General features: G+C 45.5%; 49 protein-coding genes (2 of these 49 cut by a window edge). 27 read left to right on the top strand and 22 right to left on the bottom strand.

Annotated elements, in window-relative coordinates:
• The 4 genes in view from L4D74_RS19790 to L4D74_RS19775 are tightly spaced (at most 56 nt apart) and all read left to right on the top strand, a layout consistent with a single transcriptional unit that may run on beyond the window.
• Positions 1 to 61, top strand: the 3' end of a protein-coding gene (locus L4D74_RS19790) for an AAA family ATPase (RefSeq protein WP_428754183.1). It extends 491 nt beyond the left edge of the window; 61 of the gene's 552 nt are visible here — the last part of the coding sequence; its start codon lies beyond the left edge, outside the window; it ends in the stop codon at positions 59 to 61.
• 56 nt (positions 62 to 117) lie between these two features.
• Positions 118 to 1,029: a virulence factor BrkB family protein gene (locus tag L4D74_RS19785; RefSeq protein WP_428754193.1), complete on the top strand. Its 912-nt coding sequence runs from the start codon at positions 118 to 120 to the stop codon at positions 1,027 to 1,029.
• Complete coding sequence (dtd, locus tag L4D74_RS19780; RefSeq protein WP_428754182.1) at positions 1,001 to 1,435, top strand: D-aminoacyl-tRNA deacylase; 435 nt, start codon at positions 1,001 to 1,003, stop codon at positions 1,433 to 1,435. Before L4D74_RS19785 ends, dtd begins: the two co-directional genes overlap by 29 nt.
• 38 nt (positions 1,436 to 1,473) lie before the next feature.
• Positions 1,474 to 2,391, top strand: coding sequence for a bifunctional GNAT family N-acetyltransferase/hotdog fold thioesterase (locus tag L4D74_RS19775; protein ID WP_428754180.1), 918 nt, complete (start codon positions 1,474 to 1,476; stop codon positions 2,389 to 2,391).
• A gap of 39 nt (positions 2,392 to 2,430) precedes the next feature.
• Here the strand turns inward: L4D74_RS19775 and L4D74_RS19770 are convergent, their stop codons facing one another.
• The 4 genes from L4D74_RS19770 to hslR all read right to left on the bottom strand — a co-directional run bounded on the left by L4D74_RS19770 (position 2,431) and on the right by hslR (position 7,670).
• Entirely contained in the window at positions 2,431 to 4,320 is a 1,890-nt protein-coding gene (locus L4D74_RS19770) for an AsmA family protein (protein WP_428754179.1), read from the bottom strand.
• A 109-nt stretch (positions 4,321 to 4,429) separates the two neighbouring features.
• The gene (gene pckA / locus L4D74_RS19765) at positions 4,430 to 6,055 is read right to left on the bottom strand and encodes a phosphoenolpyruvate carboxykinase (ATP) (protein WP_428754177.1); all 1,626 of its coding nucleotides are present in this window, start codon (positions 6,053 to 6,055) and stop codon (positions 4,430 to 4,432) included.
• 330 nt (positions 6,056 to 6,385) lie between these two features.
• Positions 6,386 to 7,267, bottom strand: a complete 882-nt coding sequence (gene hslO / locus L4D74_RS19760; RefSeq protein ID WP_428754175.1) for an Hsp33 family molecular chaperone HslO — start codon at positions 7,265 to 7,267, stop codon at positions 6,386 to 6,388.
• A gap of 16 nt (positions 7,268 to 7,283) precedes the next feature.
• Positions 7,284 to 7,670 (bottom strand): ribosome-associated heat shock protein Hsp15, encoded by a 387-nt coding sequence (gene hslR, locus L4D74_RS19755; protein WP_428754173.1) that lies wholly within the window; start codon positions 7,668 to 7,670, stop codon positions 7,284 to 7,286.
• Positions 7,671 to 7,985: 315 nt separating this feature from the next.
• Between hslR and gspC the strand changes: the two genes are divergently transcribed.
• The 12 genes from gspC to L4D74_RS19695 all read left to right on the top strand — a co-directional run bounded on the left by gspC (position 7,986) and on the right by L4D74_RS19695 (position 19,353).
• Entirely contained in the window at positions 7,986 to 8,867 is an 882-nt protein-coding gene (gspC, locus tag L4D74_RS19750; protein WP_428754192.1) for a type II secretion system protein GspC, read from the top strand.
• A 31-nt stretch (positions 8,868 to 8,898) separates the two neighbouring features.
• Positions 8,899 to 10,923 carry a type II secretion system secretin GspD gene (gspD, locus tag L4D74_RS19745; protein WP_428754172.1) on the top strand — a complete coding sequence of 675 codons (2,025 nt, stop codon included), beginning with the start codon at positions 8,899 to 8,901 and terminating at the stop codon, positions 10,921 to 10,923.
• Positions 10,923 to 12,419 carry a type II secretion system ATPase GspE gene (gene gspE / locus L4D74_RS19740; RefSeq protein WP_428754171.1) on the top strand — a complete coding sequence of 499 codons (1,497 nt, stop codon included), beginning with the start codon at positions 10,923 to 10,925 and terminating at the stop codon, positions 12,417 to 12,419. The genes gspD and gspE overlap by 1 nt, the downstream gene beginning before the upstream one ends.
• On the top strand, positions 12,420 to 13,649 hold the full coding sequence (gene gspF / locus L4D74_RS19735) for a type II secretion system inner membrane protein GspF (RefSeq protein ID WP_428754169.1): 1,230 nt from the start codon (positions 12,420 to 12,422) through the stop codon (positions 13,647 to 13,649).
• Between the two features lie 61 nt (positions 13,650 to 13,710).
• Positions 13,711 to 14,154 (top strand): type II secretion system major pseudopilin GspG, encoded by a 444-nt coding sequence (gene gspG / locus L4D74_RS19730; protein WP_250618750.1) that lies wholly within the window; start codon positions 13,711 to 13,713, stop codon positions 14,152 to 14,154.
• Positions 14,155 to 14,207: 53 nt separating this feature from the next.
• Positions 14,208 to 14,810: a type II secretion system minor pseudopilin GspH gene (gene gspH / locus L4D74_RS19725; RefSeq protein WP_428754167.1), complete on the top strand. Its 603-nt coding sequence runs from the start codon at positions 14,208 to 14,210 to the stop codon at positions 14,808 to 14,810.
• Complete coding sequence (gspI, locus tag L4D74_RS19720; protein WP_428754165.1) at positions 14,758 to 15,150, top strand: type II secretion system minor pseudopilin GspI; 393 nt, start codon at positions 14,758 to 14,760, stop codon at positions 15,148 to 15,150. The genes gspH and gspI overlap by 53 nt, the downstream gene beginning before the upstream one ends.
• Positions 15,140 to 15,856: a type II secretion system minor pseudopilin GspJ gene (gene gspJ / locus L4D74_RS19715; protein ID WP_428754163.1), complete on the top strand. Its 717-nt coding sequence runs from the start codon at positions 15,140 to 15,142 to the stop codon at positions 15,854 to 15,856. The genes gspI and gspJ overlap by 11 nt, the downstream gene beginning before the upstream one ends.
• A complete protein-coding gene (gspK, locus tag L4D74_RS19710) occupies positions 15,853 to 16,887 on the top strand; it encodes a type II secretion system minor pseudopilin GspK (RefSeq protein WP_428754161.1) in 1,035 nt (344 codons plus the stop codon). Before gspJ ends, gspK begins: the two co-directional genes overlap by 4 nt.
• Complete coding sequence (gene gspL / locus L4D74_RS19705) at positions 16,856 to 18,091, top strand: type II secretion system protein GspL (protein WP_428754160.1); 1,236 nt, start codon at positions 16,856 to 16,858, stop codon at positions 18,089 to 18,091. The genes gspK and gspL overlap by 32 nt, the downstream gene beginning before the upstream one ends.
• 8 nt (positions 18,092 to 18,099) lie before the next feature.
• On the top strand, positions 18,100 to 18,594 hold the full coding sequence (locus L4D74_RS19700; protein WP_265674628.1) for a type II secretion system protein M: 495 nt from the start codon (positions 18,100 to 18,102) through the stop codon (positions 18,592 to 18,594).
• Positions 18,595 to 19,353 carry a type II secretion system protein N gene (locus L4D74_RS19695; RefSeq protein ID WP_428754158.1) on the top strand — a complete coding sequence of 253 codons (759 nt, stop codon included), beginning with the start codon at positions 18,595 to 18,597 and terminating at the stop codon, positions 19,351 to 19,353.
• A gap of 165 nt (positions 19,354 to 19,518) precedes the next feature.
• Here L4D74_RS19695 and cysQ read toward each other — a convergent pair whose 3' ends face one another.
• From cysQ to L4D74_RS19675, 4 genes are all read right to left on the bottom strand, one after another.
• Positions 19,519 to 20,343, bottom strand: coding sequence for a 3'(2'),5'-bisphosphate nucleotidase CysQ (gene cysQ, locus L4D74_RS19690; RefSeq protein ID WP_428754156.1), 825 nt, complete (start codon positions 20,341 to 20,343; stop codon positions 19,519 to 19,521).
• 4 nt (positions 20,344 to 20,347) lie between these two features.
• Complete coding sequence (nudE, locus tag L4D74_RS19685) at positions 20,348 to 20,905, bottom strand: ADP compounds hydrolase NudE (RefSeq protein ID WP_428754154.1); 558 nt, start codon at positions 20,903 to 20,905, stop codon at positions 20,348 to 20,350.
• A 243-nt stretch (positions 20,906 to 21,148) separates the two neighbouring features.
• Positions 21,149 to 21,736, bottom strand: coding sequence for a Fe-S biogenesis protein NfuA (gene nfuA, locus L4D74_RS19680; RefSeq protein ID WP_265674632.1), 588 nt, complete (start codon positions 21,734 to 21,736; stop codon positions 21,149 to 21,151).
• A 114-nt stretch (positions 21,737 to 21,850) separates the two neighbouring features.
• Positions 21,851 to 22,600 (bottom strand): phosphoribosyltransferase family protein, encoded by a 750-nt coding sequence (locus tag L4D74_RS19675; protein WP_428754152.1) that lies wholly within the window; start codon positions 22,598 to 22,600, stop codon positions 21,851 to 21,853.
• A gap of 45 nt (positions 22,601 to 22,645) precedes the next feature.
• On the opposite strand from L4D74_RS19675, the gene bioH reads away from it, so the two are divergent.
• On the top strand, positions 22,646 to 23,413 hold the full coding sequence (gene bioH / locus L4D74_RS19670; protein WP_428754151.1) for a pimeloyl-ACP methyl ester esterase BioH: 768 nt from the start codon (positions 22,646 to 22,648) through the stop codon (positions 23,411 to 23,413).
• Positions 23,414 to 23,656: 243 nt separating this feature from the next.
• Positions 23,657 to 24,106: an ATP-dependent Lon protease gene (locus tag L4D74_RS19665; protein WP_265674635.1), complete on the top strand. Its 450-nt coding sequence runs from the start codon at positions 23,657 to 23,659 to the stop codon at positions 24,104 to 24,106.
• Positions 24,107 to 24,181: 75 nt separating this feature from the next.
• Here the strand turns inward: L4D74_RS19665 and L4D74_RS19660 are convergent, their stop codons facing one another.
• Positions 24,182 to 26,512, bottom strand: a complete 2,331-nt coding sequence (locus L4D74_RS19660; protein ID WP_428754149.1) for a Tex family protein — start codon at positions 26,510 to 26,512, stop codon at positions 24,182 to 24,184.
• A 278-nt stretch (positions 26,513 to 26,790) separates the two neighbouring features.
• On the opposite strand from L4D74_RS19660, the gene L4D74_RS19655 reads away from it, so the two are divergent.
• On the top strand, positions 26,791 to 28,680 hold the full coding sequence (locus L4D74_RS19655; RefSeq protein WP_428754147.1) for an ATP-dependent zinc protease family protein: 1,890 nt from the start codon (positions 26,791 to 26,793) through the stop codon (positions 28,678 to 28,680).
• Positions 28,681 to 28,776: 96 nt separating this feature from the next.
• Here L4D74_RS19655 and L4D74_RS19650 read toward each other — a convergent pair whose 3' ends face one another.
• The gene (locus tag L4D74_RS19650; protein WP_265674638.1) at positions 28,777 to 29,910 is read right to left on the bottom strand and encodes a CNNM domain-containing protein; all 1,134 of its coding nucleotides are present in this window, start codon (positions 29,908 to 29,910) and stop codon (positions 28,777 to 28,779) included.
• Between the two features lie 320 nt (positions 29,911 to 30,230).
• Here L4D74_RS19650 and hupA point away from each other — a divergent pair, with 320 nt between their 5' ends.
• A complete protein-coding gene (gene hupA / locus L4D74_RS19645; protein ID WP_250618734.1) occupies positions 30,231 to 30,503 on the top strand; it encodes a nucleoid-associated protein HU-alpha in 273 nt (90 codons plus the stop codon).
• A gap of 231 nt (positions 30,504 to 30,734) precedes the next feature.
• Positions 30,735 to 31,430 carry a DUF1481 domain-containing protein gene (locus L4D74_RS19640; protein WP_428754146.1) on the top strand — a complete coding sequence of 232 codons (696 nt, stop codon included), beginning with the start codon at positions 30,735 to 30,737 and terminating at the stop codon, positions 31,428 to 31,430.
• 84 nt (positions 31,431 to 31,514) lie between these two features.
• Here L4D74_RS19640 and purD read toward each other — a convergent pair whose 3' ends face one another.
• Entirely contained in the window at positions 31,515 to 32,804 is a 1,290-nt protein-coding gene (gene purD / locus L4D74_RS19635) for a phosphoribosylamine--glycine ligase (RefSeq protein ID WP_428754145.1), read from the bottom strand.
• An 85-nt stretch (positions 32,805 to 32,889) separates the two neighbouring features.
• Entirely contained in the window at positions 32,890 to 34,482 is a 1,593-nt protein-coding gene (gene purH, locus L4D74_RS19630; protein WP_428754144.1) for a bifunctional phosphoribosylaminoimidazolecarboxamide formyltransferase/IMP cyclohydrolase, read from the bottom strand.
• Positions 34,483 to 34,778: 296 nt separating this feature from the next.
• Here purH and zntR point away from each other — a divergent pair, with 296 nt between their 5' ends.
• From zntR to L4D74_RS19610, 4 genes are all read left to right on the top strand, one after another.
• Positions 34,779 to 35,174 carry a Zn(2+)-responsive transcriptional regulator gene (gene zntR / locus L4D74_RS19625; RefSeq protein ID WP_265674643.1) on the top strand — a complete coding sequence of 132 codons (396 nt, stop codon included), beginning with the start codon at positions 34,779 to 34,781 and terminating at the stop codon, positions 35,172 to 35,174.
• A gap of 172 nt (positions 35,175 to 35,346) precedes the next feature.
• On the top strand, positions 35,347 to 36,945 hold the full coding sequence (gene cadC, locus L4D74_RS19620) for a lysine decarboxylation/transport transcriptional activator CadC (RefSeq protein ID WP_428754142.1): 1,599 nt from the start codon (positions 35,347 to 35,349) through the stop codon (positions 36,943 to 36,945).
• 472 nt (positions 36,946 to 37,417) lie between these two features.
• Positions 37,418 to 38,764, top strand: coding sequence for a cadaverine/lysine antiporter (gene cadB / locus L4D74_RS19615; RefSeq protein WP_428754140.1), 1,347 nt, complete (start codon positions 37,418 to 37,420; stop codon positions 38,762 to 38,764).
• Between the two features lie 105 nt (positions 38,765 to 38,869).
• Positions 38,870 to 41,008, top strand: a complete 2,139-nt coding sequence (locus L4D74_RS19610; protein WP_428754139.1) for a lysine decarboxylase CadA — start codon at positions 38,870 to 38,872, stop codon at positions 41,006 to 41,008.
• A 140-nt stretch (positions 41,009 to 41,148) separates the two neighbouring features.
• Here L4D74_RS19610 and L4D74_RS19605 read toward each other — a convergent pair whose 3' ends face one another.
• The 10 genes from L4D74_RS19605 to L4D74_RS19560 all read right to left on the bottom strand — a co-directional run bounded on the left by L4D74_RS19605 (position 41,149) and on the right by L4D74_RS19560 (position 52,775).
• Positions 41,149 to 42,792 (bottom strand): methyl-accepting chemotaxis protein, encoded by a 1,644-nt coding sequence (locus L4D74_RS19605; RefSeq protein WP_428754138.1) that lies wholly within the window; start codon positions 42,790 to 42,792, stop codon positions 41,149 to 41,151.
• A gap of 300 nt (positions 42,793 to 43,092) precedes the next feature.
• Positions 43,093 to 43,389: a DNA-binding transcriptional regulator Fis gene (gene fis, locus L4D74_RS19600; RefSeq protein ID WP_006073423.1), complete on the bottom strand. Its 297-nt coding sequence runs from the start codon at positions 43,387 to 43,389 to the stop codon at positions 43,093 to 43,095.
• Positions 43,390 to 43,412: 23 nt separating this feature from the next.
• A complete protein-coding gene (dusB, locus tag L4D74_RS19595; RefSeq protein ID WP_265674648.1) occupies positions 43,413 to 44,381 on the bottom strand; it encodes a tRNA dihydrouridine synthase DusB in 969 nt (322 codons plus the stop codon).
• Between the two features lie 201 nt (positions 44,382 to 44,582).
• A complete protein-coding gene (prmA, locus tag L4D74_RS19590; RefSeq protein ID WP_265674649.1) occupies positions 44,583 to 45,464 on the bottom strand; it encodes a 50S ribosomal protein L11 methyltransferase in 882 nt (293 codons plus the stop codon).
• Between the two features lie 106 nt (positions 45,465 to 45,570).
• Positions 45,571 to 46,914, bottom strand: coding sequence for an acetyl-CoA carboxylase biotin carboxylase subunit (gene accC / locus L4D74_RS19585; RefSeq protein ID WP_265674650.1), 1,344 nt, complete (start codon positions 46,912 to 46,914; stop codon positions 45,571 to 45,573).
• 15 nt (positions 46,915 to 46,929) lie between these two features.
• Complete coding sequence (gene accB / locus L4D74_RS19580) at positions 46,930 to 47,385, bottom strand: acetyl-CoA carboxylase biotin carboxyl carrier protein (RefSeq protein WP_265674652.1); 456 nt, start codon at positions 47,383 to 47,385, stop codon at positions 46,930 to 46,932.
• Between the two features lie 55 nt (positions 47,386 to 47,440).
• On the bottom strand, positions 47,441 to 47,890 hold the full coding sequence (gene aroQ, locus L4D74_RS19575) for a type II 3-dehydroquinate dehydratase (protein ID WP_265674654.1): 450 nt from the start codon (positions 47,888 to 47,890) through the stop codon (positions 47,441 to 47,443).
• 273 nt (positions 47,891 to 48,163) lie between these two features.
• On the bottom strand, positions 48,164 to 50,113 hold the full coding sequence (gene acs / locus L4D74_RS19570) for an acetate--CoA ligase (RefSeq protein ID WP_428754137.1): 1,950 nt from the start codon (positions 50,111 to 50,113) through the stop codon (positions 48,164 to 48,166).
• Positions 50,114 to 50,281: 168 nt separating this feature from the next.
• Complete coding sequence (locus tag L4D74_RS19565) at positions 50,282 to 50,908, bottom strand: 3'-5' exonuclease (RefSeq protein ID WP_428754135.1); 627 nt, start codon at positions 50,906 to 50,908, stop codon at positions 50,282 to 50,284.
• 40 nt (positions 50,909 to 50,948) lie between these two features.
• A complete protein-coding gene (locus tag L4D74_RS19560) occupies positions 50,949 to 52,775 on the bottom strand; it encodes a DUF294 nucleotidyltransferase-like domain-containing protein (protein ID WP_428754190.1) in 1,827 nt (608 codons plus the stop codon).
• 288 nt (positions 52,776 to 53,063) lie between these two features.
• On the opposite strand from L4D74_RS19560, the gene L4D74_RS19555 reads away from it, so the two are divergent.
• Both L4D74_RS19555 and L4D74_RS19550 read left to right on the top strand, forming a co-directional pair.
• Positions 53,064 to 54,251, top strand: coding sequence for a 3-phenylpropionate MFS transporter (locus L4D74_RS19555; protein ID WP_428754133.1), 1,188 nt, complete (start codon positions 53,064 to 53,066; stop codon positions 54,249 to 54,251).
• A 69-nt stretch (positions 54,252 to 54,320) separates the two neighbouring features.
• Positions 54,321 to 57,671, top strand: the 5' portion of a protein-coding gene (locus L4D74_RS19550) for a PAS domain-containing hybrid sensor histidine kinase/response regulator (protein ID WP_428754131.1). 78 nt of this gene lie beyond the right edge of the window; the window shows 3,351 of its 3,429 coding nt (coding positions 1-3,351); the start codon lies at positions 54,321 to 54,323; the stop codon falls past the right edge of the window.

The following is a 57,671-nucleotide window of genomic DNA, read 5'->3' as shown; positions in this document are numbered from 1 at the left end:
AGTTAAAGAGCGCGCAGCATTACTAACCTCTATATGTCGAGAATACTTACGCGTCGTTTAGCAAGGAGCCTACGAGTGAAGTTTAAAATTAGGGACAATGCATTTCCCATTCGAAACATGATGGAGTTGATTGCAAAGATTATTCGTTTTGTTCGTTATCTAGCACAACGAATGGCACATGACCGTGTCAATGTTAATGCAGGCTACTTAACTTATATTACTTTGCTTTCTATAGTGCCTTTACTGACGGTCTTGCTCTCCGTGCTTTCTTCATTTTCAATCTTCGCTAATACAGGGCAGGTACTTCAAGACTTTATTATCCAGCACTTTGTTCCTGCTGCTGGTGATGCTGTATATTCTGCCTTGGTCGAATTTGTCTCTAATACGACAAAGATGACAGCAATTGGGAGTAGCTTTCTATTTGTTGCCGCTTTAATGCTCATCTCTAACATTGACCGAAATTTAAACTATATCTGGCGAGTTAAAGTGAAACGGCGCGCCGTATTTTCTTTTTCAATGTACTGGATGATACTGACGTTGGGTCCTATTTTAGTTGGGGCAAGCATCGTTGGTACCTCTTATGTGACGTCATTAAAAATACTGGAGCATGATGCATTAAGTGGGGCTTTCAGCCTATTAATTGGCTGGTTGCCCGCCATTTTGGCGCTCTTGGCATTCTCTGGGTTATATCTATTAGTCCCGAATAAAAAAGTGCGTTTCTCTCACGCTTTAATTGGGTCTTTGGCCGCAACCTTACTGTTTGAAATCAGTAAGAAAGCGTTCGCATACTACATTACCCAGTTTCCCTCTTATCAACTAATTTATGGAGCGATAGCTGCGATTCCAATATTGTTTATATGGATATACTTATGTTGGTTCATTGTTCTGATTGGTGCAGAGGTGACAGCTGCGCTTGGTGAGAAAGAGCACTGGCTACCCAGATCTCACATGTTACAATCGAGCGTCGACAATGAATCTCAACAGATAAAGGAAGCGCTAAGTGATAGCACTGATACAGAGAGTAAGTGAGTCTTCGGTTAGCGTTGACGGACAAGTTGTAGGGGAAATTGGTAAAGGGTTACTCGTTTTACTTGGTGTCGAAAAAGATGACGATGACGCAAAAGCGAAAAGACTGGTTGAGCGAGTCACTACCTATCGAGTTTTTGAAGATGAAGCTGGTAAAATGAACCTTAATGTAAAAGAAGTAGGTGGAAGCTTACTTGTTGTCTCGCAATTCACTTTACCTGCGGATACCAAAAAGGGCACGCGTGCAGGATTTTCACGCGGTGCAAACCCTATAGATGCAGAACGTCTTTACCACTACTTTTCTGAACAATGTCGTCATGTCTTACCAACAGAATGCGGGCAGTTTGCCGCAGATATGAAAGTTTCTTTAGTCAATGATGGCCCTGTGACGTTTTGGTTGCAAGTATAGTCGAGTAAAGCGTTAGTTTTACATTTGAAAGGATATCCATGTTTAAACTTATTACTCCAAAGACTGAGAATCAACTGGCTAAGTACTACCAGTTTCGCTGGCAGATGTTACGAGAGCCCTGGCGTTTACCAGTTGGCTCTGAGCGAGACGAGTACGATGAAATGAGCCATCACCGTATGATCGTTGATGGTCGCGGTCGACCGATGGCTATTGGTCGTCTCTATATTACGCCTGATAATGAAGGTCAGATCCGTTATATGGCGGTAAAGAGCAGCCGTCGTGATAAAGGAATGGGTTCTTTGGTACTTGTGGCACTGGAGTCTTTTGCGCGACAGGAAGGGGTTAAACGTTTAGTGTGTAATGCTCGTGAGGATGCGATTTCATTCTACGGTAAAAATGGTTTTGAGTGCCAAGGGGAATTGAACGACCAGCATGGTCCAATTCGCCACCAACTGATGATTAAGCCACTTGATCCATTAGCGAAAGTATTACGCCGTCCTGAGTGGTGTGCCGAGCTACAACAGCGCTGGGAACAGCAGATTCCAATTAGCGATAAGATGGGCATTAAGATTAACCAGTACACAGGTTATCGATTCGAGTGCAGTGCTCAGTTAAACCCTAACCTTAATCCACATAACACAATGTTTGCTGGGTCAGCTTTTACTCTCGCGACATTAACGGGTTGGGGAATGACGTGGTTACTAATGCAAGAGCGTGGATTGAATGCCGATATTGTGCTTGCTGATAGTGGGATTCGTTACCGACACCCGGTAGAAATGAACCCTGTGGCGGTGACTTCACTCGATGGTATTAGTGGCGATTTGGACCGTTTAGCGACGGGACGTAAAGCGAGAATTATCATTAACGTCACGATCTTTAGCGGTGATAAGCCTGCTGTAGAGTTTGTTGGTACTTATATGCTGTTACCAAACTACCAAGACAAAATGACTCAGTAGTACGGTCTGCGATATTGTTTCGCGATATCGCTGACCATATTATTGCTCTAATAAGCAGCTTGTTGTCGGCTTTTGTTTCACTGACCCTGATAGTAAATCAATAGTGGTCAATTCGGAACAGTGGGAAATGAGCTTTAGTTCCACTGGAGATGTTTCGAGGTGACTTAACTCGACCTCGCCAGACGCTTCCCCATCGATATTATCACCATGGATGGTAAATGGTGACAATGATAAGCGCCCCCGATCGGCAACAAATTGAAGTGGTGTTATTTCTACTGGAATAGAGTTACCCTCATTGCTCGCGATAGAGGTATTGTCAAATACGGCGTCAAACTTGCCTGTTAACGTTTTTGAAATAGCTAGCCTATCGGCAGTGAGTACATTCATAGACAGGTTGATATCAGCGATGCCAGTAATATCAATACTGTTTGGTGTCTGCAAATATTTCAACAAAGACAACGGTAGAGAATAAGCTCTTGCACTGACGGTTAAGGGCTGACTTATCGCAGAAAAGTCCAGTGAAGCTACCACATCTAGATACCCTTTTTGATAGGGGATAAATAGTCGTTTCAATTGCCATTTGCCATCGTTACTTTGAGTTTCTAAAGCGACTTGACTGGCTAAGACACTATCAATACTAACGCTATTGGCTGAGGCCGTGGTTTTTCCTTGCCATAGACCCCACTGACCTTTTCGTATCAACTCTAAATTATTACCTTCCAAATTTAAGCCAGAGACCTGCCAGTTAGGTTTATCCTCGGTTTGTATCCATTGCCCACGACCGATCGTAAGATGATTGATACTGAGTTGGTTGAGACCGGTAAGAGGAAGGAGCTTGAAAAGTGACTGTAGAGCATTTTGCTGTGTTTCTTCATACACCTTCACCCCATCGATAACAACACGGTCAAGTGCTATCGCATTGGGCTGCCAAACGCCTGCGAGCTGAATACGACCCTGCTCAAGCGTACTATCGATATCTTTTAAGTTTATCACTCCCTTACCAGCAATGACCTCAACGGTAGGTTCAATAAACTGGAGGCTCTGGTATTGGATACTATCAGCGTCAAACGAGACGTAAGCATCAATTTGCTCCCAAATAGAGTGGCGAAGATCAATTTGTTCAAAAGACGCGTTGAGATTTTCTACTTTGACATCGTTGAAACGTAGATTAGCGTGCAGTAAATCTACACTATTGATGTGACCAATGGCAGTAAAGATCTTGTTGTAATGAGCGATAGAAGCCGTTGTAAGATCGAGGTTAAGCTTATCTACTGTCGCATTCACTAAGGACCACGTGCCATTTTCATACTGTGCTTGAGTGGATACCATTGCTTGATTCCAAGTGAAAGACGCACCGTAGATCTTGCTTTCCTCGCCGTTGAGTACGCCATCAATGAGTACGTCGTTGGCGGATTCTCCTTGGTAGTATATTTGAGAAGCCCGTAGCTGAAACTCACCACGGATATTCGCCATGTTTGGCTGATATTGAACATTGCGGAGTTGCAATTGAAGATCGTTGATGATCACATTGTCATCAGAGTAATCAATATGATCGAGAGCGATATTATCGATCGATAAGTCATGGGCTAATGATGCAGATTGACGAGACAGAGTTGAGCCTGAAAGTAGCAATTCATGAATACGAAGTGGTGCAGTAATTGATTGTGAGGGTGAGAGCCAAATAGACATGCTATTGGCATCTATCGATTCCTGCCCCTGTCTTTCAATACGGACACTATTGAAGTCAAACTGATTTGGGTACTGGTAGCGTACGGATTCGCTGATTACTTTAATGTTCAGTGTTTTGTCTAATGCATAGGAAACCATAGGGCTCGCATACTGTGTATGCAGCAAACAAAAGAGTGCTAATACAGAAAGTAGTCCTAGAGCGATGAGCGCTATTACTATGGCCAGTGTTTTTCGTATCACGTTGTTCTCTCTTACCTACTGAGCATAATCAGTAATTTAGCTCGAAAGTGATCAAAAAGCCCCTCTTATGAGGGGCTTGGTCACTAAAACTTGAATATTAATCTAAGTATTAGTCTATTTGTGGTCCTGCCGCGACTAATGCTTGACCTTCCGAGTTATCAGTATACTTCTCAAAGTTATTCACAAAACGTTTCGCGAGGTCTTCCGCTTTGCTTTCCCATTGTAGTGGGTCAACATATGTATCGCGTGGGTCTAAAATGCCAGAATCGACGCCAGGTAACGAAGTCGGAACTTCTAGGTTAAACACTGGGATTGTCGTAGTTTCCGCATTTTCAATTGAACCATCTAAGATAGCATCAATGATACCGCGAGTATCTTGGATTGAAATACGTTTACCAGAACCGTTCCAGCCAGTATTCACTAGATAAGCTTCAGCGCCAGCGGCTTCCATACGTTTAACTAACACTTCTGCGTATTTGGTTGGGTGCAGTGTTAGGAAAGCGGCACCGAAACATGCAGAGAATGTTGGTGTTGGTTCAGTAATACCTCGCTCTGTACCGGCTAGTTTAGCAGTAAAGCCCGATAGGAAGTGATACTTAGTTTGCTCTGGAGTTAGCTTTGAAACGGGTGGAAGCACGCCAAATGCATCAGCGGATAGGAAAATAACTTTATTCGCATGACCACCTTTAGAAACGGGTTTTACAATGTTGTCGATATGATGGATAGGGTAAGAAACACGGGTATTCTCGGTTTTCGAACCATCATCAAAGTCGATAGAACCGTCATTGCGAACCGTTACGTTTTCTAGCAGAGCATCACGGCGAATTGCGTTATAGATATCTGGCTCAGCTTCTTTGGATAGATTGATCGTTTTCGCGTAGCAGCCACCCTCGAAGTTGAAGATGCCATCATCATCCCAACCATGTTCGTCGTCACCAATCAGCTGACGTTTTGGATCGGTAGACAGTGTTGTTTTACCTGTACCGGATAGACCAAAGAATACAGCGACGTCTTCATCTTCGCCTTTGTTAGCAGAGCAGTGCATGGATGCGATGCCTTTAAGCGGTAAGAAGTAGTTCATCATTGCGAACATGCCTTTCTTCATTTCGCCGCCGTACCAAGTACCACCAATAAGCTGCATTTTTTCTGTCAGGTTGAAGACGGTGAAGTTTTCTGAATTCAGACCTTGCTCCTGCCATTTTTGGTTGGTGCACTTAGCACCATTCATTACCACAAAGTCAGCTTCGAACGTTGCAAGTTCTTCATCGCTTGGGCGAATAAACATGTTCTTAACGAAGTGTGCCTGCCATGCTACTTCTGTGATAACACGGATACATAAGCGAGTGTCAGGGTTGGTACCGCAGTAGCCGTCAATAACAAACAAGCGTTTGTTAGATAGCTGCCCAGTGACCAGTGTTTTTAACTCATCCCAGACATCGGCAGAAATTGCTTTGTTGTCATTTTTTCCTTGATCAGACCACCACATCGTGTCACGAGTCGTGTCATCACGAACAATGAACTTATCTTTAGGGGAGCGACCTGTAAAGATGCCGGTATCAACGGCAACTGCGCCTAATTCAGTGACGACACCTTTTTCGTAACCTTGTAGGGTGTCTAATGTTTCTTCGGTGAAAAGTTGCTCATAGCTAGGATTGCGAACAATCTCAGTAGAGCCAGTGATGCCATATTGAGTTAGATCGAGTTGTGCAGCCTTATTAATGTCCATAACGGTCATAGGTGCTCCTTATTGGATTTTTGTAGGGATTTTAAAATTGTTATAATTTGTTTTTTATTTTGAACTCCATGCTAGCAACGGAAACCCGATAAAACAGGGATGCAGTTCAAAAATTACTCATCATATCGTGACGGTTTTAAGTGTTTGGTCACATATTAAATCGCGGTGGTTTATTCTAGGGCAAACCTTTGCGTTAGGGTAAATGTAACATAAGTGATAACAGGATAGTGATACGTTCCGTCTGGAAATGTTGTGTTATCGTTAAATTTTTCATAAAAAAAAGCCAGTTCAGATAGAACTGGCTTGTGTAACATATTTCTAACACCGAAATTAGTGTAGAGTCGGTTTCTCACCTTGCTCATCTTTTTGAGCAAATAACTCTTTTATGTCGCCATCATCAAATGAGTAAGTGCTACCACAGTAGTCACAATGTAGTGCTACCGACCCTTCTTGCGCTAAAATTTCATAGACTTCATCTTGGGCAATAGTGGCAATAGCGTCTGCACTGCGTTCACGTGAACAGCCACAGAAAAATTCGACTTCTTTTGGTTCGAACAATTGAACCTTGTCTTGGTTGTAAAGACGGTACAATAGGTCATTGGCTTCTAAAGTGAACAGCTCTTCATTTTTTACAGTGTTTGTTAATTGCTCTAAGTGTTCAAAGTCTTCAGGTGAGCCAGTGCCATCAGGCATGACTTGTAATAGCATTCCTGCCGCCTTAGCTTGACCATCCTGAATGCCTGTGCGGATCCAAAGACGAGTTTTGAGTTGCTCTGAACGCTCAAAGTAACCTTCCAACACCTCTGACAAATTAGCGCCTTCTAGACCCACTACGCCTTGGTAGCGCTCACCTTTATCTGGAGTGATCGTGATAACAAGATAGCCTTTACCAAGCATGTCGTGAATCGAGGCGTCATCGGCAATTTGACCTTCCCAGCGTGCCACACCACGTAGTTTTTGGTTATGGTCACCATTGATTACCGCCAAAGAGACTGGACCATCACCTTGCAGTTGCATGGTAATTGAGCCTTCAAACTTTAACGTCGCGGTGAGTAGGCTAGTTGAAACAAGAAGCTCTCCAAGCAGGCTTTGCAGTGCTGCAGGGTATTCTTTGCTAGAAATAATCTCTTGATAAGCCGTATCGAGCTGTACCAGTTCTCCTCGTACAGATAGCTCTTCAAAAAGGTAGCGGTTTAATGTGTTATTAGCCATTTAAGGAAGCTCCAGCTTATTGGTGTTTAAACTTAATGATATTGCGACGCTGTTTTTTGTCAGGACGACGCTCTGGACTTGGGTTGTGTGCATTCAGTTTGCGCTGCAAAGCGAATTCTTCTCGCTTAGCGATACTCTCTTTCGTTTCAGAATAAAGAGTCTGGGCTTCCGGTGCTCCTCTACGCTGATCTGAAATACGTTCAATCATCACCGTTTTTTCTTCGTTGCCTTGACGGAGGGTTATTACGGCGTTCAGCTCTACAATTTTACTGGGTTTTGAACGTTGTCCATTGTAGTGGACTTTCCCACCGTCGACCATATTACGGGCAACACTGCGTGTTTTGTAAAAGCGAGCGGCCCACAACCATTTGTCGAGGCGAACGGCATTATTTTCTGAACTCATCTCGATTCCTGCTTTCTAACCCGCATTATAGTGTAAGACACTAAATACGTTGCGGCGGGTTTACAATGATTACCCCACTAAATGGTGTTTAGCTCCCAAAAAATCAACCCTAGCAAGTAGATTGCATGGCACTAATATTTATATGTGACGTAAACTCACAATTATGGAGTGTTCTCAGCAGAAATTGACGCTAGTAAATGAAAAAACCAAGAAAAGGATTCATAATGCATCATTATGATGGAATACGGCTAGAGACAGGATATTAGGTGCGTGAAAGGATTTTCCATATCGACAACAACATTACAATCTACACCTCTGTTTTCATACTTACGTCGTTGTCTACATTATCAACCTCAATTGAGTTTATTTATCGCGCTGTGTCTGCTCGGTTTATCTGCTTGGATTGCCGGTGTATTAGCGTGGCAGTTATTTCCACAATCATCGTCGGTAGGGCGTTGGGTGCCTCCAACTATGGTGAAGGTGCAGTCGACAGGTACGAGCAATAGCGCTTACTCATCAGAAATTAATAAGGCCAATATTTTTGGTCAGTACCAACGCGAGCAAAAAGTCGTACAAACGCCGGTTGTTACGGATGCGCCAAAGACGAGGTTGAATGTTGTGTTAGTGGGTTCTGTTGTGAGTAACAACCCCGATCGCAGCTTGGCAGTCGTGGCAAATAGGGGCAAGCAAGGCACTTATGGTATTGGAGAGCAAATTGAAGGAACTCGTGCCACCATCGCCGCTGTTTTGATTGATCGTATTATTATTTCCAATTCGGGTCGTGATGAAACAGTGATGCTGGAAGGTATTGAGTATAAAAAACTGGACTTAAAACAACCAGCACCGGCTGCTGCGTCAAATGTCGTAGGTAATAATCCAAGAGATAATGAAGAAAAGTTAGCCGCAATTCGCAGTACGATTACCCAAGACCCACAACAGATTTTTCAGTATGTCAGGCTTTCTCAAGTAAAACGTGACGGGAAAATATCGGGATACCGTGTTAGTCCAGGTCGTGATGCTGAGCTTTTTAACGCAGTAGGTCTACAAAATGGTGATATTGCCGTTGCACTTAACGGCGCTGATCTTACCGACCCTGCAGCGATGGGACAAATTTATCAATCCATTTCGGATTTAACCGAACTCAATCTCACGGTTGAACGGGATGGACAACAGCACGACATCTTTATTCAATTCTAGTCGTGAATGCAGTATTTCAAGGGAGCAACAAGTGAAGAGTTGGCTTAAGAAAAGTACTTGGTTATTGGTGGGAAGCTTGTTGGCAGTTCCCGCAGTATCTGCCAATGAATTTAGTGCCAGTTTCAAGGGAACAGACATACAAGAGTTCATTAATATCGTAGGTCGTAACCTCGATAAAACGATCATTGTTGATCCGTCTGTGCGTGGCAAAGTGGATGTTCGAAGTTATGACGTCTTGAGTGAAGAGCAATATTACAGTTTCTTCTTAAATGTACTCGAGGTGTATGGTTATGCTGTTGTTGAAATGGACAATAACATTCTCAAAGTCATTAAAGCGAAAGACGCAAAAACGTCTGCCATTCCTGTTGTTGGGGATAACGACATTGCCAAAGGTGATAGCGTTATTACTCGTGTGGTTGCCGTTCGAAATGTCTCGGTGCGTGAATTGTCGCCGTTACTAAGACAATTAAATGATAATGCTGGTGCGGGTAACGTCGTGCATTATGATCCTGCCAACATCATCTTAATTACCGGGCGCGCAGCCGTGGTAAACCGCCTTGCCGATATCATTCGCCGCGTTGACCAAGCGGGTGATAAAGAGATTGAAGTGGTTGAGCTGCAAAATGCTTCTGCCGCAGAAATGGTTCGTATCGTTGATGCATTAAACAAAACCACGGATGCTAAAAATACTCCGGCATTCTTGCAGCCTAAGTTGGTGGCCGATGATCGCACCAACTCTATTCTTATCTCGGGTGATCCTAAAGTTCGTAAGCGTTTACGTAGCCTAATCAGTCAGCTAGATGTTGAAATGGCGACGAAGGGCAATAACCGCGTGCAATATCTGCGTTATGCCAAGGCTGAAGATTTGGTCGAGGTATTAAAAGGCGTATCGGACAACCTGCAAAAAGAAAAACAGTCAGGTGGTAAATCAACATCCAGTGCCAACCGTACAGAAGTGATGATCACGGCGCATGCGGATACTAATGCGCTCGTACTGACTGCGCCACCAGATATTATGAAGGCGTTATTGGAAGTTATTTCACAGTTGGATATTCGTCGTGCACAGGTGCTTATCGAAGCGCTAATTGTTGAGTTAGCAGACGTTGATGGTGCTAATTTGGGTGTGCAATGGGGTAATGCGACGAGCGGTAGTGTGGTTCAGTTCTCCAATACTGGCGCGTCGATTGGCAGTGTTATGGTCGGTATGGAAGATGCGAAAGATAAAGTCACTACAGAGACTCGGTATAATGACAAAGGTGAACCTTACAACGTAGAAACTAAGACATCTGGTGATTACACCAAACTCGCCAGCGCACTTGGTGGCGTTCAAGGTGCAGCCGTCGGCATTGCAATGGGTGACTGGACAGCATTAATTACCGCCGTTTCCAGTACGTCTAACTCTAACATTCTGTCTTCGCCAAGTATTACCGTCATGGATAATGGTGAAGCCTCATTCATTGTTGGTGAAGAAGTGCCTGTTCTAACAGGCTCTACTGCGGGCTCGAACAACAGCAATCCATTCCAAACGGTTGAACGTAAAGAAGTCGGCATTAAGCTGAAAGTTGTGCCACAAATTAACGAAGGTAATTCCGTTCAGCTAACCATTGAACAAGAAGTTTCCAACGTATTGGGTGCGAGTGGTGCGGTCGATGTAAGATTTGCTAAACGTCAGCTTAATACCTCGGTGATGATCCAAGATGGTCAGATGCTGGTGTTAGGTGGTTTGATTGATGAGCGAGCGGCGGAAAGTGAATCTAAGGTTCCTTTCTTAGGGGATATTCCCTACCTAGGACGCTTGTTTACCTCAACCAGTACCACGGTTGAGAAAAAGAACCTGATGGTCTTCATCAAGCCGACCATTATCCGTGATGGGATTACTGCTGACGGTTTGACGCAGCGTAAGTATAACTACATTCGTGCAGAACAGTTGTTTAAAGCGGATCAAGGCTTGAAGTTGATGGATGATGGTTACATTCCTGTTCTACCTGAATTTGGTGAAACCACACGTTACCCATCTGAAATACAAGCCTTTATTGAGCAAATGGATACTAAGTAATGGGAGAGACAGTGGAGTTTCGCCCGTTAGTTACCCGATTGCCATTTAGCTTTGCCAATCGGTTCAAGGTTGTATTTGAAGCCAGTGAATCTGAGGCGGTATTGTTTTACGTTGAGCCATTGGCGCTTAACGCTTTGCAAGAAGTTAAACGTGTTTATCGACAAACATTTGAGTTAAAGCCTCTACCGGCTGAACAGTTTGAAGCGAAATTGACTCAAGCGTACCAACGGGACTCTTCGGAAGCGAGGCAGTTAATGGAAGACATTGGCGCAGATAGCGACGATTTCTTCTCATTGGCAGAAGAGTTGCCGCAAGATGAAGATCTACTCGAGTCGGAAGATGATGCACCTATTATCAAATTGATCAACGCTATGTTAGGTGAAGCAATTAAAGAAGGGGCGTCGGATATTCATATTGAGACCTTTGAAAAAGTGCTCTCTATTCGCTTCCGTGTCGATGGTGTATTACGTGATGTGTTGGCGCCGAGCCGTAAGCTTGCGCCATTATTGGTCTCGCGAGTTAAGGTTATGGCCAAACTGGATATTGCTGAAAAACGCGTGCCTCAAGATGGTCGTATCTCATTGCGAATTGGTGGACGAGCGGTAGATGTTCGTGTGTCAACGATGCCTTCCTCACACGGCGAACGTGTCGTGATGCGATTATTAGACAAAAATGCGACACGTCTCGATTTGCATAGCTTAGGGATGACCGCGACCAATCATGATCACTTCCGTAAACTTATCCAAAGACCTCATGGCATTATTCTGGTGACGGGTCCAACGGGGTCGGGTAAGTCGACGACCTTGTATGCTGGCCTGCAAGAAATCAATAGTAATGAACGCAACATTCTAACGGTCGAAGACCCGATTGAATTTGATATAGATGGGATTGGTCAGACGCAAGTTAACCCTAAAGTGGACATGACGTTTGCTCGAGGGTTGCGGGCGATCTTGCGTCAGGATCCAGATGTTGTGATGGTTGGTGAGATTCGAGATCTTGAAACAGCGCAAATCGGTGTTCAAGCATCATTGACGGGTCACTTAGTGATGTCGACGTTACATACTAATACGGCGGTGGGTGCCATTACTCGTATGCGAGATATGGGCATCGAGCCGTTTCTGATCTCCTCTTCTTTGCTTGGCGTACTCGCGCAACGCTTGGTGCGTACCTTGTGTAAAGATTGCAAAGTCCCTTACCAAGCTGATACGCAAACCAAAAAGCTATTTGAAATGTCAGAGACTGAGGAATTAGTCCTACATAAAGCGGTAGGCTGTGAAAAATGTAATCAAAAAGGCTACCGAGGGCGAACGGGTATTCATGAGCTTTTGATTATTGATGATGAGGTACAAACCTTGATTCATAATGAGGCGGGTGAGCAAGCCATTGAAAAAGAAGTGCGAAACTACACGCCGAGCATCCGAGATGACGGATTGAGTAAGGTTAAGCGCGGTATTACCTCACTGGAAGAGGTAATGCGAGTGACAAAGGAAGCATAAGTGGCCGCATTTGAATATAAGGCTTTAAATGCCAAAGGCAAGCAGACCAAAGGGCTGATTGAGGGCGATAACGCAAGACAAGTGCGCCAGCGTCTCAAAGAGCAAGGGTTGATGCCAATAGATGTGGTTGAAGCAAGAAGCAAACCTACACGAAGCGCCAACGGAGAGGTAGCAAAACCGGCATTTAAGCGTGGTATCAGCACCCCAGATTTGGCCTTGATTACTCGACAATTATCGACATTAGTTCAATCGGGGATGCCACTTGAAGAGTGTTTGAAAGCAGTATCTGAGCAATCAGAGAAGCCTCGAATTCGGACAATGCTGGCGGCCATTCGTTCCAAAGTAACGGAAGGCTACACTTTGTCAGATAGCTTGGCGGATTACCCTCACGTATTTGATGAGCTTTTTCGCTCGATGGTTTCTGCAGGGGAGAAGTCTGGACATTTAGATTCCATTTTAGAGCGCTTGGCAGACTACGCCGAAAATAGACAAAAGCTGCGTTCAAAGCTGCAGCAAGCGATGATCTATCCAGTCGTGCTGGTGGTGTTTGCGGTGGCGATTGTCGCATTTCTTCTGGCGGCTGTCGTACCCAAAATTGTGGGGCAGTTTGTGCAAATGGGACAAGAGTTGCCGAAATCGACTCAGTTTCTTTTATCCTCAAGTGATTTCATTCAAAACTGGGGTATCGCACTGCTGATTGGTTTTGTACTGATAATGTACGCAATTAAAACCGCATTGCGTCGCCCAGTCATACGGATGAAGTGGGATACCAAGGTTCTGGGGCTACCACTGATTGGAAAAATAGCCCGAGGCCTGAATACCTCGCGTTTTGCTAGAACACTGGCGATATGCACTTCCAGCGCCATCCCAATTTTAGATGGTATGAAGGTGTCAGTGGATGTGATGACGAATCACTTCGCTAAGAAGCAAGTATCGCTTGCAGCTGATAATGTGCGAGAAGGGGCAAGTTTACGTAAGGCGTTAGAGCAGACGAAACTGTTTCCTCCTATGATGTTGCATATGATAGCGAGTGGTGAGCAGAGTGGCGAACTAGAGAGTATGCTCACTCGCGCCGCTGATAATCAGGACCAAAATTTTGAATCGACGATCAACATTGCGCTAGGAATATTTACTCCCGCGCTCATCGCTTTGATGGCGGGTTTAGTATTGTTTATCGTAATGGCGACATTGATGCCAATACTGGCAATGAACAATTTGATGTCTGGGTAATCTAACCACGTAGACAGCATGATATTACCTCGTTTACGAGGTGTTTTCCTTGGAGTACTAGATGAAACAGAAAATGAAAAAACAAGCAGGCTTCACCTTGCTAGAAGTGATGGTCGTTGTGGTTATTTTAGGCGTGTTAGCCAGTTTTGTTGTTCCTAACTTATTAGGTAACAAAGAAAAGGCCGATCAACAAAAAGCGATTACCGACATTGTAGCGCTAGAAAATGCCTTGGATATGTATAAGTTGGATAACAGTATTTATCCAACCACGGATCAAGGGCTAGAAGCGTTAGTGACGAAACCTGGTAATCCAGAGCCTCGCAATTATCGTGATGGTGGTTATATTCGCCGTTTGCCTAACGACCCTTGGGGCAATGATTATCAATACTTGAGCCCGGGTGATAAAGGAACGATTGACGTGTTCACTCTTGGTGCTGATGGTCAAGAAGGTGGTGAAGGCGCAGCAGCCGATATTGGTAACTGGAATCTTCAAGACTTTCAGTAATACGTAAGATAACAGAGCGTGTGAGCGCTCTGTTATCAATGAAGTGGTAACCGATGCGTCCTATTAAGTCCTTTCATTCAGGTTTTACGCTACTAGAGATACTTTTAGTACTAGTGCTGCTCTCGCTTAGTGCAGTAGCCGTAATTGCGTCAATACCGCCTAAACAAGATAATCAAGTAAAAGAAGAAGCTCAGCGCTTATTCCAAAGGCTTCAGCTGTTCAATGAAGAAGCAATGTTGGCTGGCAAGGATTTTGGAATTAGAGTTGATGAAGAACAGCGCCGCTATGTGTTTTTGGAACTCAAACCGGAAGGTTGGGAAAAAATATCATTAAAGACGATCCCAGATGAGATCACACTTCCGGATGGTTTAACCATTAAGCTTGATTTGAGTAATGGTGTCTGGGGCGTGGACGACCGGCTTTTTGAACCCACATCTTTATTTGATGATGAGATGTTTGCAGATGTCGAAAAGAAGAAAAAACCAGAGAAGCCACCGCAAATATTTATATTGTCGAGCGGTGAATTTACCCCAGGTGTCTTTGTCCTAGCACCAGAAAATCGCGCTAAGAAAGATCTCACGTGGCATATTCAAATCCAAGAAAATGGCTTGGTACAAGCAATGGATGATAGGGATTGGAATGATGAAAAGCGTTAGGGGTATGACGCTGCTGGAAGTGCTAGTTGCCTTGGCTATTTTTGCCACCGCTGCGATTTCTGTCATTCGCTCGGTTTCTCAGCATATTAATACCTTGAGTTACCTAGAAGAGAAAACCTTCGCCGCGATGGTCGTTGATAATCAAATGGCGAAAGTTATGCTTAATAGCAGTGCATTAAAAGCCGCGAATGGCAAAGAGACGTTAGCGGGGCGAGAGTGGTTTTGGCGAGTTACACCCGTTAAAACATCAGATAATTTGCTTAAGGCTTTTGATGTCAGTGTCGCGACTGACAAAAAAGCGAGCCCAATTGTGACCGTAAGGAGTTACGTTGCAAAATAATCGCAACGGGGCGCCTTCACGCGGATTTACTTTAATTGAAGTCTTGGTGGCGATGGCGATTTTCGCAAGTCTGAGTGTGGCTGCTTATCAGGTCGTGAATCAAGTACAGCGAAGTAATGAGTTATCTCAAGAGCGCAGTGCTCGACTACAAGAGATTCAACGAGCTTTTGTCTACTTAGATAGTGATTTTAGGCAGATAGCTTTACGACAGTTTCGACATGAAGGTGAAGCCCCATTATCTGCTCTGATGATATGGCAGCAGAATTTTCTCGACTCGGATAGTAAGGGGGTACTCTTTACCCGTTTAGGTTGGATGAACCCGCAAAGCCAATTTCCTAGAGGTGAGGTGGCGAAGATAGGCTACCGCTTGAAAGAGGATAAGTTAGAAAGGCTATGGTGGCGTTACCCCGATACCAGTGTCGGTGAGCTACCCGTTATCTTGCCGATTCTGACGAAAGTGAATACTTTCGAACTGCGGTTCTATAATGGCGATTCGTGGTCAAAAGAGTGGCAACAAGAACTTACTTTACCTCAAGCAGTAGAAGTCACGTTGGAACTAGAGGATTACGGGAAAATTACCCGAATTTATTTGACGCCGAATGGCACAATCAATACCTCTGCGTCAGCAGGAGGCAATGCCAATCAAGGTGGCGGATCGAGTCAGGGTGATGGCAGTAATGATGCCAACCAAGGGAGTGGTGGATGATGAAAAAAGTGCATGGTCATTCATCATCTCAAAAAGGTGTCGCGTTGATCGTGATATTGTTGTTATTGGCGATCATGGTGTCGATTGCGGCGACGATGTCGGAGCGCTTATTTAGCCAGTTTACCCGTGCTAATAGCCAGATTAATTACCAGCAAGCCTATTGGTACTCTATTGGGGTTGAGGCTCTCGCAACCGTCGCGATTAAAGAGAGTTTTAAAGATAATAAAGACAGTATTAACCTCAATCAGCCATGGGCGATTGAAGAGCGTACGTACCCGCTAGATTACGGCGAAGCTACCGGGCGTATTGTCGACATGCAGTCATGCTTTAACATCAATGCTTTGTCGAGTATTGCTCCGACTGCAAATAGTACGGAGAAGCCTTTTTTAGTGCGCTTTTTTCAGCGACTGCTGGAACAGTATGACGTAGAAAATTACCAAGCAGAGCAGATAGCAGACTCAACCTGGGAATTTGTAAATAAAGAAACCACAGTACGGTCCGTATCGGGTGTGGGTGACAGTTATTATGAATCACTATCTCCTGCTTATGTCACCGCTAACGGCTTATTGGCGGATAGCTCTGAATTACGGGCTGTAAATCAAGTGATGGGGGATGTCACGCTGCGCTTAGGATCAGCGATTTGCGCGCTTCCAGTTTCGACGTGGCAATTGAACGTCAATACGCTCGCTACGGAAGATGCTGATATATTGGTTGCACTGTTTGCTCCTAACTTATCGCGAGATAATGCGTTGCAATTATTGGAGAATCGCCCATTTGATGGTTGGTCAGGAGTGGACAAATTTCTTGCAGAATCACAAATGAGTAGTGTGGATGAGAATACTCGTAAACAAGCGTCTCAGTATTTATCTGTAGACAGTGTGTACTTTGAGCTTGATGCTCAGGTCGTGGTGGATGAATCACGGCTGAGATTAAGAACGTTATTTTATAGCAAAGATAGAGAAGATCTGACGGTGGTACGTCGTCGATTTGGAGGATTGAGTGAGCGAGTTCTTAACCGTTCGACTGAATAGTCAACCTAATAGCCCAGTATGTTGGGCAGTGTGGTCGACTGGACAAAAGGAAGTGATTGCCAGTGGTGAGCTGGAAAGTCTTGAGCAGCTGGAAACAATAAAAGAGTACGCTCAACAAAGAGTGACTTTATTACTGTTGTGCTCTCAAGACGTTCATTTCTCCGAAGTAGAGATCCCGGCGGGGGGAGCTCGTCAGTTTGAGACGATGTTGCCTTACTTAGTTGAGGATGACATTGCCCAAGATGTCGATGACTTACATTTTTCGATACTGCATAAGCACAATGGTAAAGCGGTAGTTTGTGCCGTGGACCGCGCGTACTTACTGCAAATACTAGCGTGCTTTTTAGAGTGTGGTATTGACGTTAAGAAAGTCGTGCCCGATGTATTAGCTCTGCCAGAATCCGAGCATATTAGTGCGCTTGAATTAAATGAACAGTGGCTATTTCGAACCAGTCAGTGGCGAGGAATGACGGTAGATCAGCACTGGCTTGGCGCTGCGATTGACTCTGATTACCTAACCTCAATGTCAGAGGAAGGCGAAGTTGACGTCATCACGGTTGATGTTTACTCCCAACCTTGTGAAGAGATGAAGGCTGATTCGACCCATATCACATGGCAATTTGCGCCGATTGAAATGCCGATGGCGCTGTTATCGCAAGGTGCTATTGATAGCCAAGCAACGTTATTAACGGGTGAGTTAAAGCCGAAAGCCTCATTTGTTAAGTACTGGAATATTTGGCGTAAAGTTGCGATTGCTACGGTGATTTTGTTGGTTGCGCTTATTGCAGAACAGGTGGTTTTGGTGAGTCAGTATGAATCACAAGCCACGGCATACCGAGCGGAAAGCGAACGTATTTTTCGCACGGTATTCCCAGATAAGAAACGAATACCCACAGTCAGTTATCTTAAAAGGCAAATGCAAGATGAGTTAACCAAGCTTGGTGGATCTGGTATGTCTAGCACCTCAGCATTGGAATGGTTGGCTAAGTTGCCCAATACCGTCGGTCAAGTGAATGGAATGCAGGTCATCAGCTTTACTTATGACGGTAATCGTAATGAAGTTCGTTTAAGCGTGACAAGCCGTGATTTTGAGAGCTTTGAATCGGCTAAGGTCAAACTAGAAACGCAGTTTGATGTTTCACAGGGGCCACTGAATCGAAACGGTGAATTGGTGATGGGTAATTTTGTGTTGAAGAAGAAGTAGGTCATTACATGAAAGGATTATTATTGACGGCCCAAAGCTGGTGGATCTCAATTAGCCAGAGAGAGCAAAGGCTGATGATTGTCTGCTCTATTTTTTTGATTCTTGGTGTCATTTATTGGGGCATTCTCTCTCCTTTTGCTGTGCGAACAGAATTAGCTCAGTCACGTATACAATCGGAAAAGCAGTTGCTGTCTTGGGTAAAAGAGCAAGCCAATCACATTACCGAAAAACGTCAGGCTGGTGGTGTCGTTGTGTCAAAACAGGCGCTTAACCAAATTATCACCTCATCCACGGGGCGTTTTAATATTGAACTTATTCGTATGCAGCCTCGCGGGGAAGAGCTACAAGTGTGGATCAAACCGATACCGTTTGAGTTTTTTGTTAACTGGTTATTTTATCTGCAAGAAACACATGGTGTGAACGTAGAAATTATGGACATAGATAAAGCGGACCAAAGTGGTGTTATTGAAGTGAACCGCTTGCAGTTTAAGCGAGGGGGCTAAATGAAACGAGTGATAAAGTATATCGCGTTGTTCACTGCTGTCTTTTTCGCCAGTGTGATTTATCACGCGCCTGCGCAAGTGTTATTAAGCGTCGCCCCCTTGCCACCTAGTTTGGTGATTAGCGGTGTCCAAGGAACCATATGGCAGGGACGAGCACAGAGTGTGAGTTACCAGCGTCAGCAAGTAGGCGAGGTGAGTTGGCGTTTTTCATGGTCGAGCATACTGACGCTTTCACCAGAATATGCGGTTCGCTTTGGGCGCGGTAGTGCACTGGGCATTGCAGGGAAAGGCAATGTCGGTGTTAATTTCTCAGGACCCTATATTCATACCTTACTGGCTTCTCTGCCTGCAGAGAGTATTCTTGATATTTATACGCCACCCGTTCCTATTAATGCCGGTGGTCAGATAGAGCTAGCGATTCGTTCTATGCAATATCAATCGCCATGGTGCGGCAGTGGTGATGGCTCATTATCATGGAATGCTGGTTATGTGGAGACGCCAGTCGGGAGTTTAAGTTTTGGCCCGACAGTGGTTGATATGACTTGTAGTGATAGTACGATTAAAGCCAGTGGTGCTCAAAATAGTGCGCAAGTATCCAGCGAGTTTACGGGTGAGTTAAAGGCGAATCGTCAGTATCAAACTCAAGCTTGGTTTAAACCCGGCGCCGATTTTCCGACTTCTATGCAACAACAACTTAAATGGATTGGTAATCCAGATAATCAGGGGCGTTATTCTTTTAACTATCAAGGACGCTTTTAAATGGTTTGATGACTTGTACTTGATGACTGGTGCTAATAGGGGCGAGTTATTCATCTAACGCTACAGGTACAATAAAAAGGCGGTGGTTACCGCCTTTTTTACGTTTATAGTGTGGTCTTTTTTGATATTGATACTTGAGTGTAAGTTATTGCCACTAGAGGGAGGTTACTCTTTAATAAGAATATCGTCCCAAGGCAGAGCTTGATCACCAATCACGATGAAGTTGGGATTTTCTAACGTTTCTCTTAAGTTATAGGAAAGCGGCGCGAGTTGAGTGCTAAGAATGGCCCCTCCCGCTTCTTCAACAATACATTGTGTCGCCGCCGTGTCCCACTCTCCGGTAGGCCCGAGTCTTAAATAACAATCGACAGCGCCTTCTGCGACAAAGCATGCTTTCAGGGCGGCGGAGCCTAGAGGGACTAAGTCATAATTCCATGCGCTACTCATTTTTTCTGTCACACGATTGATGTTCTGTCTACGGCTAATAGCAATAGAAATCGCGTGGCTAGCCACTTCATGCGTGTGCACTTTAATTCTTAAACTCTCATCCATCTCGGGAATCTTCCACGCCCCTTTACCCTGATAAGCGTAATAGGTCACACCAGACACGGGAGCATAAACGACGCCCATGATAGGCTTGTTATCACGAACCAAGGCGATAATCGTGGCAAAGTCGCCGCTGCGAGCAATGAACTCTTGTGTCCCGTCTAAGGGATCAACTAACCAATATTCTCGCCACTGGGAGCGTTGCTCTAAGCTGATATCAGCGGCTTCTTCCGACAAAACTGGGATGTTTGGGGTAAGTTGAGACAATTGCTCCATAATCAATTTATGGGCGGCTAAATCAGCACTGGTGACGGGTGTATCGTTGTCCTTGGTATAGGATTCGTAGTCATTCTTTTCATAAATATCGAGAATGAGCTGCCCAGCAGAGCGTGCAATTTCAATAACATCAGGTAAATGGTGGGAGAGGTCGTGATTGAGAGTCATTACGTTACAGCCCCAGAGTTGGTTTTAGTCTTAACATTAACAATAGCGCAGTGATGCTGCGAGCTTCAGAAAAATCGATGTGCGTGAGTAGCTCATCGGCTTGAGCAAGTGGCCACTTGATGATCTCCAGTGGCTCTGGTTCATCACCTTCTAGCTTTTCAGGGTAAAGATCTTGTGCGACGAAGAGTGTCATACGGCTAGAGAAGTAAGACGGCGCTAAAATAACTTCTTTGAGTGGTGTCAGAGTACGAGAGCCAAAGCCGATTTCTTCTTTAAGTTCACGCACTGCCGCTTGTTCTGCTTCTTCGCCTGGATCAATAAGACCTTTAGGGAATCCTAACTCGTAACGCTCTGTGCCTGCCGCGTACTCACGAACTAATAGAATATCGCCATGCTCGGTGATTGGGACCATCATAACGGCATTTCGACCACTGGGCTTCATGCGTTCGTAGGTTCGCTTAGTCCCGTTTGAAAACTGTAAGTCTAGCGCTTCAATCTTAAAGAGCCTAGATTCAGCAACGGTTTTTTGGGCTAAGATTTCAGGTCCTTGTTTGGACGGCATGGGAGTTCTCCTTAGCATATGCAATGATAGCGATACCATCGCGACGCATTGATTGTAGTGGTTAATATATACCTAAGTAACTTCAAGATGCTAGGTTCTGTGACAATTACTTATGGCTAGGTTCGTGTTTGAGTTTGCTAGGAGGGTGTCATTATCTGCGATGATGTGGCGAAGAAAAATAAAAGCGGCGCGTAAAGAGTAACTTTACGCGCCGCTTTGAGGGTAAGCCGCCTAAAGGGAGGGCTAGTAGTAAGAATGCTCGCCGCGATCGTGCTCGGTCATGTCGCGAACCGCGCTTAACTCACCAGAAAACTCTTCAAGCAGTTGCTTTTCGATGCCTTCTTTTAGCGTAACATCGACCATGGAACAACCATTACAGCCGCCGCCAAACTGGACGATGGCAATCCCCTCTGGTGTAATTTCCATTAGGCTAACATGACCGCCATGGCCGGCTAATTGCGGATTAACCTGTGTTTGAATCGCATACTCAACACGCTCCATTAGCGGAGCATCATCTGAGACTTTACGCATTTTTGCATTTGGTGCTTTTAGCGTAAGCTGAGAGCCCATTTTGTCAGTGACAAAATCAATTTCAGCGTCTTCAAGGAAGGGAAGAGAAAGCTCGTCAACGTAAGCCGTTAGAACTTCGTATTTAAATTCAGTATCGTTGCTTTCAACGGCTTCTGGTGGGCAGTATGACACGCCACACTCTGCATTTTGTGTTCCAGGGTTCACAACGAAGACGCGGATGCTGGTACCTTCTGGCTGCTGTGCCAGAAGTTTTGAAAAGTGACTTTGTGCACTTTCTGTAATAGTAATTGGATTTGACACGACGAGTACCCGAGTAATTTTGTAGGTTATTACCGCTATTCTACTCTTGAACTAAGAGGATGCCAAAATTTTTTGCTCACGGCTTGTACAAGATGTGTCGTCGAGTGCAGTGAATCAATTTGGCGTGCGGCACAGACAGTAAATATCAATTTTTTCTACGCCCACTTCAAGTAATAATTGGCTTAAATGCTTAACCGTCGCGCCAGTTGTGACCACATCATCAATAATGGCAACATGTTTGGCTGTGGGGGCGTTTTGCAAAGAGAAAGCGTTGCCTACGTTAGTGAGTCTTGCCTGCCGGTTAAGTGACTTCTGTTTCGGCGTATTCATCCGTTTATGAAAAACCTGTCCTTTAAGGTGACAGTTAGGCCACAAGGCATGCATTTGTTTTGCCATTAAATGACTAAGGTTAAAGCCTCGCCATAATTCTTGATGCCAGGTCATGGGAACAGAAATGAGTATCGGAGCGGGATCAGGAATGCGTTGCTGGAGTTTTTGTATCAGTGGCGGTAATAACCAAAATTGCCGCTGCTGTTTTATTTTTTGAATAAAGAGTGAAAGCGGGAATTGGTAGTCACCTAAACAAACCATCCTTTGCCATGGTGGTGGAAGTTTGAGGCACTCACCACATACCGACTGTTCATTGAGAGGTTGTTCACTGGGACATTGTGCATTGAGAATAGGTAAGGCGCAGCGCAGGCAGCGTGGAACATCATCTTCGATATAAGGTTGGCAATAGTGGCACCAAAGGTTATGACCGAGCGAAGAAGGGATACCGAGACCACATATATGGCATCGCTTACGTATGGGAGTAAAATTCTGCATGACGCTATCAACTGACGTTTGTAAGATAGTGATTAGCATGAAGTAAAATTCAATCGAGAAAGTTGTAATTCAGTAGGAGAGAATGTGAGTCAAGATGTGAAAGTTCACTGGCAATCAGAAGGACAGGGCCCCGATCTTATTTTGATCCATGGTTGGGGTATGAACGGTGCGGTATGGGAGCAGTGCATACCGAAGTTAAAAGACTGCTTCACGGTACATGTCGTTGATCTACCTGGTTACGGTTTAAGTGGCGAAGTATCATGCCAATCATTTTCTGACTTGATAACACTTGTCCTAGAAGACGCGCCTTCGAGAGCGATTTGGTTAGGGTGGTCGCTTGGAGGGCTGGTGGCCACACAGATTGCGAATCAGCATCCAGATCGTGTTGTACAATTAGTGACGTTAGCGAGTTCACCGAAATTTTCGCAACAATTACCGTGGAAAGGAATAAAGCAGGAGGTGTTGAATGCCTTCACTGAGCAGTTGTCCGCGAATTTCACCTTAACGATTGAGCGCTTTATGGCACTGCAAGCGATGGGGAGTCCTAGTGCTCGCAAGGATGTAAAACAGTTGAAAGAGGCGGTTTTATCTCGTCCAATTCCGGCACCGGAGGCGCTTCATTTAGGCTTAGAGTGGTTAGGGAGTTTAGATTTGCGTCAAGCTTTACGAGAAGTCGATGTTCCTGTTCATCGCTGGTATGGTCGCCTAGATGGTTTAGTACCAGTGAAAGTCGCTGATGTGCTGGACTCTGAAATGAGTGCACATGATTCTCATGTGTTTACGGGGTCCTCTCATGCCCCCTTTATTACTGAATTAGATAACTTTGTCGGAAAGTTAAAGTCTCTCCTTTAACCTTGTAGCTCGATAAATTGTTGGTTTTTTATTCGAATTGAGTAAAGTTTTTCACAGATATTCCGATACGATAAAAAGAAAGTATGTTTTTAAATGGCAGTAGCAGCGTGTAAATCTAAGCTGCTACTGTTCTATGGTAGGCGTCTAGGTCGCGTGCATAAATGCGAATTATACGTCGTCATTTGTAACCCACTAAATTGTGCAGTATTAGTTATTTTCACTCAATTGAGAGGAGAGTGATAAGTGATAGTGTCGCCCAATAATATCAGTGCGCCTGTGGTGGCTTCTTCTGTTAATCCACAAACAGAGCAAGCAGCCCGTGATAATAAGGTTCGTGAGCCAATTATCCCTACGGTTGAGCTTGCAAGAACCAATGCGGAACGTCGTATTAATGAAGAGGAAAAGCGGCGCAAACGAAATGCTTGGGATCCGGCTGAGCATCCCGAATATGACGACGATAATGAGCCGCGTTCCACAAGCGATCCTATTCAACGTTTGTTTCAGCTGTTGGCATTGAATACCTACAGTGCGTCACAAGGAAAAGGATACGCAATGCGTTTTCGCTTACCGCAAAAAATACTCAAAGCGGCCATTATGGAAGGGAGAATGGCAAAGCGACGTACCGTTATTCGCTACCATTATGGCCATGCGGTTGCGCCGAATACGCCCTCTGATATTATTGCGGTAACGTAAAAAGAGCACAAATTGTGCTCTTTTTATTATCCATGCCCTTTTTATTACGGGCATGAGGATGACGATGGATTGCGGTTATTTTTTTGCTTTAGCAAACGCAGCCGCGAAGGCTCCACCCATCGCATTGCCACCAGTCTCTGCTCGCGGCTGACGCGGCTTAGAAGCTGTTTTTGTCGTAGAAGTCGTCTTGTTATTTTGACCACCTGATCGAGAGGTTCGATTATCTTGTCCTGGCTCGTCGTTCAGGCGCATGGAAAGCCCGATACGTTTTCGAGCCGCATCCACTTCCATAACCTTTACTTTGACAATATCGCCCGCTTTCACCACTTCGCGAGGGTCTGAAACATAGCGTTCGGTCAATGCTGAAATATGAACTAAGCCATCTTGGTGCACACCAATATCGACGAAGGCACCAAAATTGGCGACATTCGAGACAACACCTTCCAGAATCATTCCTGGCTCTAAATCAGCAACGGTGTTCACCCCTTCTGCAAACGTCGCAGTTTTAAACTCTGGTCTTGGATCTCGGCCAGGTTTGTCGAGTTCTTTGATGATGTCAGTGACGGTGGGTAAACCAAAAACATCATTGGTGTAATCGATGGCACTCAATGACTTTAGAAAAGCACTGTCGCCGAGTAATGAATTCAATGGGCGATGAGTTTTTTCAGCAATCGTTTTGACTACGGGGTAGGCCTCTGGGTGAACAGAAGAGGCATCTAATGGGTTCTTGCCACCCATTATGCGTAAGAAGCCAGCACATTGCTCAAATGCTTTTGGCCCTAAACGAGCGACTTTTTTGAGCGTAGTACGAGCGTCAAAACGGCCGTGCTCATCACGGTAGTCGACAATGTTTTGCGCCAAGGTTGTTGATAAGCCAGCAACTCTAGTCAGTAGGGCGGATGATGCTGTATTAACGTCGACACCTACCGCATTTACACAGTCCTCAACCACAGCATCAAGGCGCTTTGCGAGCATGGTTTGGCTAACATCGTGCTGGTATTGACCTACACCAATTGACTTAGGGTCAATTTTTACCAACTCTGCGAGTGGGTCTTGCAGTCGGCGAGCAATGGACACTGCGCCACGTAGAGAGACATCCATGTTCGGAAACTCTTTTGCTGCGAGTTCTGAAGCCGAATAGACCGATGCACCCGCTTCACTGACAATGATTTTTTGTACTTTATGGTTGCCACGTTTAATCACGTCAGCGGCAAAGCTATCGGTTTCACGTGATGCCGTGCCGTTACCGATAGCAATGAGGTCAACATTAAACTGTTGGATAAGCTTATCGATGGTGTGTGCAGATTTATCGTATTGCTTTTGCGGCACGTGAGGATAAATAACATCGGTGGCCAAAACCTTACCAGTGGCATCTACCACCGCAACTTTACAGCCAGTTCGTAAACCTGGGTCTAAACCAAGCGTGGCGCGAGGACCCGCAGGTGCCGCCATAAGTAAGTCTTTTAGGTTCGTCGCGAAAACCTCAATAGCCTCGACTTCAGAGCGTTCTTTTAGCGCGCCCATTAATTCTGTTTCCATGTGCATCGATACTTTGATACGCCATGACCAGCTGATAACTTGTTTGCGCCAAACGTCGGCAGCCGCGGTACTAAGGTGAATGCCATAGTGCTGGGCAATCAGGGTCTCACAGTATGATTCTCTTACTTTCTCCTCATTTGCTGGATCAGCGTTGAGGGAAAGTTGCAGGTAGCCTTCATTTCGGCCGCGCAGCATAGCGAGCGCTCGATGAGAAGGTACTTTGCTAATCGCTTCATTGTGCTCGAAGTAATCTTTGAATTTTTCACCTTCACTTTCTTTACCCGCGATCACGCGAGAGGTGAGCTCCGCATGGCTGGTTAAATAGCGGCGAACCTTATCGAGTAAGCTCGCGTCTTCAGCGATGCGCTCCATAATAATGGCGCGGGCACCATCAAGCGCGGCTTTGCTATCGGCAATGCCTTTTGCAGCGTCAATATAGCGCTGAGCCGAACTTTCAGGGTCATTATCTGGCTGCAACCAAAGGAGATCAGCGAGCGGCTCTAAACCCGCTTCAATAGCAATTTGTCCTTTAGTACGACGTTTTGGTTTGTAGGGTAAGTAGAGATCTTCAAGACGAGTCTTACTGTCAGCGTCATTAATCTCATTGGCCAATGAAGCGGTGAGTTTGCCTTGTTCATCAATGGATTTAAGGATGGTTTGACGTCGGTCGTCGAGCTCTCGTAAGTAGCTCAGGCGCGAATCCAGTGAGCGAAGCTGAGTATCATCAAGCCCCCCCGTGACCTCTTTTCGATAGCGAGCGATAAAAGGAACAGTATTACCGTCATCAATCAGTGTGACAGCAGCTTCTACTTGCTTTGGGCTGACGCTCAGCTCTTTAGCAATCAGTTGACAGATAGCGTGGCTCATCCGTGTATTCTCTTTTTGTTATGTGAGAGAAAGGAATGCTCCCTTCCTTGATATCTTTAGGATATAAGGGCTCGAAAGCAAGTTTGCAATTGCTCGGTCATTTTTCTCTGCATGACAGAGGTGAAAATAGCTGTAGATTTGCTAATTTATTGATATGCGCGTGGATATTCCGTTAGTTTTCTGTAAAGTTAAAAGAAGGCAGGGAGAAATTAGGATGCTCGTTGTCTTATATGAAGTGGATACCATTAGTCGGTCGGTCAGTGAATGGATGTATTATAATGAAGAAATCAGCAATTAAATTGGCGTTAATTCTTGCCTCTATGACCAGTGGGTGGGCAATGGCCGCACCTGATCTTTCTACGACTCAAGCACCGTTACTCACGATTGAGAAAAAGATCGTCTTAGGTCGTGTTGAAAGTGTTTATTATCAAGGTATTGAAGCGTTAGAAGGCGTGCCATTTGTCGGAAAAATTGACACCGGTGCCGACACGACATCAATGCATGCTGAAGATATTGAAGTCATCAGTAACAACCCTAAATATCAAGGGCTCAGTAATGACAAGCTGCTGCAAACCATAGTCGATGAATACGGTGGCTCGGCGAGCGACTGGTGGCTAGAAGAGTTTGACAATGAACAGCGCAACTTCCAAGGTATTGTACGCTTTTCAGTACGCCACCCTTATACCGGTGAAAAAATCACAATGGAACGCCCGTTGACGAGAACGAGTGTGATTCGAAGCCGCACAAGCAGTACACCAATCTACCGACCGGTAGTGACTCTTCCAATGACCATCGCGGGAAAAACCGTTGAAACAGAAGTAAACCTGACAGATCGCAGTGGATTTAGTGCGCCTATTTTAATTGGCAAAACTTTCTTAGCCAATAACGCGTGGGTGATGGCTGGGTATGATTATTTACAAGCGCAGAAAGACGCGCAGGTGATTGGTCGTCGCGAAGTGGGTTCTGTAGACGGCGTGAATGTCGATGTGAGCCTTTCACTTAAGAATAACTACAGTATCTTGAACGCACAAAATATCCAAGTAAATCAAAAAGAAGGCAGTGTCACTTTTGATTTGGCTGGTAAGGATAAGGAATCAAAGTCGGTGACGTATCCTTTAGTGAAAATGTTGTCGATGGGCGATAATGAGTACCCAATGGTTTACGTGACCTTTAAAGGGGAAAAAGAATTTGAGCAGCCAATTTTGGTCTATCTGAAAGACCGTTCGAAAAATAGCACTCAATTGCGTCTAGGTTTGAATACGATAAATCAGCATTTCATTATCGATACTCAAGCTAAGAATAAACTGACAAAGAAAAAGCAAAGCTTTAAAGCGCGAATGAGTGACAGCCCACTTGTTGTTTCTCCGGTTGAAACATTGATTTTAGATGGGCACAAATTGGATGCTGAGCCTTCTTTTACAGTTAGCACCCCTTTACTTAAGGTCGCCAGCTTTGAAATGATTGAGGCGAAAGGGCGAGATAAAGTTGAGTACTACCTCTCTAATGATCTTGGAAATGATGAGATTATTCGTAAAACCATTTTGCGAAAAATTAAAGTAGGTGACACGGTGAGACCCGTTGTAGATGGTGAGTTCATCGTAGGAGGCAAGGACGTTAATGTTGAGTTTGCTTTAGAGGCGCTGGATAGTGACGAAGGCGACCAGCCGTATTTTGTCATTGGCAAGAAAGCTAAGAAGTCCGGCGTATTAGTGAATACACGAAGCGAAAATTTGCTTGACGCGTATCCTGTATTTACCGCGGGGCATATTGAGAATGCAACCGTCGAAGGGCTGCAATTTCCAGTTAAATTAGACACTGGCGCTGATGTGAGTTCGATGAATGCACTGGATATCAAGCAGTTTGAAAAAGACGGTAAAAAAATGGTCACCTTTACCTATGCCAATGATATGGGTATGAAGCAGACGTTTACTCGTGAAGTTGTCGACGTTATGCGCATCAAGGCCAAGCAAGGTGAAAAAGCCAATGTCCGCCCTGTCGTTGAGATGAGAGTGCAATTAGGGGATGTGGAGAAAACCGTAAAGGTGAATCTACAAGACCGCTCTCGCTTTCATTACAGCATGATTTTGGGTAAAAACTTCCTCAAGTATGGGGTGGTGGTGAGTAGTGATGAAAACTTTTTACTTGGTAATGAGATTGGTAGTCACTAAAACGACGTCATCGATAGAATAAGAAGTCGCAGTAAAATAAAAAGCGCCAGCGAGGATTCTCACTGGCGCTTTTTGGTATCGTTATGAAGCTAGAAGCTATGACGGAGATTGGTCAGAGTCTTTCTTTTCAGCGGTCTCTGCAGGCTTATCCGAAGGTTTGTCCTTTAGCTCTTCATCGTCCTCATCAGAACCATCAATCATGCTATGCTTTTCTTTCCAATGCTCCCAGCGTTGTGAGGCAAGCTCTTGCATGTCTGTGGTCTTGTCTGCCTCATCGACAATCTCTTGGCCGAGTAAGTGCTCGAAGATATCTTCCAGGGTAATAATGCCTTGAATCGTGCCGTACTCATCAACAATGATGGCGATGTGTAATCGTTCAGCCATCATTTTTTCAAAGGCTTTAGGTAGCATTATTGTGTTAAATAGCACATGAATAGGGCGCATGACCGCACCTAGTTGCTGCTCTCCAGCACCTTGCTGCTGGAGCTTAAATAGCTCAAGACGGTGTACAAAGCCTAAGATATTGTCTTTTTGCTCACGATAAATCAGTGGGCGAGAAAACGGCGTATCTTTGTGTTGGTCGAGAAATTCATTAATCGTCATTTCTGCGGGTACACGAAACACAACCGGTCTTGGCGTCATCACGTGAGTGACTGGGATATCTTGTATATTAAGGATGTTCGTCAATATATTCGATTCGCCTTCAGCAAACTCCCCACTTTCTTTTGCGAGTAGTGCCATCGCAGAGAGTTCATCACGCATTTTAGGTGCTTCATGGCCACGAGCGAGACGCTTAGTGATTTGTTCAGAGAACCAAACAAATGGTGTCAAAGCCCATACCATCCAGCGCAGGGTGCTAGCCGCTGACGGCGCGAGTTGGCGCCAGTAGGTTGCCCCAATAGTTTTCGGAACAATCTCCGACAGTACTAAGATGCCAAGCGTGAGTACTGCAGAAAACACACCTAACCATTCGCTACCAAATACCACAGCCGCTTGCGCGCCTGCCGTTGCTGCACCAATGGTATGAGCAATGGTATTGAGCGTTAGAATAGAGGCCAGTGGGCGATCGATATCGGCTTTTAGTTTCGCCAGTCTTCCCGCTGCCGGGTGTTCATTTTGTCGCAGCTGAGCAAGGTAGCTTGGTGTAATACTAAGTAGCACTGCTTCCAATACCGAACAGATAAAAGAAACACCGATCGCAACCGAAATATATACCGTTAAGAGAAACATTTATGTCCTAGTGTGTACACACATCAACCTAACTTTGCTGAAACTTCAGCCTGTGCATTGTTGGTGAGTGTTAATAAAATAGGGCTGCTCCAATGGATTCATCAGGCTTATCACTTGTGCAGCAGTGCCTTTATGGGACTTTATGACACAAATTACAAGGTTTCAAATTCAATCTTAGGGTAACAAATTGTGAGTTAATGCTCATAAAATGGCGAAATCTCAATCATTAGTGATAAAGATGCTCTACAAACCTTTGCCAGATGGGGGCTTTATGATTTAGAGTGGGCTTTAATTCGATAACATGAAAGAAGGGAAACCTAATGAATAAGACCCAATTAATCGACTTTATCGCTGAAAAAGCTGATCTATCTAAAGCACAAGCAAAAGCAGCTCTTGAAGCAACGCTTTCAGGTGTTTCTGAAGCACTAAGTGAAGGTGACCAAGTTCAACTAATTGGTTTCGGTACGTTTAAAGTTAATCACCGTGCTGCACGTACGGGCCGTAACCCTAAAACGGGTGACGAGATCCAAATCGCTGCTGCTAACGTACCTGCATTCGTTTCAGGCAAAGCGCTTAAAGACGCAGTTAAGTAATTAAAGCAGCACCGATGATATTGGTATCATCGGTGCTGTTGTTACTAAAGAGGATTACTGGTAAACCTGCCCAAGCCTTATCTCTCGTTGTTTTACCAATGCTTCCCTTTCTCAGATACTAAACTTATATGAACATCCTGCCATTTTTATGGTCTTATCATAGAGTGCACTTTCCGATTAACGCTGGTTATTTTCTCGATAGTATCGATCATTTGAGGTCATAGAACGTAAATGAAAAAGACGCTACTGCTATCATTACTCACGGTTGCCTTAGTTGGTTGTTCTTCAACGCCTACCCCTAGTATTAACCAGTACTCCCAGTTCACGGGAGGGCAAACTCTTGGTGATGCAACTAGCCTTTACTGGTACACAGAGCGTTTGACTCAGCCGTATAATGCGGCGGAATATGTCAACATGAATGATTACGGTTGGTACAAGTCTAATTATCGATGGAGTGGCGGTGAGTTACGTGAGTTTGTTCGTGAAGGGCTGCAAAATGATCCGCCAAACAAACCCGTAGAATACCGAATCCATGTGCGTTTTAATAAAGATGGTGAGGCGATTTACCAGCAGTATCGTCGTAATGGTAAAGTGCTGCCAATCAAACGGGCTCAACTTGAGAATTACCAGCGAGAAGCAACCTTACTCACCGAGCGAGTCAAAGAGCAAGATAGCGATGGCTTGGAGCTCATTCAGGGGCATTGGGATGGTAAAACATTAGAAACCTGCAATGGTATCGCTTTGCAAAACATTAAGTTTGAGCAAACACTACCAGACTTCGTTGTGCAAAGATTAGCGGCGGTAGAGAGCTACGTGGCCTTCTTGGGGAGTACGCGTTTAACTGGCGCTCGCGTAGAACAGTTACTGATGTTATCTGAAGGTGATGCGGATTGTATTGAAAGACCGAATCTAATTGCCGATGAGTAGTAAGCAGGCTACTTTGGTTCGATAAAAGAAGGGCGCCGTTATGGCGCCCTTCTTGGTATAGCGTTAAGTAGATTTAGATAAAAACTACTTTTGTCGCTCACGAGCAATAGCTCGATAGCCAATGTCGTTGCGGTGGAACATGCCATTCCAACTAACTTGCTTAGTCAACGCGTAAGCACGCTCTTGAGCCTCAGAAACGGTGTTACCTAGTGCTGTAGCACAAAGTACACGACCACCGTTTGTCACAACATCGCCAGCTTCGTTATTTGTCGTACCCGCGTGGAAAACCTTTTGGCCTTCAACTTCACTTGTTGGTAGTGAAATAACGTCACCTTTTGCGTAGTCAGCAGGGTAACCGCCAGCCGCAAGAACAACACCGATAGAAGCGCGTGGATCCCACTTCGATTCTGCTTGGTCTAGTTTCTCGTCGATAGCCATTAGGCAAAGTTCAACAAGGTCAGACTCCATACGCATCATGATTGGTTGCGTTTCTGGATCGCCGAAACGGCAATTGTATTCGATAACCTTAGGTGTGCCGTCAGCATCGATCATTAGGCCAGCGTAAAGGAAACCAGTGTAAGGTGCGCCTTCTGCGTCCATACCACGTACCGTTGGGTAGATAACTTCCTCAAGGATACGATTATGGATTTCAGGAGTTACAACTGGCGCAGGAGAGTAAGCGCCCATGCCGCCTGTATTAGGACCTGTATCTTTGTCGCCAACACGTTTGTGATCTTGGCTCGTTGCCATAGGAAGAACGCTAGAACCGTCAACCATAACGATGAAGCTTGCTTCTTCGCCTTCAAGGAATTCTTCGATAACCACGCGGCTGCCAGCTTCGCCAAATGCGTTGCCCGCTAGCATGTCTTTGATTGCGTCTTCTGCTTCTTCAAGCGTCATCGCAACGATAACGCCTTTACCAGCGGCAAGACCGTCAGCTTTGACCACGATTGGAGCACCTTGCTCGCGAACGTAAGCGATAGCTGGCTCAATCTCAGTGAAGTTAGCGTAGTAACCCGTTGGGATATCATGACGAGCGAGGAAGTCTTTGGTGAATGCTTTGGAACCTTCAAGCTGAGCTGCTGCTTGAGTTGGACCAAATATTGGTAGGCCCACCTCGCGGAAGGCGTCAACCACACCAATAACTAATGGTGCTTCAGGGCCGACGATAGTCAGTTCGATTTTTTTCTCTTGAGCAAACGCGACTAAACCTGCGATGTCTTCAACACCGATGTTTACGTTCTCAAGTTTAGGCTCAAGTGCAGTACCTGCGTTACCTGGAGCAATGAATACGGTTTCAACGTTTGGGTTTTGTGCCGCTTTCCAACCCAAGGCGTGTTCTCTACCGCCAGCACCGATGATCAATACGTTCATGTTTTAATCCTTAAGTCTTTAATTCTTAAAAGCCCCTCAAATTTGAGAGGCTCGATAGCTACTAATCGTTTAGATAAACCAAATATTAGTGGCGGAAGTGACGCATGCCCGTAAAGATCATCGCCATGCCGTGTTCGTCTGCTGCGGCGATAACTTCGTCATCACGCATAGAGCCGCCCGGTTGGATAACACACTTGATGCCCGCTTCTGCTGCCGCGTCGATACCGTCACGGAATGGGAAGAATGCATCCGATGCCATTACACAACCTTCAACCTGTAGACCTTCGTCTGCCGCTTTGATGCCTGCAATCTTCGCAGAGTAAACGCGGCTCATTTGGCCTGCGCCTACACCAATAGTCATGTCGCCTTTCGAGTAAACGATAGCGTTAGATTTCACGTACTTCGCTACTTTCCAGCAGAACAGTGCATCTTTTAGCTCTTCTGCTGTAGGTTGACGCTTAGAAACCACTTTAAGGTCATCTTCAGACACCATGCCTTGGTCGCGGTCTTGAACGAGCAGGCCGCCGTTAACGCGTTTCACGTCAAAGCCAGTAGTCTTAGTTGTCCACTCGCCACACTCAAGTAGGCGAAGGTTTTTCTTAGCCGCTACGATTTCTACTGCCTCAGCAGAAACAGAAGGTGCAATGATAACTTCAACGAATTGACGCTCTGTGATAGCCGTTGCTGTTGCAGCGTCTAGTTCACGGTTGAATGCGATGATGCCGCCAAATGCAGACGTTGGGTCTGTTTTGAATGCACGGTCGTAAGCCTCTAGGATGTCTTCACCTAGTGCAACACCACATGGGTTTGCGTGCTTAACGATAACGCAAGCTGGTGCGTCGAATTCTTTCACACACTCAAGTGCAGCGTCAGTGTCAGCGATGTTGTTGTAAGACAGTGCTTTACCTTGGATTTGGCGAGCGGTAGAAACGGATGCTTCTTCAGGATTTGCTTCAACATAGAATGCGGCTGCTTGGTGGCTATTCTCACCGTAGCGCATGTCTTGTTTTTTCTCGAACTGTTGGTTAAACGTACGAGGGAATTTAGACTCTTCATCACCTTCCTTGTTCTCACCGTAAGATGGAACCATAGTGCCGAAGTAGTTAGCAATCATGCCGTCGTAAGACGCGGTGTGCTCGAATGCTGCGATAGCTAGGTCGAAGCGAGTCTCTAGCGTTAGAGATTTCTCGTTAGCGTCCATTTCAGCGACAACGCGGTCGTAGTCGTGTGCGTTAACCACGATCGTTACATCTTTGTGGTTTTTCGCAGCAGAGCGAACCATGGTTGGTCCACCGATGTCGATGTTCTCAACAGCGTCAGCAAGAGTACAACCTTCTTTAGCAACGGTTTCTGCGAATGGGTATAGGTTTACAACAACCATATCGATAGGATTAATACCGTGAGTTTCCATCACGTCATCATCTTGGCCGCGACGGCCTAAAACGCCACCGTGAACTTTTGGATGCAGTGTTTTTACACGGCCATCCATCATTTCAGGAAATCCTGTGTAATCGGATACTTCTGTCACCGCAATGCCTTGCTCAGCAAGTAGGCGAGCAGTGCCACCAGTAGAAAGGATATCAACACCACGTTGAGAGAGTGCCTGGGCAAACTCAACAATACCAGTTTTGTCAGATACGCTGATAAGAGCGCGGCGAATTGGACGAGCGTTATTCATGCTTCTGTCTTCCTCAAAGTCACAGAGTTAACGTTGCTGTGGGTAGGCGTTGTGATTATGCTTACTCACGGCTAAAAGATTGTTGCCAAAACAGATTGCTTTGCAGCGCCGTTTAGAGCGCTTATTATCCATTTGGGCAATGACCCTTGCACAAAAAAGCATCGTTGATGCTGTTGGCGCGTATTCTAACCAATCTATTACAAAAAAGCTCGCGCAATCGTTTGGCATCGCAAAAAAAAGTGCAAAAAAATAGATTTTAGGTCGACATTGTAACGAAGAGGTTAAATTAAAAGGTTATGTTTCAGATAGGTGAGTTAGCAAAACGCTGCAAGGTGACGGCGGATACGTTGCGGTTTTATGAGAAAAACCAACTAATTATTCCAGCGGGGCGCAGTGAGTCGGGTTATCGGCTTTACAATGAAGAAAGCCAAAGGCAGGTCAATTTTATACTGAAAGCTAAAGAGTTGGGGCTGAGTCTGGATGAAATTAAAGAGTTGCTGGGCATAAAGTTGGAAGCGACAGAGCATAGTTGTGCAGAAGTGAAAGCCATTACGTCTGCTAAATTAGCGGTGATAGATCAGAAAATTGCCGAACTCACGCGTATCCGTTCAGCGTTAAAGAAAATCAATGATGCTTGTTGTGGGCATCAGCATGATGCCAGTCACTGCTCTATCTTGGCGGCTCTGGAATAACGGTGGTAAGACGGATTAGGAGGTAAATAACCTAAGTTTGCATGTTTGATCATTCGCATTTGGTAGGTGAATGCCTATAGGGCTACTATAATCCCGCCTTTCTTCGTGTTCCTACTAGTAGCGTGGTGCTATTTGGCGGGTGCGATGCGGTATGTGAGAGACGACAATTTATATGGTAGAGGTCTATTTTCAAATCAATGACTGGGTACTCAGTGTTGATGAAAATAAGCTGTATCGACAAGATAGGGAAGTCTCCGTTGAACCACGCTTAGTCAATTTATTACTTTTTTTAGCTGAACATTCGGGGCAAGTTTACTGCCGCGATGAGCTGATTCGCTATGTTTGGGATGGCGCCATCGTCACTGATCAAGTGGTAACTCAATCAGTGTTTGAGTTGCGTAAAATTCTGCGCGATGGACGCGAAGAAAATTTACACTATGTCGGCACGGTGCCTAAACGCGGCTATAAACTGGTCGCGGCCGTCACCCCTATGACCACTGAACAGTTTCATCAATATCGGACGTTATCTACCGCTAATGTAACGGATGTGGCTCACGTCACCTCTGTGACTACACCAACTTCTCCTCCAATTGAGACTCAATCAAAAGCACTACAAGAGCCGATGGCTTTTCCGGCCGCTCCGCTCACCCGCGCGCTATATCAAAAGAAAAAAAGTCCTAAACAGCCTAAAGTAAAATCGCTTCTTAGCCCTTGGCGCTTAGGAATTATTAATGCAATTTGGATTGGAATATTAGTGGCGGCGGTAGGGGTGTTTACCTATAAGCAGTCGGAAGTGAGTATTACCCAGGTAATTGATACGCATTTGATCGCGTTTGAATACCAAGATGGGATTCGTAGCTTTGGGCGTAGTTACGAATTGGCGGATGGGTTTGCTCAGAAGTTGATGCTAGATATTACCCGAGTCACCGACTATCGAGTGATGTTACACAAGACGGCGTTCAAAACAGGCATTGTTCCCGGGAAAACCGTCTTAGTCAGAGTGGATGAAAACGATGGCGGAGACTTCCTAGAATTGGAATATAGAGATAACTCTTCAGAGAAAGTGCTGTTTAGTCGGCAGTACGCGTTAGCGAATAAGCATCTTAAGTCAGTGCTGAAGCAGAGTTCGTTAGATCTTATGCGAATCTTAAAGATTGAAGATGCAGAGCAGCGAGCGATCAATACAGTGTCGGGTGTGCCCAATGATCCTGAAGCGTTAGCGTTGTTTATTCGCGCCAATCATTACCTCAATGTGTCTGATAACCAGCAATTTCAGCATGCGATTGACTTGTTAGAGCAGATCCTAATCTCGGAGCCTGATAATGCTTATGTTCAGTCTGAGTTATTAGTCGCTTATTACGTCCAGCAAGCTCTTGATGAAAGTAAGGTGTTAAAAGAAGAGAGGTTAACGCAACTCAGTTTGGCGCTTAATCATTTTGTCTCTAGTGAAAGTGGCCCGATCCAACCTCGAATCTATGAGGCATTGTCGTTACACGAAACCATGTTAGGGGAGCAAGCTAAGGCTCAAGCTCACCTTAAACAAGCGTTAATGATACGCGACTCAGTGCTGGCTTATGTGATTAAAGGTAAGCATGCCGAGCTTGCTGGTGATCTGGATAATGCCAGTGAAGCGTATAGTGAGGCATTTTATATTGATACCTCAGTAGAAACATATCTGTTGTGCGAAAACTTAGTGTTTTCGAGTAATCTCAAACAGATTGACCACGCGATGTATCGGGCTGTTCACCCTTCTGTTGTTCGTCTCCTGTAATAATGCGGATAAGGTGAAGTATTTACGATATGGACGTTGAAAAGACCGACTTTGAAATAGAGATCTTGAAGCACATACCTCAAAGTAATACGTCGAGCTAAGAATGATTCAACGCCCTCCCTATGTGGAGGGCGTTTTTATTGGTTTCACCATAACCTTGATATCAGGGCAGTGTCTGGACATGGATAATATTGACGTCCTGATATTTTTATAGTGATTTATAATTTACTTGGTGCTTTGTTAATTTATTGTTTTTATTAGGGTTTACTTGTATTGATAATAAGGTTTATATCAAGATTAGCGTTCTGTCGCTAATGTTTTTATTGATAACTTTAGATTGATTTTTTTAGCGATGATAGGGCGTAACCTGCACTTCGAAATTTAATGAGGTGCAACATCACTTTCTGGTGGCATCTCGAATCGGATTCAGTTTGGGCGCAACGCGCTTAAGTAGAAAACATGTGGAGATGTTATGTCATCGAATACTAAGAAAATCGGTCTTGTTGCCTGTACGGGGGTTGTTGCCGGAAACATGATGGGCAGTGGTATCGCTTTGTTGCCATCAAGTTTAGCGGCGGTCGGCTCTATTTCACTATATAGCTGGATAATATGTATCGTCGGGGCGTTGAGTCTTGCCTTTGTTTTTGCGCGCTTAGCAACGAAAAACCCACAAGAGGGTGGACCTATTGCCTACGCGGGTGAAATCTCTCCTGTTTTCGGGTTCCAAACTGGTGTGCTTTATTACCATGCTAACTGGATTGGTAATTTGGCGATTGCAATTACCGGCGTGTCTTACCTCTCGGTCTTTTTTCCTGTGCTTAATAACCCTGTGCCAGCAGGTCTTGCGACCATCGCGTCTGTTTGGGTTTTTACCATGGTCAACTTGTTAGGTGGCAGTTGGGTGAGTCGTCTATGTACATTAGGACTTGTGCTTATTCTCGTTCCCGTTTTAGGTACGGCTTTCTTTGGTTGGACGCACTTTGAACCTGCACTCTATAGCCAAAACTGGAATGTCTCTGCAGGCAGCGACAGTCATGCTGTTATCGCCGCTGTGCTGATTTGTCTTTGGTCGTTTGTTGGCGTTGAATCTGCCGCAGTATCGTCAGGTATGGTTGAGAATCCGAAACGCACTGTGCCGATGGCAACGATGTTAGGAACCGCGATTGCAGGGGTTATTTATATTGTCTCTACCCAAATGATTAGTGGCATGTTCCCTGCTGCGGAAGTCGCGGCTTCAGGTGCCCCTTTTGCGCTAGCAACGACAGAAATCTTTGGCCATTGGACAGCCCCATTTGTAGCGGCTTTCACTGCATTAGCGTGTTTCACTTCTCTGGGCTCTTGGATGATGCTGGTTGGCGAAGCCGGTAAACGTGCCGCCACTGACGGTAACTTCCCTAAAGTGTACGGTGAAGTAGACAAAAATGGTGTGCCTAGAAAGGGCCTGATTTTGGCGTCGATTAAGATGACGGCATTAATGTGTGTATTGATGGTCTTTAGCTCTAAAACTGCTCACGCTGCCGATCTCTTTAACCAGCTCACCACCGATGCGGTTCTACTCACCATGCTGCCTTATTTCTATTCAAGTATTAATTTGATTCGTTTCGAGGGCATGACCACTCGTAATGGCTTTGTCATGTTCTTCTCTGGTGTTGCTTGCTTATTTTGCATGGTGGCATTGGCTGGGGCGGAAGGGACAACACTCACCGCTACCTTCATTATGTCGCTGATTATTCTGATGTTCTATAGCAAGAAAGCGGGGCTGGCTCAATATATGGAGCAACACCCGAACGAAAGAACGTCACAACAAGCCAGTCACTAATTCTCTGTTGGTGTGAACTATCACACCAACAACTTATTCCTTAGGCGCTCTAGTTACTCACTGTCATTGGCAGGGAGCGCCCTCATTCACCTTGGAGATCTCCAAATGAATATTTTTGCAATCCTTAATCACATGGGTGTGTTCTTTAAAGAAGAGCCCGTTCGTCAGTTGCATGCTGCATTAGAAAAAGCTGGCTACGACGTGGTCTATCCTGTTGACGACAAAGACTTAATGAAACTTATCGAGATGAACCCGCGGGTATGCGGTGTGTTATTTGACTGGGACAAGTACTCACTGAATTTATGTGAACGTATCAGTGCTGTAAACGACAAGCTGCCAGTCCATGCCTTTGCCAATGACCAATCAACCTTGGATATTTCACTGACAGATCTGCGTTTGAATGTGAGTTTCTTTGAGTATGCTTTAGGTATGGCAGACGATATTGTCGTGAAAGTGAAGCAAGCGACTGAGGCCTACAAAAGTGCCATCATGCCTCCATTCACTAAAGCACTATTTAAGTATGTAGAAGAGGGGAAATATACCTTTTGTACACCAGGGCACATGGGCGGAACCGCGTTCCAGAAAAGCCCAGCGGGCAGTATTTTCTATGATTTCTACGGTCCAAATACTTTTAAGGCGGATGTTTCTATCTCGATGCCTGAGTTAGGCTCTTTACTTGATCACTCAGGGCCTCACAAAGAAGCGGAAGAGTATATTGCCCGTACGTTCAATGCCGATAGTTCTTATATTGTGACTAATGGTACATCCACGTCCAACAAAATCGTCGGCATGTATTCAGCGCCAGCAGGCAGTACTGTGCTGGTGGATCGCAATTGCCATAAATCGCTGACACACTTAATGATGATGACGGACGTTACGCCGATTTACTTCCGACCAACACGCAATGCTTATGGAATTCTTGGTGGCATTCCACAGCGAGAATTTAGCCGTGACGTGATAGCAGACAAAGTCGCTATGACAGAAGGTGCCACAGCGCCGAGCTACGCGGTTATTACTAACTCCACTTACGATGGGCTGCTTTACAATACTCAATTCATCAAAGAGTCTTTAGATTGCAAACACATCCACTTCGATAGTGCTTGGGTGCCATACACTAATTTCAACGCGATCTACGATGGTAAATCTGGCATGAGCGGTGAGGCGATGCCGGGTAAAGTGTTCTATGAAACGCAATCCACGCATAAATTGCTCGCAGCGTTCTCGCAGGCTTCTATGATTCACATAAAAGGTGAGTTTGATCAGGCGTCATTTAATGAAGCCTTTATGATGCACACCTCAACGTCTCCTCAATATGGCATTGTCGCTTCTACGGAAACGGCTGCTGCGATGATGCGTGGTAATACGGGACGTAAGTTGATGCAAGATTCCATCGACCGTGCTGTTCGTTTCCGTAAAGAGATTAAGCGACTAAAAGGTGAGAGTGAAGGCTGGTTCTTTGATGTGTGGCAACCAGATAATATTGATACGACAGAGTGCTGGAAACTGGATCCAAAAGAGACATGGCATGGATTCAAAGATCTTGATGATGACCATATGTATTTGGACCCTATTAAGATCACACTACTGACTCCGGGAATGAATAAATCTGGTGAACTGGAGTCTTCTGGTATTCCTGCATCATTAGTGGCTAAGTACCTTGACGAGCGTGGTATCGTGGTTGAGAAAACAGGTCCTTATAATCTATTGTTCTTGTTCTCTATTGGTATTGATAAGTCTAAAGCGATGCAGCTATTACGTGGCTTAACCGAGTTCAAACGTGGTTACGACCTAAATCTAACGGTACGTAATATGTTGCCATCATTGTATCGAGAAGATCCTAGCTTTTATGAAGGCAAACGAATTCAAGAAGTCGCGCAGGGCATACATGATTTGACTATGAAGTATCAGCTTCCAGAACTCATGTATAAAGCCTTTGATGTCTTACCGGAAATGAAAGTGACTCCTCATGCTGCGTGGCAACAAGAGTTACGCGGCCAAATTGAAGAGATTAATCTGCAAGATATGGTAGGACGTGTCAGTGCCAATATGATTTTGCCATACCCTCCTGGTGTTCCATTGGTGTTGCCAGGCGAAATGGTGACAGACAGTTCGCGTCCAGTATTAGATTTCTTAGAAATGCTTTGTGAGATTGGTGCCCATTATCCAGGTTTTGAAACGGATATTCATGGCTTGTATCGCCAGAAGGATGGCAGCTATACCGTGAAGGTACTCAAGGGCCAATAATGATGACATTGTGATGTCGGCAGGCATGCTCCACCATCACGCTCTCATCAAAATGCAGTGGCCGCTACCCCAATTGACGACCACTTAAATCAAAGGCGAACGGTTTACCGTTCGCCTTTTCTTATTGCGATAAACGGAAATCAGGAGACTTTAAATGCCCCAACGCCATTGGCGAGCGTCTGTCCATCCTCCAGTAGGCGCTCGCTTGCATCGGCAAGTGACTTGGCTTCAATCGCGGACTGGCTGCCGTGGTCGGCAATTTGTGTTAGGTTCTGACTAATTTCATCGGTTGCCAGTGTTTGTTGTGAGCTGGCTTCGGCAATTTGTTGATTGAGAGAAAGAATGGCATTCACTTGATCATCAATTTCCGTGAGCGCTTGTTTCGCATTCGCAGCTTGTTCGAGTGTCGCCTTTGATTGTTGCTGTGTTTGAGTCATTGATTGGCTGACTTCTGACGCTTGAGATTGCAGTTTTTGAATGATTTGCTCTATCTCATCAGTGCTGGTTTGGGTTCGAGTCGCCAGTGTTCTGACTTCATCGGCCACGACAGCAAATCCTCGTCCTTGCTCTCCAGCTCTTGCCGCTTCAATAGCTGCGTTGAGTGCTAACAAGTTGGTTTGTTCTGCAACACCCCGAATGACTTCCAGAACCGACCCCACCTCTTGAGTATCATTGGCTAGCATCTGAATGTTAGCGTCAGTCTCCGTTAGGCGAACCGATAAAGACTGCATGTAGCTTGATGCTAACTCAATAACTTGTGTACCGTGTTTACCCTGCTCACTGGCTTGCTTAGCGGCGCTTGCTGCATGTTGAGCTGAGTTGGCGACTTCTTGGTTACTGGCGTGAAGCTCATTCATTGCTGAGGCAACAGTGTCGACAGCCTGTTGTTGTTGCTGAGATTTGCTTGCGCTGCCTTGCGCGACTTTGTTTAGTGATACAGCGGCTTCAGTGATGTTTTCGGTGACGGGTTTAATATCACTAATAATGACACCAAGCTTGGTTGTAAAACGGTTGAATGCCGCGGCAATCTGGCTCAGTTCATCGGCGCCCTTTTCAGGTAACTGGCGTGATAGGTCGCCATCCCCGCTGGCGATATCATTAAGCGCATCTAATGTTTCTTTACATGGCGTGACAATACTGCGGCTGAGCCAAGTAGCAAGGGCTAACATAAAGACGAGAGCCACTAAGACGGATGTCATCACCTTTTTGATTTCGTTCCAGACCAAGGCTTGAATATCATCGACATAAACGCCAGTACCAATGATCCAGCCCCAAGGGGTAAAGGCTTTAATATAGGATATTTTTTCCACGGGAGCGTCGGCACCCGGCTTTGGCCACATATAGTTCACGAATCCAGATTGTTTGCTTTTTGCTACTTCAACCATATCGACAAACAAGCGCTTGCCATTAGGGTCGGAGATTTGGCTTAAGTTTTGTCCAACCAGTTTTGGTTTAAGAGGGTGCATGATCATGTTGGGTGCCATGTCATTAATCCAAAAGTAGTCGTTAGTTTCGTAACGAAGAGCCTGAATCGCTTGGCTAGCTGCTGATTGAGCTTCGCTTTGTGTCATGGCGCCTGATTGCTGTTTTTGGTAGTAATGATTGACGAGCGTATAGGCGCTCTCAACAAGATGGCGGGTTTTGGTTTGTTTTGCCTCTGTCAGAGATTTGTCGTAGTCGACAAGTGACAAAGCAAGTGGAACAAGCAGGGCAACAGAAACAACTAGGATCAATAGATACAAACGGTTCTGAATAGAAATTCGGCGCAAGAATTGGGTATTCATCTTAAGAACTCCTTTTTCTTAAAGTGAACACATCACCAATGGGTAATATTGGCATGCTGACTTTTAAGTTAATTTTATGAATAATTATGAACTAGGCAGTCTGACTTAAATTTATAATTGTTATGCATTTACCTTACGGTATTCGCTCTATTGATACCATCCCCCAATAGTCTAAGACTTGAGCTAGCTTCAACTTTGGGGAATACCAGGAAGAGTTGGCTGGGGCGTTGCTGTTACAAGCAAAAAAAAGCCACCTTCTTAGCGAAGGTGGCTTGGTATTCTGCTAGTTACGAGAACCTATTAGTTCATGCCGTATTTTTTTAGTTTCTTGCGAAGAGTACCGCGGTTGATACCCATCATGGTTGCTGCGCGAGTTTGGTTACCGCGAGTGTACTGCATGATGGTGTCTAGTAGTGGTTGTTCAACTTCTGCCAACACTAGTTCATACAACTCAGTGACATCTTGACCATTCAATTGAGCAAGGTAGTTCTTTAGAGACGCTTTGACAGAGTCACGTAGTGGCTTCTGAGTGATTTGGTCTTGAGATGTTACTGTAGTAACGGTCAATGGTTCTGAAGTCAAATTCTGTTCGAACATAATCGGTTTAGCTCTTCTCGTAATTATGATGCAACGTTTTTAAAATAGCCTTGTAATGAATCTAGCTGCTCGTGAGCAACTTCAATTGCATTAAAGGCACGACGAAATTCACTGGCTTGTGCATGTTCTTTTAAATACCAGCCAACATGCTTGCGCGCGATACGTGGACCTAAATACTCTCCATAAAACTCATGGAGGGCGTGAACATGGCCAAGCAAGATGCCCTCAACATCTCCAACTGGACGTTCAGGCATCAGTGTGCCGTTTTCCAAATAGTGTTGGATTTCCTCGAAAATCCATGGCCGTCCTTGGGCCGGACGTCCAATCATCAAAGCGTCAGCGCCAGTATAGTCCAAAACGAACTTGGCCTTCTCAGGGCTATCTATATCTCCGTTAGCGATAACAGGGATAGAGATTGCTTCTTTAACCGCTTTGATGCTGTCGTATTCAGCCTCACCTTTATACATACAAGCTTTAGTTCGACCATGAAGGGCGAGTGCCTGTATGCCACAGTCTTCGGCAAGCCTTGCTATTTGGACACAGTTTTTATTGTCTGTATCCCAGCCAGTACGGGTTTTTAGCGTTACTGGAACATCTACTGCATCCACAACAGCACGCAGAATATCTTCGATAATCTCTGGGTGCTTTAGCAGTGCAGAGCCCGCTAGCTTTTTATTTACTTTCTTTGCAGGGCATCCCATGTTGATATCGATGATCTGTGCACCGTTCTCAACACTGAATTGTGCCGCATCAGCCATAAGCTTTGCGTCGGCACCTGCAATTTGCACGGAGCGAATACCCGATTCACCCTCATGCACCATGCGCTGCTGCGACTTAGATGTTTTCCACAGTTTAGGATTAGAGGACATCATTTCACTGACCGCCATTCCAGCACCGTAACGAAGACACAACTCGCGAAATGGTCTATCTGTTACTCCAGCCATAGGAGCGACGATAAGATTGTTCTTAAGTTGGTATTTTCCGATTTTCAAAACATCGCCACAGGTTTACACAAGCAAGGGCGCGCATTTTACGCATTTTTTCGATGCGTGAAAAGACTAATATTTGAGCATTTACAATTTGTTTCTGCAAAATGCCTGATTTTCAGCCTTTTAGTGGTGAAAGTATTCGGTATTCAACATGAGAAGTCGCCCCTGTTAACGGGTTAAACGACTTCTCATCGCGAAAAAGGGTTATTTAGTGGCGGAGATACGACACCATTCTTTGAGTTCGACGATAGGGTCAACCGTCATTTCATCACGATAGTAGTTGGCGACGTCTTCTGCTTGGGTATCAAGTACGCCTGACATTGCTAACTTACCTTGGTCTTTGACCAGCGATTTGATCACGGCTGACAAATCACGTAATGGACCCGCAAGAATGTTCGCTACCACAACATCGGCGAGTAGGTTTTCAGGTTGATCTTGTGGCAAGTAAAGTTCAAGTTGGTCCGCAACACCGTTGCGCTGGGCGTTATCTTTCGAGGCCACTAAAGCTTGAGGATCGATATCGATACCAATGACTTTAGCAGCGCCAAGTTTGATCGCCGCAATGGCAAGAATACCGGAACCACAACCAAAATCGATGACCGTTTTACCAGCAAGGTCTAGCGACTCTAGCCATTCTAAACACAATGCAGTTGTAGGGTGGGTACCGGTACCAAATGCTAGACCAGGATCTAACATCACGTTGATCGCATCTGGTTCTGGAACATCACGCCAGCTTGGGCAGATCCATAGGCGTTGGCCAAATTGCATTGGGTGGAAGTTATCCATCCATTCGCGTTCCCAGTCTTTGTCTTCGAGCTGCTCAACTTTATGTGCGAAGCCTGCGACTAACATGTTGCTGGCTTTGATTTGTTCTAGGACGAGCTTAGTGTCAGTTTCGGCATCATAAAGGGCAACAATGTCAGTATCACCCCAAAGTCGAGTCTCACCCGGTAGGGGCTCAAAGACAGGCGTGTCTTGTGCATCGAGGAAAGTAACAGACAGCGCGCCTGTTTCTTCCATTAACATATCGCCGATAAGTTCAGCGTTGTCATTTGTGGCGTTAAGTTTGATTTGAATCCAAGGCATGAGTCTGGTCCGTGGTGAGTAATTTTGCGCAGAGTGTAGCAGATTAGCGAAAAGAGCGTATAAAAAAAGCCCACATCAGTGGGCTTAGTATCATCGGGCAACAGGCTTACTGTAAACCGAGCTTCTTCTCTAGATAGTGGATGTTCGCGCCACCGTGTTGGAAGTTCTCGTCGTTCATGATAGCCAGCTGTAACTCGGTATTCACGTTAATACCTTCGACAATCATTTCACCTAACGCATTTTTCATACGAGCGATCGCCACGTCACGGTTTTCACCGTAAGTGATGAGCTTACCGATCATTGAATCATAATGCGGTGGTACGGTATAACCGGTATAGATGTGAGATTCCCAACGTACACCCATGCCACCAGGAGCATGGAAGCGTGTGATCTTACCTGGTGAAGGTAAGAAGCGCACTGGGTCTTCGGCGTTGATTCGGCACTCGATTGAGTGACCACGTAGTTTGATTTCATCTTGAGTAAATGAAAGTGGTTGGCCAGCCGCGATACGTAGCTGCTCTTTAACAAGGTCGATACCCGTTACCATCTCAGTAATCGTGTGTTCTACCTGAATACGCGTATTCATTTCGATAAAGTAGAACTCACCATTCTCATACAAGAATTCAAACGTACCTGCGCCACGGTAGCCGATTTCGATACACGCGCGAGTACAGCGCTCACCGATGTACTTACGCATCTCTTCGGTAATACCTGGTGCTGGTGCTTCTTCCACAACTTTCTGGTGACGACGTTGCATTGAACAATCGCGCTCACCAAGGTGAATCGCGTTGCCTTGGCCGTCTGCTAATACTTGAACTTCAATGTGACGAGGGTTTTCTAGGAATTTTTCCATGTAAACCATGTCATTGTTGAAACACGCTTTTGCTTCAGCTCGCGTCATGGCTATCGCTTCAGTCAGTTCTGCTTCAGAGCGAACCACGCGCATACCACGACCACCGCCGCCGCCAGAGGCTTTAATGATAACAGGGAAGCCAATGCGTTTTGCGTGTGCTTTGTTCTTCGCGTCATCATCATCAAGAGGGCCATCAGAGCCAGGAACACAAGGTACGCCCGCTTTTTTCATTGAAGTGATAGCGGAGACTTTGTCACCCATCATGCGGATGGTTTCAGCTTTAGGGCCTACAAAAATGAAGCCACTACGCTCGACTTGTTCAGCAAAGTCAGCGTTTTCTGAAAGGAAGCCATAACCCGGGTGAACGGCAACGGCACCAGTGACTTCCGCCGCGCTAATAATGCGAGGGATGTTAAGGTAGCTGTCGATGCCACGAGCTGGACCGATACAAATGGTTTCGTCTGCAAGTAGCACATGCTTAAGATCGCGGTCAGCGGTCGAGTGAACCGCTACGGTCTTAATGCCGAGCTCTTTACAAGCGCGCAGAATACGTAGTGCAATTTCACCACGATTCGCGATTACTAATTTATCTAACATAATGAGCGCTCTCTATTATTCGATAATGACTAGAGCTTGGTCGAACTCAACGGGTTGGCCGTCTTCAACAAGGATAGCGGTAACAACACCAGACTTATCAGATTCAATTTGGTTCATCATTTTCATCGCTTCAACGATACATAGCGTATCGCCAGCATTTACTTGCTGACCCACTTTCACGAACGGTTTTGCATCAGGGCTTGGCGCGCCATAGAACGTACCTACCATTGGCGAAAGAACTTGATGTCCAGCAGGCGCAGCAGGGGCTTCTTGAGCAGCAGGTGCAGCTGAAGCAACAGCTGGTGCCGGTGCGGCAACTGGAGCTGGCGCTGCGGCGTATTGAATCGGTGCAACGGGTGCTGTGCCATTACGGCTGATTCGTACCGATTCTTCACCTTCAGAGATTTCTAGCTCAGAAATGCCTGATTCTTCTACTAGTTCGATAAGTTTTTTGATTTTACGAATATCCATGTTTCTATCTCTTCTCTAATGTGAGTCAGATGACTGCTGCGCAGCCATAGAGTATCTATTTTACTTTCAGTGCCTTAATGGCAGCGGAAAGGGCAAATTCATAGCCTTGCGATCCCAGTCCGCATATCACGCCTTGTGCCACGTCGGACAAATAAGAATGATGACGAAATGGTTCTCTAGCATGAACGTTTGATAAGTGCACTTCGATAAATGGTATTGAAACGCCAAGCAGCGCATCTCTTAACGCGACGCTGGTGTGGGTAAAGGCTGCTGGGTTGATAATGATAAAATCAATATCACCATGGGCGGCGTGTATCGCTTCAATGAGCTCGTATTCACGATTAGATTGCAGGTGTGTCAGGGTGACGCCCTGTATTTGCGCTAAGTCAGTTAGGTTATCAATAATTTGTGATAGTGTTTCCGAACCATAGTGTCCAGGCTCTCTTAGTCCTAATAGATTAAGATTTGGGCCATTTAAAACTAGAATTCGTGACTTTGCTGCCATAATGCTGCCATCTTCTGTTAACGTGAAATGAACGTGATTTATCTCAAGTTTATATAAAAATCAGCCTAATTTGACACCAAATTTTGGCTGTTTTTTAAAAGTTGACCAAGATTATAGCTAATTCACAGCATTTAGCAGCAATTTACTGGTCTAATCACCCTATCTTTGTCAGAAAACTTGCAACACAGTGCACGTTTTTACTCAATTCTGAAAAAACTTGATACAAAAAAACCGCCCTAGAACAAGGCGGTTTGTTGTGGACATGTTGCGGTCTTACGCGAGTTCAGCTTTTTCTGCGATCAGTTTATCAACCACGCTTGGATCCGCTAAGGTTGAGGTGTCACCTAGGTTACTGGTATCGCCGGTTGCAATTTTACGTAGGATACGGCGCATAATTTTACCGGAACGTGTTTTCGGTAATGAATCTGTCCAGTGCAACACATCAGGGGTGGCGATTGGACCGATTTCTTTTCTTACCCAGTCTTTTACCTGCTTATGAAGCTCTGCTGATGGGTATTCACCATCATTGAGCGTGATATAGGCATAGATGGCCTGACCTTTGATGTCATGCGGGATGCCAACAATTGCGGCTTCAGCAATTTTATCGAAAGCGACTAATGCCGACTCAATTTCTGCGGTGCCCATACGGTGGCCAGAAACGTTGAGTACATCATCGACACGACCCGTGATCCAGTAGTAACCATCTTCATCGCGACGGGCACCATCACTGGTAAAGTACATCCCTTTAAACGTTGAGAAGTAGGTTTGCTCGAAACGGTCGTGATCGCCATAGACGGTACGCATTTGTCCAGGCCAAGAATCTAGAATCACGAGATTACCATCTGTCGCGCCTTCTATGATGTTACCCATGTTATCGACAAGCGCTGGTTGAACACCAAAGAATGGTTTGCTGGCTGAGCCCGGTTTTAAATCTGTTGCACCTGGTAGCGGGGTAATCAAAATCCCACCAGTCTCGGTTTGCCACCACGTATCGACGATCGGTGATTGCTCGTTACCAATGGTCTTGTAGTACCACTCCCATGCCTCTGGGTTAATTGGTTCACCGACCGACCCCATGATTCTTAAACTGTCTCGTTTGGTCCCTTTTACTGCTTCGTCCCCTTTTGCCATCAGTGCACGAATGGCCGTTGGAGCGGTATAGAGAATATTAACTTGGTGCTTGTCGACCACTTCGCTCATGCGGCTTGTATCTGGGTAGTTTGGCACGCCTTCAAATAAAATCGTTTTTGCGCCATTAGCAAGCGGACCATAGATGAGGTAGGTGTGACCGGTAATCCATCCCACATCTGCAGTACACCAGAAGGTTTCACCCGGTTGATAGTCAAAGACGTACTTGAACGTCATTGCGGCATAGACTAAGTAACCGCCAGTGGTGTGCAATACACCTTTAGGTTTACCCGTTGACCCTGAGGTATAGAGGATAAATAGTGGATCTTCCGCTTGCATCTCTTCAGGAGGACAAATATCAGAAACCGTTGCTGTGGCTTCATGCCACCAAACGTCACGATGACTGTGCCAAGCCACATCACCACCAGTACGTTTAAGAACCATGACAGTAGAAATGTTTTTCACGTCTGGATTCGTTAGTGCTTCATCAACGTTTTTCTTTAGTGGTACTGCGCGACCGCCACGAACGCCTTCATCAGCGGTGATTACGACTTTCGCATCTGAATCGATAATGCGGCCCGACAAGGCTTCTGGAGAAAAACCGCCAAATACCACGGTGTGAACGGCACCGATTCGGGTACAGGCTAGCATAGCAACCGCCGCTTCAGGCACCATTGGCATATAAAGGCATACTACGTCGCCTTTTTTAACTCCCTGTGCTTTTAGCGCGTTTGAAAATTGACAAACTTCTTTATGCAATTCATTGAAAGTGAGCGTTTTATCGTCGGCAGGGTCATCGCCTTCCCAAACGATCGCTACGTCATCCCCTTTATCGGCGAGGTGGCGGTCAATACAGTTCGCAGACACATTGAGTGTGCCATCTTCAAACCAGCGAATATCGACATGACCGGTATCGAAAGAGGTGTTTTTCACCTGTGTGAAGGGTTTGATCCAATCTACAATCTTGCCGTGCTCGCCCCAAAATGCCTCAGGGTTACTAACGGACTGCTGGTACATGGATAGGTAAGTGTCGTTATCCGCGTGCGTATGCGTTTTAATATTTTCTTTTACCGGATAAACATGAACTTCACTCATTGCTTCTCTCCTTGTGAATTGAGCACTTCCAACTTGGGCTGAGTTACATCTGCTACTAACTCTCGGCTAGATTGGCATAAACGGCAATTAGACTTTAGGCGTACTTGTTTTAAATGCCTTTAAATCAGTTACTTGCGCTCGTGCTGAAATGAGATCCCAGTCGCAAAATTAGTTTTGGGGAATAAAGGGCGGCATTGTGCCTTTTGTCAGTTTCAAATAGACCAGTGCGGCGGCTTTGGCGTCATTGAGGGCATCGTGCTTATTGTAGGCGGGGATTTCTAAGTGCCGACAAATAGCCTCTAAGCTCAGGTCGAAATAGCCGTTCGGCAGAATTCGCAACAGCTTGTCATTGTAGAGCTGGCTGACTTCAATGAGAGCGTTGGGAAGCGGGAAGCCAAGGTGCTTTTTCGTGACACGATCGAGGATTTTTTTGTCGTAGCGAATGTGATAACCGACCAAAGGGCGATTACCAATAAAGTTAATGAGGGACGTAATAGCTTGCTGTTCACTGATGCCATGTTTCAAATCGTGATGAGTAATATGATGAATTTTTACCGAGTTTTCGTCGAGTGACTGTGGGGCACGAAGATGCACTTCAAATGGGGCGCTAGTAATAATACGGTTACCAATGATTTTGGTCGCGGCAATCGTCACTATTTCAGCCACGTTAGGATCGAGGCTGGTTGTCTCACAATCGAGTGACACAAACTCATTGCAGCGGGCACGGGCAAACAGTGGCGCATAAGCTGTGCCTTTAAGTTTATAGTGCCACCAATATCGTCGAATTGGGTTCATACTGCTCCTTGAACGCTGGTTGTTTTTTTCCTGGGCGTCGCTATATGCGAATTTGGTAATGATAGCCAAGCCATTGCTTGAATTTTTTCACCACATGTAGCCCATGACGTAACAAGTCCCGCTCTGGGCGTTCTAAGTTCGCTAACTGAATCGCATTTTGGGTGTGATGATGAGTGAGCTGTTGTTGTAACCTGAGTTTGAAAAATTGCTTGAGTGCTTCTGACAGATTATCGGCAGTCGAGGTCTCTAAAACGCGTTTCTCAACCAATTGATCAATTCGCTCGAAAGTGTTGGTTGCTTCTAGCCCATACTCTAGGCTGAGTGCTCGGATACCGTGAACAATAGGAAAAATGCCGCCTTGCTTGATATCCAAGCCGTCCTTGGACGCTTTGACATTACCAAATAAGGTGAGCGGTACAGCAAAAGTGAGGGCGGGGCGGGTAAAGTCAGCCAGAATCAGCTCTTGCCCTTCCATTTGTTCTCGTAATGACGTGCTTATAGGGGCAAGAAGTGCGAGGTTTCCTGCGATAGCCCGGGCGTCGGCAAGAATCGCTAACTCCATCACGTTATCGGGTGTCGCTTTAGAAATTAATTGCCGGACGTGACGGTGCCATTCAGAAACAGATTTAACCCATTGACTATTACTCACCATGACGTTGCCGGGGCATAGTGGATAACCTAATCGAGCCAGTGTATGGCTTAGTGTTTCTAATACCTTCTCTTTGTCTGGCCAATCTAATGTGTCATCTAAGATAAGTGCGTTGTCTTGGTCGGTTTTTAGGATTTGTTCTCCACGACCTTCTGAGCCTAATACGATAAAGCAGCAGTGATTATGTACTGCGGGAGGGAGGATCAATTCGAAGGCTTTTTCGATAATTTGCTCATTTACCGCTGAGATAAGCTCCATCATGAAGCGAGTACGAATACCATTACTCACCAAGCTATCGACAAGTTGCTGTTGTTTTGTGGATGCCAGAGCAAGTTCTTCAATGCTATTAGCCCGAGCAATACTGAGCGACAACACATGAGAGTGGGTTGAGAATGTGCTGAGTATTTGGGTCATGTCGAGCATGCCAACCGGCTTTGAACCATTGCATACCATCAGCCGCTTAACGCGTTGCCTTGTCATGGTCACCATGGCATTAAAGAGAAAGTCCTCTTTTTCAACCTGATGAACGGGAAAGGTGGCGATATCACTTATCGAAGTATCGCAGGGTAATTGCTCCAGAACGACGGCATGCAGCATGTTGGTACGGGTGACGATGCCATAAGGCAGGGCAGAGGGATGCGCTTGTCGTCTTGGGTCACTATCGTGTAAGCCAATAAGAGCGGCATCAACGCCTTGATCAAGCAATAACTCTGTGACTTCGGTAATAGAATGCTCAGCATCCAGTATTAACGCCGGATGGTAAATATCTTGATCGACCTTTGTCAGAATAAACTCTGCGAGATTTTGTTGTTTTTGCGCGTCTTCGAGTAATTGCTGTCTGGTAGCTAAATTGCTATCGAAATAGGCGGCAAATTGACCATTGGCCTGATAAAGGGAGAGGAATATCTCTTTGGGGAGTAAGTACACTAACGTGTCTTCAAGGGCGACGTAATGATGTTTGACTGGGTCGCCAAATTGGGCTCGCACATCAAACATGTCATCAAAGGTGTAGTGGGCGTATATTTCATTGCTGAGTTCATCGCGTTCCTCTACCGAGCCCTTAATTAAAATGTAGAGATGCTGACTGAGCTGATGGCTTTTTAGTAGGACATCTTTTTCTCGAAAATAAGCGACGTCTAATGATGAGCGCAACTGGTTTTGCTCGCGTTCAGACAGACGGTCGAACGGAGGCGACGACATATTAAATTTGTCAGGCATCATAGGGTCTCTGTGTTGTCTCACCGTACCTCATATTGTGACACCTATTGCATTAACCTCCAGACGACTTTAGTCGAATAGTTATTGCGATAGGTGGCGGCTAACGTTACCCGTTTAATTGGCGATGGCTTGGTGCACGATGGAGAAAAGATAGGATTCGATATTTGAGGTAATTTATTTCTAGTAACAATTCCCTTTTTTGGAAACACGTGTCATTGCATAATGTGGCCGATCGCGCAGTGATCAGGTTATCTATCCTGATTTATTTCTTCTTTTTAGGTTGTTGTTATGTTGAATCCCTCCCCTTTTGCTTGGGTCTCCCAGTACCTATTTGGTTTCTTCTTTGCCTATGGTGTCTATTTGCCATTTTGGGCGTTGTGGTTTGAAGACCAAGGCGTGTCCGCAACGGATGTTGGTATGCTCATGGGGCTTGGATTTGCGACGCGCTGTGTCGCTAATTTATTGATTACACCAAGAATTCATCAGGTTGAGCGCTTACTTCCCGCACTTCGCTGGGCCACATTAGCTTGTACCCTATTTATTGCCATGCACCTTGCTGCCGGTGCCAATTTTATGTTGCTGGCATTGGTCACGGTATTATTTAATCTGAGTTTTGGCCCTATGGTGCCGCTGTCGGATGCAATGGCCAATCACTATGCGAACCGAGGCGTATTGGACTATGGTCGAGCACGGTTATGGGGCTCTGTCGCGTTTATCGCCGGCTCTTCGGTTGTCGGGTACTTGGCCTCGAAATATGGCGCCAATATGATTGTCTACACTGCTTTGGCTGGGTTTGTGCTGTCGATGCTGTTGGTGATGAGAACGCCAGTTAACCCACCCGAATCAGAAACGTCACATACGGCAGAGCGTCCGAGTTTAAAAAGCTTGTTGTGCGACAAAGAGGTGATTCGCTTTTTGGTATTGATTGCCCTTATTCAAGGTAGTCATGCGGCTTACTACAGTTTCAGTTCTATATATTGGAAAGAAGCGGGTCACCCTGAAAGTGTCATTGGCTACTTATGGAGTCTGGGTGTCGTTTCTGAGGTGCTATTGTTTGCCTTTAGTAAAAAATGGTTTGCTGGCTGGTCTTTGCGAACCTTATTTGTTGTTTCTTCTATTGGTGTGATCGTACGTTGGGGGTTGACGGCGTCAACAGTGGCCCTGCCTGCTTTGGTGGTTATCCAGTTACTTCATGGTGTCACGTTTGGTATCGCGCATATTGCTGCCATTCAATACATTCAAAAGTCAGAAGCCAATAAAATGGTGGCATTACAGTCACTTTATAATGCGATTCCTCTTGGTGCCTTTATAGCGCTAATGATGGCGGTAAGCGGCTGGGGGTATGAACAATGGGGTGCAAACATTTTCTGGGGTATGGCGTTTATGGGTGTATTAGCGTTATTTATTAAGGTTGAACCAAAAAGTAAACCCGTGAAAGACATCAAAGAGTTTTCTAAGCCTGACCCACAGAAATGATGCTAAGCGTTTGAGTTATTAGGCTATAGCCCTTTAAATGAGACCAAAGGTTTTAAAGGGATATAGCCAATGCAAGGATGGATAGTAATTCCTGTTTCACTGGCATACCTTGGGGTGTTATTTCTCATCGCGTGGTATGGAGACAGGCAAAAAAAGTGGTTGTCGAAGTGGCGACCTTGGGTTTATAGCCTCTCTATCGCGGTTTACTGCACCTCTTGGACCTTTTATGGCACGGTGGGGCAAGCCAGTAATAACCCGTGGTCGTTCCTACCTATTTATGTCGCGCCAATTCTAGTCTTTACCTTAGGTTGGCGAGTGATCGCTCGTTTAGTGCTGATTGCCAAGCGGGAACATATCACGTCGATTGCCGACTTTATCGCTGCCCGTTACGGAAAATCACAAGGCTTGGCTGTGGCTGTCACCCTAATCGCGGTGGCGGGGATCTTGCCTTATATTGCGCTGCAGTTGCGTGGTATTACTATGGGGCTCGACGTTGTCGCCCCTAACCTAGCCAATGATCTTGGTTATCAAGATACCCATATCTCTTGGTTCGTTGTCGGTGCATTAGCTGTTTTTACCATGCTATTCGGAACTCGTCATATTGATAATACCGAGCATCACCGTGGCATGATGATGGCGGTGGCGTTCGAGTCTATCGTCAAGTTGGTGGCCTTTTTGGTTGTTGGGTTTTTCATCCTTTATTTGGCATGGGAACGTCCTGATATTCGCCTAGCGGAGTTAGCATCTAGTACTTATCAGTCGCCCAATATTCCTACGCTACTTATCCACACCGCGTTAACCATGATGGCGATTATCTGTCTTCCTCGGCAGTTTCATACCATGGTGGTTGAAAATGAACGAGCAAAAGATTTGCATACTGCTCGCTGGCTATTTCCACTTTATTTGCTCCTTATGGGGCTATTTGTGTTGCCGATTGCATGGGTGGGACAGGGGCTGTTAATGGGGACCTCCCCCGATACGTATGTCATTAGTATCCCTAAGTTTGCCGATGCCGACCATATCGCGTTGTTGGCGTTTTTAGGTGGGACCTCTGCGGCGAGTGGTATGGTAATTGTGTCGACTATTGCGCTCGCCATTATGGTCTCAAATGATCTCGTGATGCCGTTGTTGTTGCGACGAATCAAGCTCGCTCATCGCTCCCATCGTCACCTGTCTGGCTTGCTGTTGATCATTCGTCGAGCGCTGATCTGCTTGCTGTTGTTTGGGGCGTGGTTGTTTTATCAGGCGTTAGATTCGATACATTCCTTATCTGCGATTGGCTTTTTGTCATTTTCAGCCATTACCCAGTTTGCCCCTGCGCTTATTGGCGGTTTGTATTGGCGACTGGGGAATAGAAAGGGTGTTTATGTCGGCTTGCTAGTGGGTTTTACCATCTGGTTGATTACCTTGATGGGCGAGACCGGGTTACTTGCAGGTGATGCGCAAAATAACCTGTTGATTTGGGTGATTACTCCGCCAGAGATGTTGTTATCTTTGGATATAAAAAGTTCTGATTGGGGCATGCTGATTAGCGTTGTGCTCAATGCGTTGTGTTTCATTGCCGTGTCGTTGTCGACAAGGGCGAGTTTAACGGAGCGCTTGCAGTCGGCTTCTTTTGTCGGTACGCCATTACCCGAAAGTGAAAATATTAGCTTATATCAAAGCCGAGTGACGGTGGCTGAACTCGAAATGTTAGCCTCTCGTTTTGTGGGGCGAACGCGAGTTCGCAGCGCTTATCGACAGTTTTGGCGGCAGCAGCAACAAGATGGATTACCTAATCAACAAGCGTCGGCCGAATTGATTCGACATACCGAACGAGTGCTGGCAGGAGTATTTGGTGCCTCTTCTGCTAAGCTCGTCCTGACATCTGCGCTGCAAGGTCGCAATATGCAACTCGAAGAAGTAGCGACGATCGTTGATGAAGCATCAGAGCTCTATCACTTTAGTCGAGGGTTACTACAGGGAGCGATAGAGCATATTGGACAAGGTATTGCGGTTGTTGATAAGCAACTTAGGTTAGTGGCGTGGAACCGGCGTTACCTTGAATTGTTTAGCTTCCCACCAGGGTTGATTCAAGTAGGGCGCCCTATTGCAGAGGTTATTCGACATAATGCCGAGCAAGGGCTTTGTGGTCCGGGCGATCCGAATGAACATGTTCGTAAACGTATCTATCATTTAGAGCAAGGATCGCCGCATACTTCATCAAGGATTCGCTCAGATGGTAGTGTGATTGAAGTTCAAGGTAACCCGATGCCCGGTGGCGGTTTTGTCATGAGTTTTACCGATATTACCGTATTTAGAGCCGCAGAAAGTGCGTTGCGTGATGCAAATGAGCGCTTGGAATCCAGAGTGACCGAGCGAACGAAAGAGCTGGAGCAATTAAATGCTCGTCTTGTATTCGCAACAAAAAAAGCCGAGTCTGAATCACAATCAAAAATGCGTTTTCTTGCAGCGGTCAGTCATGATTTGATGCAACCTTTGAATGCCGCTCGTTTGTTTGCTTCCTCGTTATCTGAAGTCAGTAAAGATGATGAAACGAAAAAGCTATCGTCACACATAGAGAGTGCGCTCGGCGCTGCGGAAGAGCTTATTGGCGACTTATTAGATATTTCTCGTTTGGAGTCAGGTAAGTTGCAAACGAAGGTGCGTGGGTTTGAGCTGTCGGAAGTGTTCGACACGCTAAAGGCCGAATTCAGTGCGATCTCGGTTGGGCAAAATATTCGATTTTCAGTGGTTTCTTCAGGTTTAATCGTTAAGTCGGATCCGAAATTACTGCGCCGAGTACTGCAGAACTTTCTTACCAATGCTTTTCGCTATAACCCCGAGGGGAAAGTGGTGTTGGGGGCTAGGCGAGTAAACGGCCGAGTGAGAATTGATGTTTGGGATGATGGTATTGGTATTCCTGAAAATAAACAAAAAGAGATTTTTGACGAGTTCTCTCGTGTCGATCAAGCGCGAGCCGATCAAGGGCTAGGGCTAGGGCTAGCGATCTCGAGAGGGATAGCCCGCGTTCTTAACCATCAAATTTCTATGCAGTCATGGCAAGACAAGGGTAGCGTATTCTCGATCACTCTAGATAAAGCGTATGAGATTGAGCCTATCTTGCAACCAGTGACAACAGCGCCACATGCTGCGCTTCAGCATTTAAACATTCTTTGTGTCGACAATGAACAAGATATCTTAGTGGGAATGGAGACTTTACTTGCTCGCTGGGGTTGTGACGTTAGAACGGCGCTGGACTTAGTTGGCAGTCTGAAACATCTGGATGATGATTGGCAACCCGATGTGATTTTTTCAGACTATCGTTTAGACAATGGTCGAACAGGTTTAGAAGTGCTCCAACAGTGTCGGCTGCGGTTGGGCGACTCATTTAAAGGTGTGATTATTAGCGCCGATCGTACTGAAACTATGCTTGAAGGC

Source organism: Vibrio cionasavignyae (assembly GCF_050337155.1).
Classification (GTDB): domain Bacteria; phylum Pseudomonadota; class Gammaproteobacteria; order Enterobacterales; family Vibrionaceae; genus Vibrio; species Vibrio nomapromontoriensis.
This window is presented reverse-complemented; position numbering and strand designations above follow the sequence as displayed.

Excerpts from the sequence above, each read along its gene's own strand:
- L4D74_RS19785 (WP_428754193.1), top strand. The coding sequence starts at position 118 with ATGATGGAGTTGATTGCAAAGATTATTCGTTTTGTTCGTTATCTAGCA.
- L4D74_RS19775 (WP_428754180.1), top strand. The coding sequence starts at position 1,474 with ATGTTTAAACTTATTACTCCAAAGACTGAGAATCAACTGGCTAAGTAC.
- pckA (WP_428754177.1), bottom strand. The coding sequence starts at position 6,055 with ATGACCGTTATGGACATTAATAAGGCTGCACAACTCGATCTAACTCAA.
- hslO (WP_428754175.1), bottom strand. The coding sequence starts at position 7,267 with ATGGCTAATAACACATTAAACCGCTACCTTTTTGAAGAGCTATCTGTA.
- hslR (WP_428754173.1), bottom strand. The coding sequence starts at position 7,670 with ATGAGTTCAGAAAATAATGCCGTTCGCCTCGACAAATGGTTGTGGGCC.
- gspE (WP_428754171.1), top strand. The coding sequence starts at position 10,923 with ATGGGAGAGACAGTGGAGTTTCGCCCGTTAGTTACCCGATTGCCATTT.
- gspG (WP_250618750.1), top strand. The coding sequence starts at position 13,711 with ATGAAACAGAAAATGAAAAAACAAGCAGGCTTCACCTTGCTAGAAGTG.
- gspH (WP_428754167.1), top strand. The coding sequence starts at position 14,208 with ATGCGTCCTATTAAGTCCTTTCATTCAGGTTTTACGCTACTAGAGATA.
- gspI (WP_428754165.1), top strand. The coding sequence starts at position 14,758 with ATGGCTTGGTACAAGCAATGGATGATAGGGATTGGAATGATGAAAAGC.
- gspK (WP_428754161.1), top strand. The coding sequence starts at position 15,853 with ATGATGAAAAAAGTGCATGGTCATTCATCATCTCAAAAAGGTGTCGCG.
- L4D74_RS19700 (WP_265674628.1), top strand. The coding sequence starts at position 18,100 with ATGAAAGGATTATTATTGACGGCCCAAAGCTGGTGGATCTCAATTAGC.
- L4D74_RS19695 (WP_428754158.1), top strand. The coding sequence starts at position 18,595 with ATGAAACGAGTGATAAAGTATATCGCGTTGTTCACTGCTGTCTTTTTC.
- cysQ (WP_428754156.1), bottom strand. The coding sequence starts at position 20,343 with ATGACTCTCAATCACGACCTCTCCCACCATTTACCTGATGTTATTGAA.
- nudE (WP_428754154.1), bottom strand. The coding sequence starts at position 20,905 with ATGCCGTCCAAACAAGGACCTGAAATCTTAGCCCAAAAAACCGTTGCT.
- L4D74_RS19675 (WP_428754152.1), bottom strand. The coding sequence starts at position 22,600 with ATGCTAATCACTATCTTACAAACGTCAGTTGATAGCGTCATGCAGAAT.
- L4D74_RS19660 (WP_428754149.1), bottom strand. The coding sequence starts at position 26,512 with ATGAGCCACGCTATCTGTCAACTGATTGCTAAAGAGCTGAGCGTCAGC.
- L4D74_RS19655 (WP_428754147.1), top strand. The coding sequence starts at position 26,791 with ATGAAGAAATCAGCAATTAAATTGGCGTTAATTCTTGCCTCTATGACC.
- L4D74_RS19650 (WP_265674638.1), bottom strand. The coding sequence starts at position 29,910 with ATGTTTCTCTTAACGGTATATATTTCGGTTGCGATCGGTGTTTCTTTT.
- hupA (WP_250618734.1), top strand. The coding sequence starts at position 30,231 with ATGAATAAGACCCAATTAATCGACTTTATCGCTGAAAAAGCTGATCTA.
- L4D74_RS19640 (WP_428754146.1), top strand. The coding sequence starts at position 30,735 with ATGAAAAAGACGCTACTGCTATCATTACTCACGGTTGCCTTAGTTGGT.
- purD (WP_428754145.1), bottom strand. The coding sequence starts at position 32,804 with ATGAACGTATTGATCATCGGTGCTGGCGGTAGAGAACACGCCTTGGGT.
- purH (WP_428754144.1), bottom strand. The coding sequence starts at position 34,482 with ATGAATAACGCTCGTCCAATTCGCCGCGCTCTTATCAGCGTATCTGAC.
- zntR (WP_265674643.1), top strand. The coding sequence starts at position 34,779 with ATGTTTCAGATAGGTGAGTTAGCAAAACGCTGCAAGGTGACGGCGGAT.
- cadC (WP_428754142.1), top strand. The coding sequence starts at position 35,347 with ATGGTAGAGGTCTATTTTCAAATCAATGACTGGGTACTCAGTGTTGAT.
- cadB (WP_428754140.1), top strand. The coding sequence starts at position 37,418 with ATGTCATCGAATACTAAGAAAATCGGTCTTGTTGCCTGTACGGGGGTT.
- L4D74_RS19610 (WP_428754139.1), top strand. The coding sequence starts at position 38,870 with ATGAATATTTTTGCAATCCTTAATCACATGGGTGTGTTCTTTAAAGAA.
- L4D74_RS19605 (WP_428754138.1), bottom strand. The coding sequence starts at position 42,792 with ATGAATACCCAATTCTTGCGCCGAATTTCTATTCAGAACCGTTTGTAT.
- fis (WP_006073423.1), bottom strand. The coding sequence starts at position 43,389 with ATGTTCGAACAGAATTTGACTTCAGAACCATTGACCGTTACTACAGTA.
- prmA (WP_265674649.1), bottom strand. The coding sequence starts at position 45,464 with ATGCCTTGGATTCAAATCAAACTTAACGCCACAAATGACAACGCTGAA.
- accC (WP_265674650.1), bottom strand. The coding sequence starts at position 46,914 with ATGTTAGATAAATTAGTAATCGCGAATCGTGGTGAAATTGCACTACGT.
- accB (WP_265674652.1), bottom strand. The coding sequence starts at position 47,385 with ATGGATATTCGTAAAATCAAAAAACTTATCGAACTAGTAGAAGAATCA.
- aroQ (WP_265674654.1), bottom strand. The coding sequence starts at position 47,890 with ATGGCAGCAAAGTCACGAATTCTAGTTTTAAATGGCCCAAATCTTAAT.
- acs (WP_428754137.1), bottom strand. The coding sequence starts at position 50,113 with ATGAGTGAAGTTCATGTTTATCCGGTAAAAGAAAATATTAAAACGCAT.
- L4D74_RS19565 (WP_428754135.1), bottom strand. The coding sequence starts at position 50,908 with ATGAACCCAATTCGACGATATTGGTGGCACTATAAACTTAAAGGCACA.
- L4D74_RS19560 (WP_428754190.1), bottom strand. The coding sequence starts at position 52,775 with ATGCCTGACAAATTTAATATGTCGTCGCCTCCGTTCGACCGTCTGTCT.
- L4D74_RS19555 (WP_428754133.1), top strand. The coding sequence starts at position 53,064 with ATGTTGAATCCCTCCCCTTTTGCTTGGGTCTCCCAGTACCTATTTGGT.